Genomic DNA, 55,273 nt, shown 5'->3' on the forward strand with positions numbered 1-55,273 from the left:
CGATGCTCGATGCCACGGTGATCGAGACGGCGGCGGCACGGCCACCCAGTGGAACGGCGCACGAGGCCGGCGAGGCTGGCGATCCCGATGCCGGCTTTACACGCCGGCAGGGCAAGCCTGGCTCCTCCTATGGCTACAAGGCCCATGTCGGTGTCGACCAGGGCTCTGGCCTGATCCGCCGGGTGAGAACGACAGCGGCCAACGTCAACGACACGGTCGAGGCAGATCATCTGATCTGTGGCGACGAAGGCGCAGTGCTGGCGGATGCGGCCTATCACACCAAGGCGCGCCAGGTATTGCTGAGGGAGCGCGGGATCAAGCCAAGACTGATGCGGCGCGCCAACAAGCATCATCCGCATCTGCCAGCGCGCCTGAAGCATTTCAACCGGCTCATTGCGCGGCAACGCTTCGCCGTCGAGACGACCTTTGCCACCTTGAAGAACCGCATGCGGCTTTGCGCCATCCGCTACCGCGGCTTGGCCAAGGCGGCAGGACAGATCCTCATCGCCGCCATGGCCTTCAACATGCGCCGCTGGGTGACGCTGGCGACCTAATACAGGGTCGCATTGCGCCCGAAATCCGCCGAACCCGTCAAACCCCAGCCAATCCGGCCTCAAACCCGAGCCGCAAGGCACCCCACATTGGCCTGACCCTCCCTCCTTGCCCCTATAACTTAATAACGCAACGGGCCCCATGGGTCTGGTCTTGCTGATGGGCGCCTTCATAGGCCTCCTGAACGGACTGCTGATTGTCCGCATCGGCGTCCCCGATCTTCTCGCCACGCTGGCGACAATGTTCCTGCTCGCCGGCCTGCAGCTAATCCCGACCGGCGGCCGCTCCATCACCGCCGGCATGGTGCTGCCCGACGGCTCGTCCGTTCCCGGTGCTTACGATCCGGCTTTCCTGATCCTCGGCCGGTCACGGCTCTTCGACACCGTACCCCTGTCTGTCGTGGTCATGGCGGTGGTCGCCATCCTCGCCTGGTTCCTGATGGAGCGTACGCGCTGGGGACGCGTCTTCTATGCGATCGGCGGCAACGAAACGGCCGCGCATCTATCCGGCGCGCCGACCAAGGCATACCGACTCTGGGCCTATATCCTGTCCGGCACGCTTGCTTCGTTGGGAGGGCTGATCGTCGCTTCGCGTGTCGGCCGCGGCGACGTCTCGGCCGGCAACTCGCTCCTGCTCGATGCGGTGGCGGCCTCGCTGATCGGCTATGCCGTGCTCGACAAGCGTCGCCCGCATGTGATCGGCACGGTGGCCGGCGCAATTTTCGTCGGCGTCCTCCTGAACGGCCTCACCATGCTGAACGCGCCCTACTACACGCAGGACTTCGTCAAGGGTGTCGTGTTGGTTGGCGCTCTGGCGCTGACCTTCGGCCCGGGGAAGAAGCGATAGTTCACACCAGCCGACCACGGAACGCAGATTTTTCGTCGCATAGCGATCGGACGATGCCGCCTTAGCGACCGCCGGGATGGTTGCCAGCACTTGTCGGCAGGTAGAAATACACGCCCGCCGTTAACCCCGAATCGCCTGGCGCGAATCAAAAAAGAAGCCGTTCAAGGTTTCCCCTGAACGGCTGGTCGAGCCCCCTGCTCCCCTAAAACTCTGACTGAAGTGCTGCCGATCGTCGCGAAACGACCGCTTCTGGAGTGGTTTTTGTGTGCCACGGGGCTCGCTTCCATGCAACGTAAACCACTTGTTAACCTTAACGGCCCCGACCCGTGAACAAGTGTTAACGACGCTGGCACGCTTCCTGCTCCGCAACGCATGTAGGTCATCGGAGGGCGCCCTTCTGTTCACCGATGGGACATCAGACGACAGAATGCGCGGAGCAGCATAGCATGAATCAGAATGGATCGATCACGCTGTTCCAATATTGGAATCGCCTGCGTGACGGACGCCCTGCCCCGAAGCGTTCGGAGGTCGAGCCGGCCGACATCAAGTCGCTGCTGGCCGACACCTTTATCCTGGAACGTGACACGCGCGGGCAAGCCGTGTTCCGGCTGGCCGGCACGAGGCTTTGCGCCTGCTACGGCCGCGAGCTCAAGGGGTTTTCCTTTCCGTCGCTGTGGCGCGAGAAGGATCAACGGCTCGTCTCGCGGCTGATCCACGGCGTCTTCGAGCAGAAGTCGGTCGTGCTCATCAGCTATGAGGGCTTCAGCCGCAACGGGCGCTCCAACAAGTTCGAACTGCTTGCCCTGCCGCTTGACGGCGGCGTCGAAAATCCACGCTGCCTGGGCGTCATCAGCGCCGTGGAGAAGCCCTTCTGGCTGGGTGCCGACCCGATCACCGACGCGTTGATCGATTCGATCCGCGTCATAGATCCGGAGAAGGAGCTCCTCAACAACCGTCCGGCGATCGATGTTCCCTCGCTCGTTCCCGATGAACTTGGAGCACCCGAGACGATCTCGGCGCTCGGCCGGGCGCGCCGCATCCGCCATCTCGTCGTCTTCGATGGCGGGCGCGAGGAATAGTCCGTTTGCGGCCTGATGCACGTCGCCCAAAACCGCGCCGCTGTTTTGGCATCACGGCCTGCAAAAAGGAAACCTTGGAGCGCCCGCTTTTTCCCTTTGTTAACCCGCCTTGTTGTACTTCTCTGATGAAGTTCCTCGCATCGGCGCGCGGGATGCCAAACGGGGTGTAGGCAGTCATGAGGTCAGCGGCGGTCGACTATGCGCCGTCCCAAGCTGAAAGGCGTAACTTTCAGCGCGTCCGGGTCAAAATCTACGGACGCTTCATGCTGGAAGACCGCACCGAACACCCCTGCCAGGTCGTCGACATGTCACCGGGCAACGTCGCGTTTCGCACCGACCGCATCGGCATGCCCGGCGAAAAAATCATTGCCTACATCGATCATATCGGCCGCATCGAAGGTGTCGTCACGCGCACCTTGCAGGACGGTTTCGCGATGACCGTCATCGCGTCGGATCGCAAGAAGGACAAGCTGGCCGCGCAATTGACCTGGCTCGCCAACAAGCATGAACTCGACCTGCCGGAAGATCGCCGCCACGAGCGCGTCGCGCCGCGCAATCCGACCAGCGTGCTGCAGCTCACCGACGGCCGCCAGTACCAGTGCCGTATCATCGACCTTTCGCTCTCCGGCGCCGCGGTCGAGATCGACGTCAAACCGGCGATCGGCATCCAGGTCATGCTTGGCACCATGCGCGGGCAGGTCGTGCGTCATTTCGAGGACGGCGTCGCCATCGAATTCGCTGTGATCCAGCGCCCCGAAACGCTCGATTCCGAATTCAACACGCCACGCACCTGAGCAGGCCCGACAGCGACACTCCAGGAAACCGGCCCTTGTGGCCGGTTTTTTGTTTTCGACGCCATGACCGGCATGCTTAGGCCACTTTAGGCGGGGCTTGGAGCCCTCCGCGCGCCGAGATGGCGCCTCAAGATCAAAACGAATTAATACTCAAATGATTCAAATTTTACGTTTATTCTACTGGAGTTTTACTCAATATCTACTTCGCGCTTTTGCGTCAAATAAATCCACATGTGGCAATGTCTCCTTCGAACGGGGAGACTACAACAATGAAGAAAACGAGGGGCAAGCTGTTGCTGGTGGCAATGGCGATGCAGCTTTCCGCTTGGGGATCAGCATATGCCGCGGGACCGACCTATATGCACACCGGCGGACGCACCACCCAGCCTGTCGGTCATTATGAGTTCTGCCAGCGCAGTCCTGGCGAATGCAGCGAACGGACCCCGAAGGGTGCGCCGGTCGAACTGACCCGCAAACTGTGGGCGACGATCGTCAACATCAACAATTCGGTCAACACCCGCATCAAGCCGCGCACCGACATGGAAAACTACGGTGTCGAGGAATATTGGGCCTATCCGGCCAATGGCTATGGCGATTGCGAGGATTACGCGCTGGAAAAGCGCCGCGAGTTGATGGATGCGGGCGTGCCGGCCGGCAATTTGCTGATGACGGTGGCGCGCCAGCCGAATGGCGACGGCCACGCGGTGCTGACCGTGCGCACCAGCCTCGGAGAATTCATCCTCGACAATCTCGAGACCAAGGTCCTGTCCTGGACGGACACCGACTACACCTATCTCAAGCGCCAGTCGGACCAGAATTCCGGCGTTTGGGTGACGATCAATGACGGCCGCTCCGGCGCGGTCGCCAGCGTCCGCTAGAACAGAGCTCAAGCGCGCCGCGTGAATGCGAGGCGCTTCAGGAGAAACCCGGTCGAGTCCCCACCCTCCCCGTCCCCAACGACCGGGTGAAAGGAGCCGGCCCCGTCCCCGGGCCGGCTCCGCCATTTCTGGGATCAACTCGTTGAAATCCAGATGACAGCGATGATTCAAGAGCTCAGCTTATCTATTTTGACGGCCCAAATGGCTCTGCTTGGCCGGGCCGAACAAGGGACTTTCTCAAATGCTCAGAGCTTCATTGGATGCTAAGCCGACCAGTATGGAAACGACTTCGCCAAAACGATATACGACCAAGCAGATGGGCGATGCGTGCGAAATGATCGTTGCCGCTGAGTTAACGCTTGCCGGCATTCCCGCGTTAAAAGTCCCTGACAACTGGCCCGGTTACGATGTGATCGCGCAACCATTCGATCGGCCAGCGCAACGTGTTTCGGTGAAGTCGCGCACATTTAAGCGGGGCTCTGCCTACGTCGGCTACAACGATTACGATCAATTCGACTGGCTTGCCATCGTGCTACTTGCATCACAGGACTTTGAAGATCGCGCAGCCTATGTGATCCCGCGCGAATTCGCGGAAGCCAAAGCCCGGCGGGACAAACTGACCAGCAAAACGGCTGCCGAGCGATACTTCCGGGTCGATCAGGTGCCCGAGATTTTTGCATATTATCGCAACAACTTCGCGCTTGAAGGCGCGGTGTCACGGTCCGCATAGTCAAGCTCCCCGCTTTCCCAGAGAAAACCGCTATCCTGCTTCGCGACATACTCACAAACAGTCACGCGCTAACGAACTGAAGGCATCCAATAGCTTCTGAGGTTTTCGACCTCCGGGCCGGCTCCGCCATTTCTGGCGGAGGCCGTTCGTCAGACCTTCCTCAACCCAACCTTGAAGCGCTTGCCGTTGGCGACATAATGCGCCGCCGAGCCGCGCAACCTGGCCACGGCCGCGTCGTCCAGCACCCTGATCGCCTTGGCAGGTGAACCGACGATCAGCGAATTGTCCGGGAATTCCTTGCCTTCGGTGACCAGCGCGCCGGCGCCGACCAGAGAATTTCTGCCGATTTTAGCGCCGTTCAGCACGATGGCGCCCATGCCGATCAGGCTGTTGTCGCCGATCGTGCAGCCATGCAGCAAGGCGCGGTGGCCGATCGTGCAGCCTTCCCCGATCGTCAGCGGGAAGCCGGGATCGGTGTGCATGACAGTATGTTCCTGCACATTGGTGTCGGCGCCGATGACGACGGGCTCATTGTCGCCGCGGATGACGGCGCCGAACCAGAAGCCGGCATTGCGTCCGACCCTGACGTCGCCGATCAGCGTCGCATCGGGCGCGATCCAGTTCGAGTCCGCATCGGCGAAGCTGGGCTCTGTTCCATCGATCGCATAAAGCGGCATTACTGGTCTCCGAATCGTCTCAGCCTGGCAGCTCGGACCCTAGGAGACGGACCGTCCATGAGGCAATGGCAAGCACGACGACGCCCAGCGCCAAGGTCCACGCAATTGCCGTGCAGCCGCAGGACATCAGCGCCAACGTTGAAATGCGGCGCTGACGCCGGGCATCGATGGCATCGTTGACCAGCATGAAGGGTCCGGCACAGGCCGTGGCGAGCAGCGAGCGCAAGACATTTGACGGCGACACATAGGGTTCGGTGAAGGCGACCTTGCGGCCCGACGCCAGTTCCATAGCCGATCCGGCCAGCCCACAGGCCGTCAACCCGACGGCAAAAGCAAAGAGTGTGAGTTCCAGCGGTCCCATCTTAACTTTCCATTTACCATGAAATTGCACAGTCGTTCCATGCAGGCTGCAAGAGCCGTGCCGTGCGATGTGTGCCGCCCAGGGACACTGGAGGCGGACGGGCCGCCCGAGATCCGAGGACTGAGATGAAGCAGGCAGCGCTCGCCAACGAACTCACCGTGGTCGATTCCAGGCTGATGAAGCGGGTGCTCTACGGATTCGCTGCGCTGGCCCTGCTTTCGGCAGCGATCAGCCTTGCCGGCAAATGGTTTGGCCATTCGATCGCCATGGCCGGATACACCGACGACGCAACGATGCACCAGGTGGTGATCGGCAACAATGTCATCACGGTCCCGGCCAACGCCATCCGTTTCGCCCAGGCCCGGCGCGACGGCATCGCCTCGCGGCTCGACCTCTATCTGCGCTATCCCCAGATGGACGGCTACAGCGAGGCCGCGCGGGATGATTTCAACCACACGGGCACAGTCAAGAACATCGTCTTCCTGTCCTTCGAACAGCAGATGATGTCGCGTGACATGAGTGGCCGCTTCGCGCCGATCTACAGCGCGTTGATCACCCGACCCGGCATTGCCGGGCCTGGCGGCACGATGATCTATGGTTTCAACGAGAAATCAGGCTATCTGAACGAGGTTCTGGTTGTCGGCAATCGCCCCGGAAGGGAGCCGTTCGTGGCCCGTTGCCTGAGCGGGCCGAGTGCCGAGCAATCGCTGGCGCCTTGCGAGCGCGACATTCAGGTCGGCGACGAACTCAGCCTCACCTATCGCTTCCCAAGGGAGTTTTTGGGCGATTGGCAGGCGCTCGACGCGGCAATCGCCACTGAAGCCGGGCGCGTTCTGAAGGCGGGACGCTAAAAACGCTTCAAGGGAACCGGCTGGCCGGCCGCATGAGCCGACCGACCGCAAGATTTGCTGGCTCAGGCCAGATCGATGTCGAGAATTGCCATCGAAAAATTGTAGTCGCCGTCGTCCTCGTCCTTGAAGACGATGCCGAGGAATTCGTCGCCGACATAGACCTCGGCCGAATCGTCCTTGCGCGGCCGCGCCTTGACCTCGAGCTTGGGGTTTTGGAAGACGCGCTTGAAATAGGCGTCCAGCTTTCTGATTTCGTCCGGCTTCAACAGTCTTCTCCGATCATCGGGCTTGCTCGTTCGAACGCGCTTCTGGCACGTCGACAATGGCGATGTAAAGGCAAGCGGCCTGATAAGGCGAGACAACCGCCCGCTCCTGCCCGCGGCCGGAATTCGACAGCAGACGGCGGCGCCGTGAAAATCAGATGTCGAAACTGACGACCTGATCCATCGTCTGCGACGGCAGAAGCTGGTCCATCTGGCGCGACGGCTGATCGCAGCCGGTCTCGCCGACGACGCGGGCCGGCACGCCGGCAACCGTCTTGTTGTGCGGCACCGGCGACAGCACCACCGAGCCTGCCGCGATCTTCGAGCAATGGCCGATTTCGATGTTACCGAGGATCTTGGCGCCGGCGCCGATCAGCACGCCATAGCGGATCTTGGGGTGGCGGTCGCCGCCGGCCTTGCCGGTGCCGCCCAGCGTCACGCCATGCAGGATCGACACGTCGTCCTCGATGACCGCCGTCTCGCCGACCACAAGGCCGGTGGCGTGGTCGATGAAAATGCCCTTGCCGATGCGGGCGGCCGGGTTGATGTCGGTCTGGAAGACCGAGGAAGAGCGGCTCTGCAGATAGAGCGCGAAATCCTTGCGACCCTGGTTCCACAGCCAATGCGCCAGCCGATGGGTCTGGATGGCGTGGAAACCCTTGAAATAGAGCACAGGCATGATGAAGCGGTCGCAAGCCGGATCGCGATCGTAATAGGCCTGGATGTCGACACGCACCGTCGTCGGCCACTCCTTGTCGTCGGCCAGCATGGACTTGAAGGTCTGGCGGATGAGATCGGAGCCGATGTCCTGGTGCGCCAGCCGCTCGGCCAGCCGATGAATGACCGCCTCCTCCAGGCTGTCCTGGTTGAGGATGGTCGAATAAAGGAATGCAGCGAGCAGCGGATCGCGGTTGACAGCCTCCATGGCCTCGTCGCGGATCGAACGCCAGATCGGATCGACCGGCTTCAATGCGCTGTGTCGGGAAATGCTGATGCTGTTCATCGCCGTCTGGTCCTGCGTCCTGCCTGGCTTGCCTGTAGTGCTTGCCTGTTGCCTGGCCGCACATATAAGCCAGATCATAGCACGATTGAACTCAATTTTCCTTAGTGCTTTGTCAAATGGATTTGGTTCGCGGGAATTCAAGCAGCCATGGAAAACGAACCCTTGATCGACGACGCGCTGAAAAGCGAGCTTTCGGCTCTCTACCGGGCGCCAGGCCGCCACTATCACAACCTTTCCCATATCGAAGCAATGCTGGCGCTCGCTGGCGACTATCGAAGGTTGCTCGGCGACCCCGAGGCGATCGAAGCGGCGATCTGGTTCCACGATGCCATCTACGACAGCAAGGCCAAGGACAATGAGGCGCAAAGTGCGGCCCTTGCCGAGAAAGAGCTGGCGGGCCGCGCGGATTCTTCACGTCTCGACCGCATCTCGGCAATGATCGTCGCCACCGCCACGCATCAGGTGCCGCCGTTCGACGACGCGGCGGCCATACGGGACGCAAGTCTGTTTCTGGATATGGACCTATCGATCCTGGGAGCCGCGCCGGACGCCTTCGACGCCTATGAGCGCGCCGTGCGGCGCGAGTATCACTGGGTGGAGGAGCCGATGTGGCGAGCCGGACGCAGTGCGGTGCTGAAGAATTTCCTCGCCCGCCCACACATTTTCCACACCGAGGAATTCCGGCAACGCTTTGAACGGCAGGCCCGGGAAAACATGGCGCGGTCGCTGGCGGCTCTCACCACAGGCTGAGGGCAGTCGCGTCCCGCGTCCCTCGCCGTCCGCTCAGAGCGGATTTTCGGCATAGAACTCCAGCACGCGCTGCTTGAAGGTCTTGTCCCCGACGGCCAGCATATGGTCCCTGCCCTCGATGTGAAAGGCCCTGGCGTTCGGCATCAACGCCGCGAGTTCATCGGGCGAGCCGCCAATGTCGTCGGTCGTGCCGACAGCGACCAGCGTCGGCTGGGCGATACGGGCAATATCCTCTTCACTCAGCAGTTCGCGCGATTTGGCGATGCAAGCGGCCAATGCACGGCGATCGCTGCGGGTCTGGTCGGCGAAGGCGCGAAACGACCGCCCGCGCGGATGGCTGGTCGCGGCCGGATCATCGGCAAGCAGGGCCGCGGCGATCGGATCCCAATCGCCGACACCATCGATCATGCCGATGCCGAGACCGCCGAAGACCAGCGTCGCCACCTTGTCCGGATCCGACAGCGCCATGAACGCCGCGATGCGGGCACCCATCGAATAGCCCATGACATGGGCGCGCTCGATGCCGAGATGGCCGAGCAACGCGGCGGCATCCGAGGCCATCTTGACCGGCGTGTAGTCGGCCTCCTCATAACTCTTCGACGACGAACCATGGCCGCGATTGTCGAAGGCGATGGCGCGGTAACCGGCATCGTTCAGCGTCTTGAACCAGCCGGGCGACACCCAGTTGACATAATGGCTCGAAGCGAAGCCATGGATCATGAGCACCGGATCGCCTTCGCCCGATGCCGGCTGGCGGTCGAGGAAGGCAAGCTCGAAGCCGTCATGGGTGAAAGACTGCATCTGCGATCCCGCCTGTGTGCTCAACCGCCACCGCCATTCGGCGCATCGCCATTGTCGGCTGGTGGCATGCCGGGGCCGGATACCGTGCCCACGGCCGGGTGGCGCAAAAGGTCGCCATACTCGATGCCGTTCCTGGCGGCAGTGCCGGCCTTGAGCTCGAGCACGAAGCGCACCGGCACGCCGGGCGAGATGACGGCGTCCGATTGCGGCTCGCCGTGCTTGACCGCCCGGATCTTGCCATCCTGGCCGACGAAAATCAGATCAAGCGGCATTGGCGTGTTGTGCATCCAGAAGCCAACCTGCTGCTGGACCTCGAAGACGAACAGCATGCCGTGGTTGTCCGCCATGTCCTGGCGGTACATCAAGCCGGCCTCGCGCTCCGCAGCGGTGTCGGCGACTTCGATGGAAAAAGAGCGATCACCGCCTTTCGTCACCACGACCAGTGGCGCCGGATCGGCCGGAAGGATCATCGCCCGGCTGTCCGCCGAGGTCGGCTTTTCGGAATAGAAATAACCACCGGCGGCGGCGATGAAGGCAATCGCGCACATCGCGCCCGCGGTCAGCCAGTTCCTGTAAGCCATTCGAGATCCTCGGCCGGAAACGCCCTAGTGCGAGACCGGCAAGGTCCCCATATCGGGGTGAATTTCGGCGGCCATAAGGCCTTTGTCGCCGCGCCCGAAACGAACCAGCACGACCTGTCCGGGCCGAAGCTCGGTGATACCGTAACGGCGCAAGGTCTCCATATGGACGAAGATGTCCTCGGTGCCGTCGCCGCGGGTGAGAAAACCAAACCCCTTGGTGCGGTTGAACCATTTCACCAAGGCGCGTTCGAGACCGCTCTCCGGCGTCACCGCGACATGGGTGCGCTGCTCCTGCATCTCGGCCGGGTGGACCGCGGTGGTGAGGTCCATGGAGAGCACCCGGAAGGCCTGCAATCCGCGGTCGCCATGTTTGACAAGGCAGACCACGCGCGCGCCCTCCAGGGCCGTCTGAAAGCCGTCCTTTCGAAGACATGTCACATGGAGGAGGATGTCGCCCGAAATGCCGTCATCCGGGAGGATGAAACCATAGCCCTTGGCCACATCGAACCACTTGATGGCGCCGGCAATTTCTCGCAGGTCGGCGGCGTCGCCGCCTTCGTCACGCTGCGGGGCGTCGCCAAGGGGTCCGTCCCGCCCCATGAAAGAGGCCTTTTCCCCCATAAGAATGCCCCCTCTTTTCAAGAACACCGCAACTGATTCTTGCCAACAGATTAACACTGCGGCTTCCGGTCTGTGCAAGACCTGCCGTGCCTTTTTTCACGGTTCATTTGGGCAATACCGGATTTGTTCTTTGCCGGCATTGCGCACCGCCGCACGATTGCCCTTTGACAGGGCCGACCCTATGTTGCGCCGCAACGCAATTTATCAAGGAAATCACATGCGCTATCTGCACACCATGATCCGCGTCACCGACGTCGATGCCTCGCTCGACTTCTACTGCAACAAGCTCGGCCTCAAGGAAGTGCGCCGCTACGAAAACGAGCAAGGCCGCTTCACGCTGATCTTCCTCGCGGCCTCCGAAGACGAACAAAGCGCCATCGCCGACAAGGCGCCGCTGGTCGAACTGACCTACAATTGGGACCCGGAAGACTACAAGGGCGGGCGCAATTTCGGTCACCTCGCCTATGAGGTCGACGACATCTACGCCACCTGCCAGCACCTGATGGACAATGGCGTCATCATCAACCGGCCGCCGCGCGACGGCAACATGGCCTTCGTCAGATCGCCGGACGGCATTTCGATCGAGCTTCTGCAGAAAGGCCCGGCCAAGGCCAAGGCCGAACCATGGGCTTCGATGGCGAACACCGGAAGCTGGTAGCCGATCACGCTGTCTTGAGCGGACAATGCCAGGCTGACGGCCCGGTACCGTTTGGTTTTTCAGGGACGGCGCCTATCTCTCTGGCTGAGGCGCCAGGCTTGGGCCGGTGCCCCGGCCACGCAACAGGCGCTTGCCCAGGAGAATTCATGCCGACCAGCCATGCCGACGTCGCCACCGAACATGCCAGCCGCTACCTGCAGCAGCTGTGCAAGCACTGGGCGCACAAATTCCCGGTCGAGTTCGATCTCACCCACGGCATCATCGATCTCTCAATGGGCCGTACCGTCATGGATGCCGATGCGGCAACGCTTCATATCACGGTGTCGACTGACGAAGCAGGATCGATCGAGCGCCTTGAAAGCGTTGTCGCCGATCACATCAAGCGCTTTGCTTTCCGCGAAGAGCTGACCTTCGACTGGAAACCCACCTCCGCCTAGGCAGTGACCTACTTCTCACCGGCGTGTGCGGCCATCTCCAGCAACGCCTGCACGGAGCGCCAATTGCGCGCGGTTCCCGGCACTTTCAGCGTGCGCGGGATCAGCCCGGCAAACACCGATTTGCCCAGCCCGTCCGGTGCGCTGAGGTAGAGCACATCGCCCTTGATCTCGAAGCGTTCGGGGCCGGTGCACTTTTCGGTCAGCCGCGCCACCTCGTCCGCTGTCGGCTCGCGCTCCAGCACATAGGCGTGCAGCTTGGTATGGTCCCCGGCAACTTCCGGGTAAGGGTTTTCGTTCACCAGCCGCTCGAACCACGAGAGATCACGCACCATGATGCGCGAATAAAAACCCCATTTCTTCTCGAAGGCTGCTTCGATCTGTTTCGTCAACGTGACCGCTTCGCCCTCTTTCGCCCGGAACACGGCATTGCCGCTCTGCACATAGGTGGCGACATCGGAGAAGCCGAGCCCCTCGAAGAACGACCGCAGCTCCGCCATCTTGACGATGCGATTGCCGCCGACATTGATGCCGGAAAACAGCGCGACGAAGATTTTTCCCGGATCAATCATTTGATCCCGATCGCTCATATGATGAACCCGGCCAGTGTCTCGTTGTCGGTGATGTCCTGATACTGGACGCCCTCGGCCTCGAACTTCGCCTTGAGCAGATCGAAATTGCGGCGGTCCCTGGTTTCGATGCCGATCAGCACCGAACCGAAATTGCGCGCCGATTTCTTCAGATATTCGAAACGGGCGATGTCGTCGTCGGGCCCGAGCAGTTCGAGGAAGTCTCGCAGCGCGCCGGGCCGCTGCGGAAAGCGGATGATGAAGTATTTCTTCAGCCCCTCGAAGCGCAACGCCCGTTCCTTGACGTCCGGCAGCCGCTCGAAATCGAAATTGCCGCCCGAAACCACGGCGACGATGGTCTTGCCCCTGATCTCCTTCTTGGAGAAATCCTTGAGCCCATCGATCGCCAGCGCGCCGGCCGGCTCCAGCACGACGCCTTCGACGTTGAGCATTTCGATCATGGTGGCGCAGAGCCGGTTTTCCGGGATCAGCCGCACCGTGTCGGCCGGAAAATCCTTGAGATGACGCAACGGCTCGCGGCCGATCTCGGCCACCGCGGCGCCATCGACGAAATTGTCGACCTTGGCGAGCTTGAGCCGTTTCCCCGCCGCGAGGCTCTCGCGCAGGCTCGGCGCGCCGGCCGGTTCGCAGAAGACGAACCGTGCTTGCCTGCCCTGATCGGCGAAATAATGGGTAACGCCCGCGGCAAGTCCGCCACCGCCGACCGGCAGCATGACGATATCGGGCATGCGGGCGCCCGGCATCTGGTCTGCGATCTCGTAGGCGACGGTTGCCTGGCCCTCGATAATGTCCTTGTGATCGAAGGGTGGCACCATATGGGCGCCGGAACTGTCGGTGAATTCCAGGGCCGCGCGATAGCAGTCGTCGAAGAAATCGCCGACCAGTCTGATCTCGATGAAATCGCCGCCGAACAGCCTGGTCTTGTCGATCTTCTGCTGCGGCGTCGTCACCGGCATGAACACAACGCCTCGCCTGCCGAAATGGCGGCAGACGAAAGCAAAACCCTGCGCGTGGTTGCCGGCCGACGCGCAGACGAACAGTTCAGCCTCGTTGCCGGCCGCCAGTGTCTTGCGGAAGAAATTGAAGGCGCCGCGGATCTTGTAGGAGCGGACCGGCGACAGATCCTCGCGCTTCAACAGCACCCGCGCACCGGTCTTTTTCGACAGATAATCGTTTTCCTGCAGCGGCGTTTCAGGGAAGATCTGGCGGATCGCGGCGGCAGCGGCAGCAACACGGGAAGAGAAACTGTTCATCGGAAACCACCCTTGGGAAAGCCGCCTTGCGTTGCACGCTGTCCGCGGACCTCTATCATTGATCGGGTCGCGCACGTCGGTTGTTGAGCGCCCGGACAAGGTGCGGCGCGAGCCCGCGTATTGCATATCCGGCTACGCGGCGCCATCGTCCATCATGTGCGTCCTTCCGGGCGGAAATTTTGCGGAATACTTTCAGCTACTTGCGGGTGCATTCTAATGCCCCCTCGCACCGGGCGGCTTGAAATCGCTATCTCTGCGGGAATTGGAAGGCCGGCGGCGACGGCGCTTATTGCGCGGATCACGCAGGCGTTTTCCGCCATTTTGGCTTTCGCGCAACACTGCGATGCCCGCAGCGGGGCGCCGATCACATTTCGACTGGACATGACTTAGTTCTGCCGCACTCTGCCTGTCCGGGAGGTATCGTGAGGATAGACAGGCCTTTCGGCCGGAGTTGGAAATTCAGGCGTGCCTTTGAAGAAGATTTTTACCGTTGTCCTGGCCTTGTTCGTCTCCGGCTGCGCCGGCCAGCAAACACAGGAATTGCTGGGCAGCGCCATGGTGTCCGCGCCGGTGACGGAGATTGCCGGCAACCACTCGATCTTCATCGCCACGACGCGCAAGAAATCCGACGATCCCAACAAGGTTTTCGACGGCGAACGCTCGGCGACGCTGAACTATGCCCGCGTCAACGTCACCGTTCCGGGGCTTCACAAGACCGGCCAGATCGAGCGCCGCTCGCGCGGCAAGTCGGACGACCCGGCCAAATATTTCATGGCTTCCGAGGTCGTCGGCTACGACACGCAGCCGAAATTCTCCAGCGCGCTCAACGCCGACATCGCGGCGCGTGGCGGCCGCGTCATGGTCTTCGTGCATGGCTACAACACCGGCTTCGATGCCGCCGTCTATCGCCTGACCCAGATCGTCCATGATTCCGGCTATCCCGGCACGCCCGTGCTGTTTTCCTGGGCATCGGGCGCCAGGACCACCGACTACGTCTATGACAAGGAAAGCGCCAGCGCTGCCCGCGACCAGTTGGAGGTGACGCTCAGGATGCTGGAGCAGTCCGGCGCGCGGCGCATCGACATCGTCGCGCATTCGCTCGGAACCTGGGTCACCATGGAAACGCTGCGGCAGATGGCCATCACCGGCGACCGCGATCTCGGCGGCAAGCTCGGCGACGTGGTGCTGGCCTCGCCCGACATCGATGTCGACGTGTTCAAGAGCCAGATGCGGCGCTATGGCAAGCCCGACAAGCCGTTCATCCTGCTGTTGTCGGACGACGACCGCGCGCTGCGGCTCTCCGGCCTGATCGCCGGATCCCGGCCGCGCGTCGGCGACTACAAGGATGCCGCCGATCTCGCCTCCTATGGCGTGACGGTCGTCGACCTGTCCAAGGTCAAGGGATCGGACAGCTTCAACCATACGAAGTTCGCCGACAATCCGACGCTGGTGAAGATGATCGGCCAGCGGCTGCGCGAGGATGACGGCTTTGCCAGCGACCGTGACGTGACCGATCGTATCGGCCTGCTTGGACAATAGATGCGGTCCCGCGGTTTTCGCCGTGCCTGTTCACCACTGCGGATGTATCGATTCACTTTGAACTGGACCGCGCCGGTCTCCGGCCTTATCGGAATAGCCAGCGACGTCATGCGTTTGACGTCCCCCTTTGCGGGAGCCGGCGTATGACCATGCGTTCGAAGAGTTATCTCGTCGTTGCATTGACGCTCGCTGTCACCGGCTGCGCCGGCGGGAAAACGCACGACCTGCTCAACAGGACGACGGTCTCGGTGCCCGCTTCCGACATCGCGGCCACGCATGAAATCTTCGTCGCCACTACCCGCCAGAGGGCAACCAAGGATCCGCGACAGGTGTACGATGGCGATCGCTCGCTGACCACCAGCTTTGCCCGTGTCGACGTCACCGTCCCGAAAAACCATCAGGTCGGCGCCATCGAGCGGGCCAAGGGATCCGCGAACAGCAATCCGGCCAAGGATTTCACCGCCAAGGACGTCACCTTCTATGAAAGCGCGCCGCAATTCGCCAAGGCGGTCGGCGCCGACATTTCCATGCGCGGCGACCGTGCGCTGGTTTTCGTGCACGGCTTCAACAACGGTTTTGACGACGGCATCTACCGGCTGACGCAGATCGCCCACGACACGAAATATCCCGGCACGCCGGTGCTGTTCTCGTGGGCTTCGAGCGGCAAGACCACGGGTTACATATACGACAAAGAAAGCGCCAACGCAGCGCGCGACGACCTCGAGGCGACGCTCAGGATGCTGGCCAAGACCAAGGTCAAGAGCATCGACATCATCGCCCATTCGATGGGGACCTGGGTGACCATGGAGGCTCTGCGCCAGCTTGCCATCACCGGCGATCGAGATCTCGACGACAAACTCGGCTACGTCATCCTGGCCTCGCCCGACATCGATGTCGACGTGTTCAAGAAACAGATGATCCGTTACGGCAAACCCGACAAGCCATTCGCCATCCTGCTCTCGGCGGATGACCGGGCTCTCAAGCTGTCCTCCCTGATCTCAGGCGATAAGCCGCGCGTCGGCGATTACGGCGATGCGGCCGACCTCGCCAGCTATGGCGTGTCGGTGGTCGACCTTTCCCAGGCCAAGGGCGGTGACCGCCTCAACCACGCCAAATTCGCCGACAACCCGATGCTGGTGCAACTGCTCGGCGACCGGCTGCGGGCGCCTGCCGGTCTTGCCTCGGACGAGCCCGTCCCGACTCAGCTCAACAATCTCGGCCAGGGCCTCGGAAAGGCCGTCGGCTCGGTCGCCGAGATCGTCATCACCACGCCGTTCAAGGTGCTCACCATCGCCACCGGCGGGTGAGCCAGCGGGCGACATTGGCCCTAGGATTGTTGAGATTCGGGTCAGGCCGAGCCGAAAGTGGTGGTTTTCGAGAACCGGAGCGGAGCGTACTTAAGTACGTGAGCACCGGAAGCGCAGAAAATCGCTACTTGCAGGCCGGCATGGCCTGAATATCAACAATCCTAGACGAACAGATCGACCTTCTGGAATGTCGTCACGTCGATCAGGCCGACATCGGAAATCCTGAGTTCGGGAATGACGACCAGCGCCAGCAGCGAGTGCTGCATGTAGGCGTTGTTCAGCGAACAGCCCATCTTGCGCATCGCCTCGGTGAGCTTCTCCGCCTTGGCCGCGACGATCTCGGCCCGCTCGTCCGACATCAGGCCGGCGATCGGCATTTCGACCAGCGCCAATTCCTTGCCCTTGGAGAACAGCACGACGCCGCCGCCGACCTCGCCCAGGCGGTTTACCGCCAGCGCCATGTCCTGCTTGTTGGTGCCGACGCAGATGATGTGATGGGCGTCATGCGCGACGCTGGACGCCATGGCGCAGTCGCCCATATAGCCGAAGCCGGAAACGAAGGCGTTGGTGACGCCGCCCGTGCCCCGGTGGCGCTCGACCAGCGCGATCTGGCAGATGTCGTTGCGGCGGTCCATGGCGACCAGCCCGTCCTCGACCGGCAGATCGGCCTCCAGCGCGCGCGTCGGCGCCTGGTTCTCGATGACGCCGATGACGCGCACCCGCACCTCGTTGGCGCCTTTGGGAGCAACGATATCGAAGTCGCCGCCCTTCAGCTTCTTGCCAAGCTTGACGGTGTTCTTCGCCGTCTTCGGGTAATCATAGGCCGGAATATCGATTTCGAGCTTGCCGCCCTTGGCCAGCCTGACGCCGCGTGCATAGACCTCGTCGATGGTCATTGCGGCGAGATCCGAGACGATCAGCAGGTCGGCCAGCCGGCCCGGCGCGATCGAACCGATCTCGCGCTCCAGTCTGAAATGCTGGGCGGTGTTGAGCGTCGCCATCTGGATCGCCGTCACCGGCTTCAACCCCTGTTGGATGGCGTGGCGCACCACGCGGTCCATATGGCCTTCCTGGACCAGCGTGCCGGAATGGCTGTCGTCGGTGCACAGGATGAAATTGCGCGGGTCGATGCCGCTCTCCGTCACCGCCTTGATCTGCGAGGCGACGTCGTACCAGGCCGAGCCGAGCCGCAGCATCGCCTTCATGCCCTGGCGCACACGGGCGATGGCATCCTCGGCGCGTGTGCCCTCATGATCGTCCTCGGGACCGCCGGCGGCATAGCCATGGAACGGCAGGCCGAGATCGCGCGAGGCATAGTGGCCGCCGACCGTCTTGCCTGCATGAACCGTCGCCGCGATCTCGCCCGACATGACAGGATCATTGGCGGCGACACCGGGAAAATTCATCACTTCGCCCAGGCCGATAATGTTTTCCCAGGTCATCGCCTCCTCGACATCGGCGACCGTCAGCTCGGCGCCGGCATGTTCCAGCCCCGGCGCCGAAGGCACGCAGGACGGCATCTGCACATGCACGTTGATGGGCATGGCGACCGCTTCGTCATGCATCAGCCGCACGCCGGGCAGACCCAGAACATTGGCGATCTCGTGCGGGTCGATGAACATCGAGGTGGTGCCGTGCGGAATGACGGCACGGCAGAACTCGGTCACCGTCACCATGCCGCTTTCGACATGCATGTGCGCGTCGCAGAGACCGGGCACCAGATAGCGCCCGCCGGCGTCGACCACCGTGGTGCCCTGCCCGATGGCATGGCTGGCATTGGGCCCGCAATAAGCGAAGCGCCCGCCGGCAATGGCGATGTCGGTGCCGGCGATGATCTCGCCCGAATGGACGTTCACCCAGCGGCCGTTGCGCACGACCAGGTCAGCGGGCTTCCGCCCCATGGCGACATCGACCAGATGTGTCGCCATCTCGGTCCACGGTCTGGGTTTTGTGGGCGTTGCTTTCGTCAGTGGCGATTCCTCGGTTACGGCCAGTCTCGCAAATGTCGGCGGGCGCCGCCAGAGCCGTCGGTCCGACACGCCGCGCAGGCCGGGCTTGTTGACTAATCCGGCTGGAAGGCGATGCTGACCGCGGACCGAACCATATGAGGGAAAAAACATGACCCGTTTTTGGAAAGTGTTCGCCATCGTCATCTTGTTCGCCGCCTCGAGCGCTTTTGCCGCCGCCGAGGAACGTTGGCAGACCTTGCCGGAGCCTGCGGCCATGCCCAAACCCGATCAGAGCGGATATGCGCCGGTGAACGGCATCCAGATGTACTACGCCGTTTTCGGCGCGGGCGACCCGGTGCTCCTCATTCACGGCGGCCTCGGCCACGCCGACATCTGGGCCAGCCAGGTGGCCACGCTTTCCAAGACGCACAAGGTGATCGTCGCCGACAGCCGTGGCCACGGCCGCTCCACCCGCACCGAGCAGCCCTATGGCTATGACTTGATGGCGTCGGACTATCTGGCGCTGCTCGATTACCTGAAGATCGACAAGATCGCGCTCGTCGGCTGGAGCGACGGCGGCATCATCGGTATCGACATCGCGCTGCATCATCCGGAGCGGCTGACAAGGCTCTTTGCGCAAGCCGCCAACGTAACCACCGACGGCGTCGATCCGGGCGTGATGACCAACAAGACCTTTGCCGCCTACATCGACCGCTCCGGCCGCGACTACAAGAAGATGTCGAAAACACCGGACCAGTATGACGCCTTCGTGGCGCAGATGAGCCATATGTGGGAGACCGAGCCGGCGTGGACCAAGGAGCAGCTCGCTGAGATAACCACGCCGACGGCGATCGTTGCCGGCGACCATGACGAAGCGATCAAGCGCGAACACACCGAATATATCGCCTCCGCCATCCCGGGCGCGAAGCTGATTATCCTGCCCAACGCCAGTCATTTCGCCATGCTGCAAGCGCCGGATGAATATAACCAGGCTGTGCTGGACTTCATCGACGACAAATAGAGGATTCTGTGCGGCGACAGGGGGATTGCGATTGCGGCGAATGCGGTTATCCTTCTGGCGAGGATCTTTCTGAATCGTCATTTGGGGAGTTCGATGCGTCGACTGATAGTCGCAAGTGCCGGTTTTCTCGCCGTTCTGGCCGTGCCGGCTTTTGCAGCCGACCCAACGGTCGACGTGCCTATGACCGCGCCCGGCTTCGACTGGACCGGCTACTACGCTGGTCTGCAGGCCGGCTATGGCTGGGGCCAATCCGATATATCGGTGACAGAAGGCGCGCCGTTTTCCATCGCGCCCGACATTGACGGCGGTTTTGTCGGCGGCCATGTCGCAGGCCTGTTGCAGTTCAACCAGGCGGTGCTCGGCGCCGAGGCGGACCTCAACTATTCCTCGGTCGGCGGCACGACGGTATCGGCGCTGGGAAGCACATTCGGCACCGACATCAAGTGGTTCGGGTCGGTCAACGCCAAGGCCGGCTACGCCATGGATCGCCTGCTGGTCTACGGCATTGGCGGCGTCGCCTTTGCCGGCATCGAAACATCGCAAGTCGCGGGTCCGGCGTTCGCCAGCACGCGCACGAATGTCGGCTGGACCGTGGGTGCCGGCGTCGACTACGCGTTGACCGACAAGTTCGTCGTCGGCGCACAGTATCGCTACTATGATTTCGGCTCCGAGCACTACGACGTGGCGGAACCCTTCAACGATCGCGATCAGAACGTGAAGCTCAACACGGTAGGCATCAATTTGAGCTACAAGTTCTGAGCAGGGCCACAATCGCGACGCTGCCGGACCAGGCAACCACTCAAAGGCTCTTTCATGGAAGGGTGGCCGACGCTCCCAGTGGGCGGGGGGAATGGGTTGGGCCTGAGAGGCGCCGGCCTTGGCAGATCAAATCCACCACACGCATCCTACCATTACCCGCCCCGCCGATAATTCCGTGATCGCGCCAGTATCATCAAGTCGCCCCGTCTGTTTGCACGTTCGTCGAACGCTCAACAACATGACTTGACGGCCTGTGTCAGGCGTCTGAAAAGGGCTGGCCTGCGGACGTGGCGGAATTGGTAGACGCAAGGGACTTAAAATCCCGTCCTGATCCATTGCACCCTCGCAACTAACCCATCAATGCCTTGCAATTCCCCGGTTTGCGCCGGGGTTTTGCACGCCAGAGATAACCCCTCCACGCGTGCAACGGATATTGCGGGAAACCGGCATATGTGGGAAAAGTTGTGGGAACTGTGAAGAAAGCTGCCGCTTTAGCGCGCGTCAGAAAGCTTGAAAATATCCTCAAGAATGCCTGATAGGACGCTTGGGTCTTTGGTCTCGCACTCCCAGACGACGACTGCTCGCCACCCCAATCGCTCAAGGGCTGGGATCACCTGCGCATCGCGTTCTACATTCCGACGGAGTTTCTTGTGCCAATACTCAGTGCTGGACTTCGGCACCGAAGCCCTCCTGCAACCGGCATGCTGATGCCAGAAACAGCCGTGGACGAACAAAGCAATCCTATGCTTGGGGAATATCAGGTCGGGCTTCCCAGGAAGGTCGGTGCGATTAAGACGGAAGCGTAATCCGATCGCGTGCGCGGCCTTACGCGTGCGCAACTCGGGGCCTGTATTGGACCCCTTTATTCGAGCCATGACCGCAGAGCGGCGCTCGACTGACACTTGATCGACCAACCAGCTTCCTCCACGCTTACCGAGAAACGGTACGGCAGGTTATTCGGCGGCAGCAAGCGCTCTGATGTTGTCTTGATCTTGACGACGCATCACGGCCATCAGCCGTGTACCAACCCACTCGGCCACTGGCGGCGTGACAGCGTTCCCGACTGCATGATAGCGGAGGCTGTCGACCCTATCCGCCTGCCGTCCATCAAAGTGGCGCGGTAGCGTCCAGTCAACCGGGAAGCCTTGGACGCGTTCAACCTCATTGGGCGTGAACCGACGAACCCGGCCATCGGGATACCACACATAATTGCGCGACCAATCGGTGCCGGTGTGGCGGGCCGACTCCGCGTAGATGCAGTGGGCAATGCTCTTTACGAGCGGGCCTTTGCGAGCATCTCCAATGATTGTCTGAAAGAGGGAGGCAGATTTCTTTTCATCGTGTCTACCCTTCTTAAGATTCCAGTCGCCGCATTGGGGCTCAAAAAGTACTTCTCCGGGACCTCGCTGGTCTCGATGCATGGCAACAATGTAGACGCGACGGCGCTGTTGGGGGACTCCGAAATCCTTGCTGTTAAGCACACGCCACGCCACACCGTACCCGAGTTCGTCCAGCGCCTGGAGTACGATTGTGAAGTCGCGTCCTCCGTGACTAGAGAGAAGCCCGTGCACGTTTTCGAGGATAATGGCTCGTGGAGTACGTCCTCGAACGAGCCGCATGAAGTCGTGAAAGAGTCCAGATTGGACCCCTCGAAGCCCAGATCTTGGCCCCATTCGCGCAAGCGAGAGGTCTTGGCAGGGAAATCCTGCTGCCCAGATATCAGCGTCAGGGATTTTTGTGTCATCGAGCTTCCTGATGTCATCGTCAACGGTTACGTCGGGCCAGTGTTGCTTCAGGATGTCCCGACAAAACGGCTTTACCTCGCAATGGAATTGCAGACTGAAGCCAGCGCGCTCCAATCCCAGGTCGAGCCCTCCGATCCCGGAGAAGAATGAGGCGATCTTGTAGGACAGAGCGCGACTCCCATTTGGAACACATCATGAACATCTTTGACGGTACGCGTCAGGCGTCCTTTCGTCAACGGCTAGGAACCAGTCGAAGAATCACCCAATGGTTGTTATTGTAGATGCTGGAATCAACCATACAAAGGCTAAACAGTGGCCAATTGCACGGTTCGTTGGAGATCATCCGGTGGCCGGGGGGAGTTCGAGTACGTACCCGCCGATACGCTGGAAGACAGGTGGATCGATGTGTTTTTCGAGCCGCTGGGGCTGACGATTCCGGCCGAAGTGATGGGCGTAAAGGCGCAGGGAAAGCCTCGCCTACGGAAGGCCGAGAAAAACAACCGGCGGAAATTTCATCTTCCACAACTTATTATGGCGGTTGCCCGACTCCCTGAGCCTGCACGGGAGGACTTAAACCCCGCCGTTGTATTTCCGCTTGAGAACAAGGCGTTCGTAATGGACGACATGGACTTCGATATCATCGACGACGACGGGATAACCGCGACCCTAGCCCCTCTTCGGGTCTCCATCCTCCATTCGCATGTTCAGATCGATCTTCAGGATCGACTTACGGCGATTGCTGCCGACCTCGCCCAAATCGAGAACATCAAGGCCATTCATCCTGATTTGGCTGACGCCATTGAGGCCCATGGCATAGAAATCATGAAGGGCGTCAACTCGACTGTCATTCGCGCTGCGGCTGATCTCGTTGTCAACCGACAAGCAGAAATCTTTGGCAAAACGAATGCTGGTTCCGCAGTTGTGTTGGAAGAGGCTTATGCGAAACCAGAGACCGACATCGAAGAGGGCATTGTGGGTATCGAGGGCCGAATGCTAACCCGCATTCATGCGTACAAAGAGCGAGATAGGGCATTCGCCATAATGGCGAAGAAGCATTTCAGGGATAAGAATGGCGGACATCTCGTCTGTGAGGCATGCAAACTCGACCCTATCGTGTTCTATGGGCCTAATGGAGAGCGCTGCATCGAGGCCCACCACAAAATTCCTATTGAAGAGCTTCAGCCGGACAGCGTTACAAGAGTGGAAGACATGGCAATGGTCTGTGCCAGTTGCCATCGCATCATTCACAGTGTGAAGCCCTGCCTCAAGGTCGAGGACGTTCGCAAGGCCTCTTAAGCCGCACGTCCAGCGAGATTAACCTCCGCCTTAATGCCTCCACCCCCTACGCCTTTGCGACGGGTCAGGCCCCAGAACTCATTTTTCCCATTACCGCAACGGATTTCACCTGAAATTCGTGGCCCGCGATTGCGACCAGAAAAGGAAGGTGAATGACGCACCACGACCACCTCCTCCAGCGGCAGATCGAGCTGGAGATTGAAATGTCGGGCCTCGGGAGAGAGCGCTATCTCTCTCGGGTCCGCAAGAACGTCGACAAGGAGCGCGGCTATGAGACGGATACGGGGCGCTCGATCCTCGAAAGCGTGGTCGGTCCCGTCTCAGCGGGCATCACGCGGTTTATCGACGAGGTGTACTCGGGTCGTCCTGGGCCGCGCGCCACCGCCGCGAAGCTGATCAAGGACATGGACCCCAACGTGGTCTCATACCTCGCCTGCAGGGCCATCCTCGGGCGCATGATGAAGCCGCGCTCTCCGGTTCTCATGACGCTGGCCGTGGCGGTTGCCCGTGCGGTCGAGCTGGAAGCCCGCTTCACCGAGTTCCGCAAGAAGGACAAGGAGCGGTTCGACTACGAGCTGCGCAAGCTGTCCGACGATGGCGCGACCGAGCAGCACAAGGCGGTCGTCCTGACCTTCGCCATGGGCAAGCACAACATCCCGTGGGATCGCTGGAGCCGCGTCGAAATGATCCACCTCGGGATCAAGCTGGTCGAGCTGTTCGGGGAGAACACTGGGCTGACCATGATCCAGCAGGCACACGAGGGTGGCGACAAGAACGCCCCGAGGGACCAATACCTCGTCCACCTGACCGAGCGCGCCATGGCGTGGATAGACCAGTCCATCAGGGGTGGCGAACACCTGTTCCCCGACTTCCTGCCGATGCTGATCCGGCCGAAGGACTGGACCGGGCTCTCGGGTGGGGGCTATTACACCGACCTCGACCGGCCCCTTCAGCTCGTCCGCAGGGCAAGCAAGAAGCAGTTCGAGCTACTCAAGCGCAAGCTGGCCGAGGCGCAGCACAAGTCGGTCCTCTTAAAGGGCCTGAACGCCATCCAGCGGACGCCGTGGCAGATCAACGGTGCGGTCCTCGACGTCATGGCTGAGCTGGCCAAGTCCAATGAGGGCATCGCCGGCCTTGTGCCTGGGGATAGCCAGAAGCCCGAGCGCCCTGCAGGAGTGCCCGAGGACGCCAAGATCATCGACCTCCCGCCCCACCTCCAGAAGCAATTCAAAGAGTGGAAGTGGGCAGCCCGAGACGTCTACTCGCTGAACCTCCAGCTCCGTCAGGATCGGCTCCATCAGGAGACCCTGCTGGGCCTCGCTGAGCGGTTTCGTGGCGAGCGGGCGATCTACTTCCCGCACAACCTGGACTTCCGTGGCCGCGCCTATCCGGTGCCGCTGGTCCTGCATCCGCAGGGCAGTGACCCGGTGAAGGCCCTGCTGCGGTTCGCTGAGGGGAAGCCTCTTGGGGACGACGGCGAGCGCTGGCTGGCCATCCACGGGGCGAACACGTTCGGCGTCGACAAGGTTGGGTTCGATGAGCGGGTTGGGTGGGTCCACCAGAACGGGATCAACATCCTCCTGAGCGCGCAGGACCCGTATGGGCACCTGTGGTGGACCGAGGCTGACAAGCCGTGGTGCTTCCTCGCGTTCTGCTTCGAGTGGTCTGCGATGATGGGCACCGACGACAAGGAAGGGTTCGTCTCGCATCTTCCTATCGCCCTGGACGGCTCCTGCAATGGGCTCCAGCACTTCTCTGCCATGCTCCTCGACAGTGTCGGCGGGCGGGCTGTGAACCTGATCCCGGCTGCCAAGCCGCAGGACATCTATCAGGTGGTCGCTGACCGTGTGATGGAACAACTGCGTCAAATCCTCTCCACTGAAGGGACTGATGCAGAAAGGGGACGATGGGCCTACGAATGGCTCACCATGGGGATCGACCGCAAGATCACCAAGCGGCCAGTCATGGTCCTTCCCTACGGGGGAACGCCACGATCCTGCCTGAAATACGTCGATGAGGCGGTGAAGGCGAAGATCGCTGGCGGTTACGTCCACAACCTCGGGGACGACCTGAAGAAGGCCATTGGGTTCCTGTCCAGCATCATCTGGGACAGCATCGGTGACGTTGTCATCGCGGCAAGGGAAGCCATGGGGTGGCTCCAGAAGACGGCCAGAACGATGGCCAAGGAGAACCTCCCGATGCACTGGACGACGCCTTCTGGCTTCGTGGCCTACCAGGGTTACGTCGACATGAAGCCTCGCCGGATCAAGACGAAGATTGGCGGGTCGTTGGTCTTCATGAGGGCCTACGAAGAGACCGACCTGATCGACGTGTCCAAGCAGGCGACGTCCGTCAGCCCGAACAATGTCCACTCTCTGGACGCCTCGGCCATGATCCTCACAGTCGACGAGCTGGACGACCGGGGTATCACCTCCTTCGCCATGATCCACGACAGTTATGGCACCCACGCCTGCAATACCACGCTGCTGGCCTCGACCCTCCGCAAGGTGTTCGTCGAGATGTACAGGGCAGACCCGCTCACTAAGCTCCGCGATGAGCTTGTCCAGCAAACACTCGTGGCCCCGAACATTGGGGCGTTCGAGGAACTTCCATCGAAAGGAGCTTTGGACCTCTCACTGGTCCTGCAATCAGACTTCTTCTTTGCCTAGATCGTTGCACTGATGGGAATATCCCCTCGGTGCATGGTTAGGTTGCCCACTAGCCCTACGAAACATTCTCGAAGGATTTCACACATGAAGCAGAACATCACGATCCGCATGGGTGCTGCCCATCAGGACATCACTGTCGGCTCGGTTAACGTTGACCTGGCTGCCGCCTCCAAGACCGACCGCTATGAGGTTCGCAAGAGCCTGATCGAGGGCCTGAAGGAGAACGGCTACTTCGGCAAGAAGGAACAGCGCAAGGCCACCTTCCGCAACCGGAGGGCAGCCGCATGACCGGTGAAGAGTTCCTCCTATCCCTCGCACTCCAGATGATCATGATCCCGCTTGGCTTCTGGATTGGCTGGACCATCGGCGGCTTGTTGTTCGGTCGATGAGCATCGAATGGGCCACGGCGATCATCGCCATCGCAATCATCCTCACCTTCATCTCCGCAAACTGGAAAGACCCACATGCCCCGGCTTAACCGTGACGTGTTGAACACGGCCACACCCCGCGACGTCGCCATGGCGTCCATGACTGTCCTCGACCGACTGCAGGACTTCCGCCCCGAGATACAGATCATGGGCGCAGCAGCAGTCTTCCTCACCCTCGCAGACCACCTCGGCATTCCTGCTCAGGAAGCCTTCACGGTCACCAAGAACCTCATCAACGGGGACGACGGCAAGCGCGCCGAGTTCCGTGGCATCGACGCATACATGAAAGGCGAACTGAAATGAGCAAGATCAAAGCAGGCGACACCGTCCGTTGCATCCGCGCAACCGGCTCGCACTACAGACTGAGCCAGAACGCCACCTACATCGTGACCTCTTTTGACGGCAGGTACGTCCGCCTCGACGGCGTGGCCGGTGCCTACCTCGTCACCCGGTTCGCCCCGGTTGAGCCCGCGAAGACCGGCAAGGCCAAGAAGACCCCGTTCGGTCAGGTCAAGTCGGTCACTGTGAACACCTCGGACATCCACGACGTGCTGACCCAGTACGTCCGGTTCGGCCTCGGCATCAACGCCACGGTCGAGAAGATCATCGACAAGTTCCCTGAGGCTGTCGAGCTGGTCCTGAAGCACGAGGTCACCGCATGAGCTACCTGACCCTCGCCAAGTTTCACTGGAAGCGCGGTCGGCCGCTGCCGGTCGATCTCTTCATCAAGCTGACCGACCTGGGCTTCGACGTCGAAGCACTTGAACGCCACTACTCCGTCTAAATCCCTCCACTCACGAGACAATCGCACAATGGCAAACGATACCAAGAAGAAGCAGCTCCCCTCTTTCACGTCCCCGCGCGTGGTCTTCGTCTACCCGAAGCTCACCGAGCCGGATTACGGCAACAAGGACTTCCCGAAGCCGGATGGCGAATACAGCCTGAAGGGCAAAATGAGCACCGACACGCTCGACAAGTTCCTGGCCACCAAGAACAAGGATGGCGTCACCCTCAACGACCTCTACGAGGAAGCCCGCCGCGATGCCGAGAAGGCGTTCGCTGAGCTGAGCGTCAAGACCCGTAAGGAGTTCGAGAAGAAGAACATCACCGGCCCGGTCATGAACTCGCTGTTCGAGACCCTGTACGACAAGGAGACCGAGGAAGAGACCGGCGAGGTCTGCCTCAAGTTCACCAAGAAGGCCTCCGGTGTCGTGAAGAAAGGTCCGCGCGAGGGCAAGAAGTGGACGTCGGCTCCCGATATCTACGACGCTCGCGGCAAGAAGATGGCTGGCAAGCTGCCGAACATCTGGGGCGGTTCCGAGGGCAAGGTGTCCTTCGCGGTCTCGTCCTACTTCATCCCCGGCACGGCTGCTGCCGGCCTCAAGCTGATGCTCAACGGCGTCCAGATCATCGACCTCGTGTCGAACGGTTCGCGCTCCGCTGACAGCCACGGCTTCGGTGAAGAGGACGGCTACGGCTATGACCCGAGCGAGTTCGCTGACGAGAACGAAGGCGAGGACAAGTCCGACGCTGGCTCCGAGGGCGGCAAGGCCCCGGCAGGCGAAGACGACTTCTAAGCCTTGGCACGACGCAGTTTCCCGAAGCGGACCTCAACGCGGCAGATCGCTGTCGCCAAGGGGTTCCGCTCGGGTCTCGAAGATAAGGTGGCAGGGGAATTGGACACCGCGTCCGTCCGCTACACCTACGAGAGCTTCAAAATCACCTACGAGATACCGGCCCGACTGGCGAAGTACACACCTGACTTCCGCCTGCTCAACAACGGCATCATCGTGGAGACCAAGGGGCAGTTCGTCACGGCGGATCGCCAGAAGCACAAGCTGATCAAAGAGCAGAACCCTGATCTCGACATCAGGCTGGTCTTCAGCCGCTCAGGCACCCGCATCTCCAAGCAGTCCCAGACCACCTACGCCATGTGGTGCGAGACCCATGGCTTCCTCTATGCGGACAAGTCGATCCCCCAAGCCTGGATCGACGAGCCACCGACTGCCGGTCGCATGGAGGCCCTGAACGCAATCCTCAACACCCAAACGAAAGCGAAGAAATGAGCATCCTGTCCTCCATCGTGAACTTCATCAAGCGCGCCCCGTCGACCTCGAAGGCCATCGCCGGCTTCAACAAGGCCATCGCTGAGCTGGACGCCGTGGTCGAACACCACAACGTCAAGGCCGAGCTGCTCGACGCCCAGATCGCCGTGAAGGTCGCTGCCCAGGCTGCCGCCAAGGAAGCCGCTGCCGAGGCCGACAAGATCGCCAAGCGCATCCGCAAGCTGGTCGCCTGATCATGAAGACGGTCGCCATCATCCAGCTCACCCTGATCATCGCCGCGCTCTACGGCTGGGTCGTCAACCTGATCGACGTCATCCACGCGGCCACCTCGGGCTCACCGTTCACGACCATGCTGATCGTCCGCATCGTGGGCATCCCGGTGTTCCTGCTCGGCGCGATCCTCGGCTGGTTCTGATTGAACTTCGATAGCAAGGCTTGGACCGGTCGCGAGGCCGGCTCCAAGTCCTATCCGTCGGTCACCGAGCTGATCGACAAGTACCTTCCGCGCAAGACCCAGTCCGAGGTCTACGCGATGTCTCGGGTCTACGAGGCCCGGATCACCGACCTGATGCGGACCATCCACGACTACCACCTCCGCTGCGAGGCGATGGCCAAGCACATGGATGGCATGGAGAAGGAGTTCTACAGCCGGGTCGCATGGCCGGTCTCTCACGGTGTCTTTGATGCCGCCGTCGAGGTCCAACCGATGAACATGACCCAGTCCTACCAGATCGAGTGGCGTCCTGAGCCTTACCGCGCCCGCTACGTCATGCGGGACGGCGACCTGATCAACCAGCAGGACCACCCTCACTTGTTCGAGATGGTCTGCCGGCAGTTCGAGGAACACGTCACCCGAACGCTGATCCCGAAGCTGCGCAATGAGTTTGCCAAGCTCTACCCGGCGATGCGCCGCCGATGACCCAGTCCTACCTCGCAACCTACCGCCAGGAAGCCACCCGCGTCTTTCTCGAGCGGTGGGGCCGTATGAGCCCCGAAGAGCGGGCCGCATACATCCTCATGACCAGCCAGCAACAGCAGTTCCAGAACAATCCACCGCAAGGATGAATGCACGACACCGACAGTGAGTTTCTCCGCAAGGAGCCATGCCCAAAGTGTGGTTCCCGCGACAATCTCGCCCGGTACACGGACGGCCACGCTTACTGCTTTGGCTGCCGCCACCACGAACCCGGAGATAACATGACAGAACAGACCGAGGCGGCAGCGCCCCGGAACGTAGATTTCGTCCCCCCAGGCGAGCCCGCCGATTGGGCAAGCCGAGGCATCACACTCGAAAGCGCGCAGAAGTGGGGCTTCACCCGTTCGATCCTGAACGACCAGCCCGTCCGCTTGTTCAACTACCGAAACAGCGCGCAGCAACTCGTCTGGCAGAAGGTCCGCTTCCAAGGAAAGGACTTCCGGTCCAAGGGCAACAAGGAGGACATGTGCCTCTATGGCCAGTGGCTCTGGCGCGATGGCGGCAAGCGCGTCGTCATCGTCGAGGGCGAGCTGGACGCGATCTCTCTCAGCCAGATGCAGGGTCACAAGTGGCCTGTCGTCTCGATACCCAACGGTTGCGACGGTGCGGCCAAGGCTCTCCGTAAGAACCTCCAATGGCTGGAGCAGTTCGAGGAGATCGTCCTCATGTTCGACGGTGACGATCCCGGCCAGAAGGCAGTCGACGAATGCAAGCTGATCCCGTTCACACCGGGCAAGCTGAAGATCGCCTCGCTGCCTCTCAAGGACGCCAACGAGATGCTCATGGCGGGCCGCATCAAGGAGACCATCGACGCCATCTGGGGTGCCAAGGTCTACCGCCCTGACGGTCTCGTCGGGGTGTCGGACATCATGGGTGAGCTGCTCAAGCCGGTCACCTTCGGGCTGCCCTGGTGCTTCGAGGAACTGACCAAGCTCACCTACGGTCGGCGCGACGGCGAGGTCTATGGCTTTGGCGCCGGCACCGGCATCGGCAAGACGGACTTCCTGATGCAGCAGATCGCGTTCGATGTGGTCGAGCTGAAGCAGACGGTCGGGGCAATCTTCCTCGAACAGAAGCCCGTCGAGACCGCCAAGCGCGTGGCCGGCAAGATCGCTGGCAGGATGTTCCACGTTCCCGATGGGGGCTGGACAGCCGACGAGCTGACGCGGGCAGCCCAGGAGTTGGACGGGAAGGTCTTCTTCTACGACAACTTCGGGCAGACCGATTGGGAGCTGGTCAAGGGGCACATCCGCTACATGGTGGTGAGCCTCGGCATCAAGCTGATCTACCTCGACCACCTGACGGCCCTCGGTGAAGACGCCGAAGAGCTGGGCCTGATCATGAAGGAAATGGCCGGCCTCGCAAACGAGCTGGGCTGCATCATCCACTTCGTCAGCCACCTCGCGACACCCGATGGGAAACCTCACGAGGAAGGCGGGCGCGTCATGATCCGTCACTTCAGGGGCTCCCGAGCAATCGGCTTCTGGTCCTTCTTCATGTTCGGCATGGAGCGTGACCAGCAGAACGAAGACCCCATCATCGCCACCACGACCATCTTCCGCATCCTCAAGGATCGCTACACCGGACGGTCGACCGGCAAGACCATCAACCTTGGGTTCCACTCCGAGACCGGACGCCTGTTCGTCCGCGACGATGACCCGTTCAAAGACAAGGATGCCGAGACGCATGGCTTCTCGAATGAGAGCGATGACGAGACACCTTTCTAACCCCGAGCCCGGGTTCGGTCTTGGGGCGTTGATCCTCTCAGCCCTGCTGGTTCTGGCTTTGGTGTTCGATCACCCCAGGCCCCCAACAGCCCAACCCGGAAACGAATGTCGGGTCTGGGCGGGGCTCTATCTGCCCTGCTCGAAAGTCGGGCCGACCAACTATCCCGACGTGTGGCTGAGCGAGGGCCAGGACATCTGACCTTCGATCACACCAACGAGAACATCCCCTCAGCGCTGATCGTTCGGCGCGAGGGTTCCCGCCTAATCCTCCAAGGCAGAACTGCCACCATCGTCCTGTTCGCGGAAGCGTGGAGGGACGTGGTTGGAGCAATTCAAGAGGTAATGAATGGAATACCAGATCATCCAAAACCTGACGCAGCTCCTCCTCGCTGAGAAGGAAGAGAAGCGCCAGCTCTACAACCGCTACAAGCAGCTCGAACGACACAACGACGATCTCGCCGGCATGGTCATGATGGCCCAGGCCGACAAGCAGCGCGTCAAGGTGCTGGAGGGGGAGAACGCCAACCTCGACAAGATGGTGGCCAAGCTCCTCGACGAGAACATGGCGATTAAGGCCGAGATCGATTTGATGCGCCAGCCGCAGATGCTCGTACCGGGCTTCTACAAGGGCTGATGAGTTCGACCACCCTCGTCTTCGACATCGAGACGAACGGACTGATCCCAGAGATGACCACGATCCACTCGCTGGTCATCAAGAACACAGACACCGGCCAAATCTGGAGCTGCTGCAAGGAGTACGTCGGGGACACCGGCAACTCCATCGCCTTCGGCCTCCAGCTTCTCCAAGAGGCTGACGTCATCGTCGGCCACAACATCCAAGACTTCGACATCCCCGCGATCCAGAAGCTCTACCCGGCCTTCAAGCCGAGGGGCAAGGTTCGCGACACGATCATCATGTCCCGGCTGATGTACGCCGACATGAAGGACGCCGACTTCCGGCAAGAGAAGCGCCTCGGCATGGGGCGTTGGATCAAGAAGCACCTGTTCGCTCGGCACTCGCTGGAAAGCTGGGGCCAGCGCATGGGCATCTGGAAGGGTGACTACGGCGAGATCAAGAAGGCCGAGGCTAAGGAGCTTGGGCTGACCGGCCAGGAAGCAGTCGACTACGTCTGGGGCCACTGGTCCAAGGACATGCAGGACTACTGCGAGCAGGACGTCGAGGTCACCGACAGGCTCTGGCAGAAGCTGATCAAGAAGGGGTTCTCGGAAGAGAGCATCCAGCTTGAACATGACGTGCGCCGCATCGTGGCCCGTCAGGAAGCCTACGGGTTCGTCCTCGATCTCCGCAAGGTGCAGGACCTTCACGGCACCCTGGCTCAGCGCAAGGCTGATCTGGAGAAGTTGCTGCAGGCCGAGTTCAAGCCTTGGTTCCGCAACCTCGGGCCGAAGACCCCGACTATCGATCGCTCAGTCCAACAGAAGCATCTCAAGCCGGTCGGCTACGAGAAGAACAAGAAGGGCGAGTCCAAGCTCGACAAGGAAGGCAACCGCAAGCCGATCTATCCGAAGATCCATTATTCGACGGATGCGCCCTACACCGAGGTCAAGCTGGTCCCGTTCAATCCGGGTTCGCGGCAGGACGTCGCTGACCGTATGCGGAAGCTGTTCGGCTGGAGGCCCACGGAGTTCACCTCCGATGGTCACCCCAAGGTCGACGACGAGACGCTCAAAGGTCTCTCCTACCCGTCTGCAAAGGTCCTCTGCGAGTACTTCGTCGTTCAGAAGCGCATTGGCCAAGTCGCGGAAGGCAAAGAGGCCTGGCTGCGGCATGAGGTCAACGGTCGGGTCCACGGCAAGGTAGCCACCAACGGCGCGGTCACGGGTCGCATGACCCACTCCAAGCCGAACATGGCCCAGGTCCCCGGCATCTACGACAAGAAGACCGGCGAGAAGTTGCCATACGGCTTCGAGTGTCGGGAATGCTGGACGGTTGGCAAAGGCAAGAAGCTCGTTGGCTGTGACGCGGATGCGTTGGAGCTGCGTGATCTGGCCGGCTACATGGCTGCCTACGACGGTGGCGCGTACATCAAGACGGTCCTCGAAGGCAACAAGGCCAACGGCACCGACATGCACACCATCAACGCGAAAGCGCTGGGGTGCAGCAGAGACGTCGCCAAGGTCTGGTTCTACGCCTTCATCTACGGATCGGGCGACGAGAACCTGGGCAACATCCTCGGGATCACCTCGTCGAAGGCCAAGGCTATCGCAGCCGGCAAGCTGTCACGTCAGAAGTTCCTCGCGGCACTTCCGGCTCTCGGCAAGCTGTCGGAGGCAGTCCAGCGCAAGGCCAAGACCCAAGGCTGGATCAAGGGGCTCGACGGTCGCATCCTCATGGTGCGCTCGGCACACGCTTCACTGAACACGCTCCTGCAGTCCGCTGGTGCCATCCAGATGAAGCGCGCTCTGGTCATCCTAGACAACAACCTTCAGGCGCTCGGGCTGGTCCCAGGCGTCCATTACGAGTTCGTCGTGAACGTCCACGATGAGTGGCAAATCGAGGTCGATGAAGACAAAGCAGAGCTGGTGGGGAAGGAAGCGCAGGACGCAATCCGACTTGCTGGCGAGTACTACAAGTTCCGCTGCCCTCTCGCCGGTAACTCCGTCGTGGGAGCGAACTGGGCCGAGACACACTAAGGCCCCTCAGAACGCGCCGGGGTTCGTCTACATCATGGCGAACCCTGCGTGGCCTGGGCGAAGCAAGGCAGGCTTCGCGAAGGACCTTAAGAACCGCATCCGTCAGGCCAACACCAACGATCCTGACCGTGCCTACTACTTCCATGAAACGAGGAGATTTGATGATCGGAAACAAGCTGAAGCAGTTCTTCACGAGCTGCTGGCTGGCTATCGCATCGCCGGCACCGAGTGGTTCGAGCTACATCCAGACGATGCAGCCGGTATGCTACGGGGGCTCCATCGCCGGGTTGCTGCAGAAGGCAGACCGGGAGGCGATGCAGGAAGCTCTGACGAATAAATACGGCATCAGGGAAATCGACTGATGGCCTGCACGATGGGCGTGGGCTGCGACGAGTACGGCGTTTGCTACGCTGCCGCCCACGGTCAACCTGACAGGTGCGGTCAAGAGGAAGCCCCGTCCCGGTACGTCGTCAAGGACATCGACACCGGCCACTACCTCCAGAGCATGTTCGGCGGTCTCAGAGCCCGCAGCGCGGACATCAACAAGGCTGACGTGTTCGACCGCAAGATCACCGCAGGGGTTGTCGCAGACCATCACACAACCAGGGCCTACCGCTACATCGTGGCCCCTGTCCGCATCACCGAAGTCCAATAGGAGAACAATTGAGAACACTGCTGATCGACGGGGACATCCTCGTCGTATCGACTGGAGCTGCCCTTGAGGTCGAGACCGACTGGGGCGACGATGAATGGACCCTGACGTGCGACGTCAAGGAAGTTAAGGCCACCATCCTCCATACCATCAAGCGCCTTGAACGGGACCTCGACGCCGACGCTTCGGTGATCACCCTGTCGAAAGGCGAGACGTTCCGCCACCAGCTCTACCATGGCTACAAGAAGGGCCGCGCCCGCAAGCCAGTTGGAACCAATGAGGTGAAGCGCTGGCTCATTGAGGAACACGGGGCGAAGTTCAAGCCCGGTATCGAGGCCGACGATGTCATGGGCATCCTCGCGACCAACCCTCGGATCATTAAGGGCGAGAAGGTCATCGTGTCCCAAGACAAGGACATGCTGACGATCCCCGGCCTGATCTATCGGAATGGCGAGATCGTCAAGGTCACACCGGAAGAGGCCGAGCTGAACTGGCTCACCCAGACCCTGACCGGCGACACCACGGACGGTTATCCCGGCTGCCCAGGAATGGGACCGGTGACCGCCAAGGACGCTCTCGTTCGTCGCATCGGGCTTGAAAGCTACGATCACACCATCGAGCGCGGCAAGCGCAAGGGCGAGACCGAGACCCGCTGGAAAGAGATCGACGTGCCAACACTCTGGGATGTGGTTCTCCACCAGTTCGCTCGTGCCGGCCTGACCGCTGACGACGCCCTCCTGCAGGCTCGACTGGCCCGCATCCTCCACAACGACGACTACGACCACGCAAAGAAGGAACCGATCCTCTGGACCCCGTGAAGCCTACCATCTACCTCGACCTCGACGGCGTTCTCGCTGATTTCGACCTGGGCGCTGGCCTGATCCTCGGCACCGACAACATCTACAAGTGGGAGTTCATCCACGGCCCTAAGGCGTTCTGGGAGAAGCTCGACGCCTACCCCAACTTCTTTGGCTCGCTGCCGCTGAAGTCCGACGCACCGACCCTCTGGAACGCGGTGAAGAAAGCCAAGCCGGTGATCCTGACGGCGCTCCCCAAGGTAGGTGCCGAAGCGGTCGAGCTGCAGAAGCGGGCCTGGGTAAAGCACTACCTCGGTGAGGACGTCGAGGTCATCTGCTGCCAGACCAGCGACAAGCCTCAGTTCTGCTCGCCGGGTGACGTTCTGGTCGATGACCGTGCCGTGAACCGGGAAGCATGGGAGGCCCTCGGTGGCCACTACGTGCTGCACACCTACTCGGCTGGTTCGGTCCAGCTCCTGAGAGCCCTCGGGTTCATCTGATGGCTGATCGTCTGATCGCCTTGTCGGGGCCTGCGGGTTCCGGCAAGTCGGTTGCAGGATCACACCTCGCGGACACACACGGGTTCACTCCCGTCAAGTTCGCTGGACCGCTCAAGGATATGGTGCGGGCATTCTACCGGGCAGCCGGCTTGACCAACGAGGTCGAGATCGAGCGTCGGATCGAGGGAGACCTGAAAGAGGAACCCTGCCCATACCTCAACGGCTGCACACCGCGTCACGCAATGCAAACCCTGGGGACCGAGTGGGGCCGCGTGTGCATGGGACAGAACTTCTGGATCAACGCATGGGCTCGCAAGGTCGACAGCATCGCCGGCCCGGTGGTCACCGACGACTGCCGGTTCGACAATGAGGCCGAGACTGTTCGGGCTATCGGCGGGGACGTCGTCAGGCTCAAGCCAAAGGTTCACCGTAGGAAGACTTCGAGCCACGCCGCTGAGGCCGGTATCGGGGAAGACTGGGTGACCCATACGGTGAAGAACGATGGGACTATCGACGACCTTCGGGTCAAAGTGACAGGCATTGTGGGCGGTGAATAGGTTGCCCACTAGCACTACGGAGGGGTTTCTGGCTCCTCCGCCAGTCACTCGGGAATTGCTGGCGTACCTTCGACAGGTATTTCGCAACAAGCTTCCCGATGATCCATCGGTTTCCGACCGTGAGCTTGGGGCTTTGATCGGAGAACAGCGGGTGATCAATCACCTCGCAGCAGCCCTCCACAATCAGGAAGAAGACCTACTCACAGATGTGCTTAAGCAAGCCCAAGATTGAGAAGGCCGACCCCGTCGCGCCACCTCCTCCCCCGCCCAGTGACAAGCCTTTGGCCCCTGTCCTGAACGAAACATCCCGCGCTGCCAATCAGGAAGGCGCGAACGCAAACGCTGCCCGCCGTGGCCGCAAGTCACTGACCATCCCGCTGGCTAGAACCGGTGGGTCGGGCATCAACATTCCGCAGTAATCTTGGCCGAACCGACAATCACTGTCTCGGCTAAGGCACTCTACGAACAGCTAGTCACCGACAGAGACCCGTATCTCAAGCGGGCTCGTCGGGCTGCTGAACTGACGGTCCCATACCTGTTCCCCAAAGAGGGCACGACTGGGTCTGCAGACTTCGTAGAGCCTAACCAAGGTCTCGGCGCTCGCGGCCTCAGGTTCCTCGCTTCCAAATTGAGCCAGAGCCTGTTCCCCATCAACGCGCCTTTCTTCAAATACGAAATTGACGACATCGCCCTCCAGGACCTGACCAAGGCCGACGACAAGAGGGGCGAGATCGAGAAGGCCCTTAGCGCCCGTGAACGCGCCGTTCTCAGTGAGATGAACGGTTCCATGTTCAGGCCTGTCGCCTTCGAAGCCTGCCGACAACTCGTGCTGGCCGGCAACTACATGATCTTCATCCCGAAGAAGGGGAAACCCCGCGGATTTAGGCTCACCTCCTACGTGGTCAATCGCGACCCGGCTGGCAATGTCCTCGACATCGTCATCAAGGAGCAGATTGCCCGCGTTGCCCTTTCGGAGGACATCAAGTCCAAGATCAACGGCCCAGACACTGAGGCTGCCCAGAAGGACAAGGAAGCGACGGTCGACGTCTACACGTTGATCACGCTCGATGACGCCTCCAGCCAATACCTCGTCACCCAAGAGATCGACGGCGTCCAGATTGACGGCGAGTACTCGGGATCATACCCGAAGGACAAGCTGCCCTGGCTGCCCCTGCGTTTCACCTATGTGGAAGGCGAGGACTACGGTCGCGGCTTCGTTGACGAGTACATTGGCGACCTCAATTCCCTCGACGTCCTGACCGAAGCATTACGGGACGGCACTGTGCAGGGTGCAAAGGTCGTCTGGATCGTCAGCCCGAACGCTAACGTGCGTGTCGAGAAGCTGGCAAAGGCTGAGAATGGTGGGTTCGTCCAAGGTGACATCAACCAAATCCAGGCCCTCAGGCTCGACAAGGCCAACGACATGGCTGTGGCCGAGCGGTTCATCCAATCGCTCACCGAACGGCTCTCCTTCGCCTTCCTCCTCAACACCTCCGTCCAGCGGAAGGGTGAGCGGGTTACGGCAGAGGAAATCCGGTACATGGCCGGCGAACTCGACCAAGGCCTCGGCGGCGTCTATTCGCTGCTCGCTGAAGAGTTCCAGCTCCCCGTCGCCCGCTTGTTCGAGGCGCGCATGGAGTTCGTTCGCAAGGTGCCTCCACTTCCCAAGGAGATCACCTCCACGACCATCGTTACGGGCCTCGACGCCCTCGGTCGCGGCAACGATCTGCAGAACCTCGACAGCTTCCTCGCTGGCGCCGCCCAACTCGGTGGCCCTGAAGCAATCGGCCGATACGTCAACCTCGGTGAGTACTTCAAGCGCCGTGGTGCTGCACTTGGCATCGACATGGGTGGCCTCATCCGCACGGATCAGGAAATCCAGGCAGCCGATCAAGCCGCCATGCAACAGCAAATGCTCCAGCAGCTCGGTCCCCAGGCAATCGCTCAGATGGGCGGTATAGCCAAGGAGGGCATGAAGCAGGACGCACAACCCTCACAAGCCACGACAGGAGAACAGAATGGCTGATGAAACACAGACCCCCGAGCCGGTAGCGGAGATTGCACCGGAGGCTTCGAAAGAGCCGGTAACCAAGACCAAGGCGAGAGCCAAGGACAAGACCCCGGCGAACCATGAGGTTCTCCTGAGCGGCAACACGTTGGTGTCGTATTGAGCGTCGAGACCATTCAGGTCCAGGCTGCTCAGCCGACCGCAGACGAAAGCGCTGCTGCCCTCGCGGCTGCCGCTGCTGCTGCCCCTACGAACGAGGCTGAGGCTCGCGCCAAGATCGACGCTGAGAAGGCTGCTGCTGAAGCGCCGGCCCGCCCCGAATGGCTCGACCCCAAGTTTCAGTCTCCCGAGGACATGGCTAAAGCCTATGCCGAACTGGAGAAGAAGCTAGGCGCTCCGAAGGAAGAGCCCAAGCCGGAAGACAAGGCCGAGGACAAGCCGGAAGAGAAGAAGGCCGACGAGACCCCTAAGAAGGCCTCCGAGGTTGTCGCTGACCTGAACGCCAAGTTCCTCGCTCAGGACGGCAAGCTCACCGACGCCGACTACGCCACAGCCGAGGCCATTGGTCACGACCGCGCAACCGTCGACAGCTACATCGCTGGCCAGCAGGCGCTTGCCGAGATCGCAACGCAGCGCATCACCTCCGCAGCCGGTGGCAAGGAAAGCATGGACCGCATGTTCGCATGGGCGTCCACCTCCATCCCGGCAGCCGAGATTGAAACCTTCAACAAGTCATTCGAAGGTGCTGACGTGAACGCTGCCGTCATCGCGATGGAACAGCTCAAGAGCAAATACGAAGCGGCCAATGGCAAGGACCCGACACTGATCGGCGGCAAGCCAGCAGCCAATGCCTCTGACACGTTCACGAGCTGGGCCGAGGTCCAGACCGCCATGGGTGACGAGCGCTACGGGCGCGACCACGCCTACCGGACGAAGATCGAGCAGAAGCTCGCTCGGTCCAACAACATCCGCTAACGGACACGGCCCCCACCTCTGCACGTCAAGTGGGGGCCATTTCAAAGGACACCATGAACCGCCTAGCATTCTTCGCTGCGGTGCGTTCTGCGTTCGGCCCGCTGGCTGCCACTCAGGTAGCTGGCTTCACGTTGATCCTCGATCAGGCCGAGAGGGTCAAGACACCCCTCGACCGTCTCTCCTACATGCTCGCAACGACCTACTGGGAAACCGGCAGGACGATGCAGCCCGTGGCCGAGGCCAATTGGATCAAGAACGCCGAGGCTTGGCGCAAGACGCACCTCCGCTACTGGCCCTTCTACGGTCGCGGCTACGTCCAACTGACGTGGGACTACAACTACAAGAAGGCCTCCGACTATTTCCGCACGGTCCTCGGGATCAACGTGGACTTCGTCAAGAACCCCGAGCTGGTCATGCGCCCCGAGTACGCGGTGATCATCCTGTTCGTCGGCATGGAGCAAGGCTGGTTCACCGGCAAGAAGCTCGCTGACTACATGGATGGCATCGACGAGGGTGACGTGGAAGACCTCCGCGAGTTCGTCGAAGCACGGCGCATCATCAACGGCGTCGACAAGAAGGTTGAGATCGGCAAGATCGGCCTGACCTTCGAGAAAGCTCTCCGCGCCTCGGGTTACGGCAAGTGAACCATATCAAGTCGAGCAGGCGCACCTCCAAGATGTTCCTGCTCGGCAACACGGGGCTGGCCTGGGGTCTCGCTTTCTACAGCCTCTACACCAATCAGGGGACCGCTGCAGTGGCATCGTCACTGGCGCTGATTGGTTCCCTCTACGGGGCCTATGTCGGTGTCGGTCACATGGACTACCGCCGCTTCCTCAACTTCTTCAACGGACAGGAGACAGGCCTATCATACCCAGGGTCTATGCCTACCTCGCCGGATTGCTTGCCGTCCTCGCCCTCATCGGCGTGATCTACGGCAAAGGCCGGCTTGACGCCAAACACGCAGCCGAGACGGCTCTCCTTAAGGGGAACCTGAAGGTTGCCGAGATGAACCTGAAGAACGAGCAGGACGCTCGCACTCAGGACGCCATCCTCGCCACCGAGGCAGCCAATCGCAGTGCTGCCCTAACCAACAAAATCGACGAGCTGAACCAGTATGTGGACACGCTTCAAGATCGCGATAGCGTCTGCCTTAGTGGCACTGACACTGAGCGGTTGCGCGACCTCTGGAAATAGGATCGCACCTACCTACCCCGTGCTGCCGGCTGACCTTCGGGTCTGTTTCAGCACGTCCGTCGCACCGCCTTCCTCGGGCGTGATGACGAAGAAGCGGGTGATGAACCTCATTGCCGCGCTGAAGAAATCGGAGAGCGAGAAGACCGACTGCGGCAAGCGCCTCATCGCCTTCTACGACAGTCTCTCCCACTGAGGGTGCCCGCTGACGAGGCCGAAATGTCGTAGCGACTGACCCCCGTAAGGGGTCCCTAGTCGGGTGAATAGATGTTCCAGCCCGAGCCATTGAGCAGCAAGATAATCAAGATGGCGATGATGATCACCGGGCCGAGGGCATTCCCGAAGCCTTCGAGAAATCTGCTCAAAACATCAAGGAACCGGCGCATTACTTTCCCCCTGCGCTCTCCTCTTAACGCCTAAGACCGCAATCCACAATTCCCGACGCCTGTTCTGACAGATCACACCCCTCTTTAGGCGGTGATCAAGGAACCAAGGAAGTCTCACCAGAAGACAACTTGGAGACCCGCCAACCGCACCTGAGGGTGTGGAAGCCGGACAATCCCAATGAAGCTTCCAGTGCTGCTCCGAGGTCCGCGCAAACCTCAGAACAAACACGGGAAATACCAATATGGCCAATGGTGGCATCGTATCTAACCTCGGTCAGGCAAACGGCACTGGCGACGTCCAGGCGAACTTCGTCAAGGTCGCAACCGGAGAAATCCTGACTGCATTCGCTCGCACTGTCGAGTTCGCGGACAAGCACATGGTCCGCAACATTTCGGAAGGCAAGTCCGCTTCCTTCCCCGTTACCGGTCGCACCTCGGGTGCCCGCTATCACACGCCGGGCGATCAGGTCCTCGGCACGATCACGAAGTTCAACGAGCGCGTCATCACCATCGACGACCTCCTGTTGACCGACTACTTCACCGCCAACATCTACGAGGCGATGAACCACTTCGAGACCCGCTCGGAGATGACCAAGCAGCTCGGTGAAGAGCTTGCCCAGGCGTACGACCGCAACGTCGCTCGCACCATGATCCTGACGTCGCGCGGCACGAACGTTGTCGACGGCCTGCCGGGTGGTGGCAAGATCGTCAACGCCGCCCTCCTGACGGACAGCGATAAGATGGCTGCGGCCTTCTTCGACGCGGCTGCCGTTCTGGATGGCAAGTACATCCCGGCTGAGCGTTCGGCTGCCCTGAAGCCGGTGCAGTACTACGCTCTGGCCCAGAACACCAAAGTCATCAACAAGGACTGGGACGGCAAGGGTTCGTACTCGGACGGTAAGGTCTTCAAGATCGCGGACATCCCGGTCTTCAAGTCGCTGAACCTCCCGAACGGCACGAACGTGACGACCGGCCCGGCCAAGTACCAGGGCGACTTCACGAACACCGCTGGCATCATCTTCAACAAGGGCCTCGCTGGCACCGTGAAGTTGCTCGATGTCGCTATCGAGAGCGAATACATGGTCTCGCGTCAGGGCACCCTGATCGTCGCCAAGTACGCTGTCGGTCACGGCGGTCTCCGTCCGGAATGCGGTCTGGAGCTGGCTACGGCCTAATCCATCCACACCATCACAGAAACCGGGGCTCCTTAGGGGGCCTCGGTTTTTTTCGTTCAACTCTCCACTGGAGGACAAATGGCCAACGGCCTGACCCCACTGACAGAGCTTGAGGCGATCAACGAAATCCTCGCGACCAGCTCTGAGAGCCCTGTGTCGACCCTTGAGGAGAACCAGGTGATCGACGCCTCGCTCGCCATGAATACCCTTCGGGCTACCTCGGTCGAGGTCCAAACCGTTGGCTGGAACTTCAACAGGGAAGAGGCCGTAAGCCTGTCCCCTGACCAGAGCGGAGAGGTAATTCTTCCCCCGAACGTCCTGAGGATCGATACCTCGGGCGAAAGCGCGGCCACCAACGCCGTGCAGCGCGGCCAGCGTCTCTACGACAAAGGCAACCGCACCTACCAATTCACCGGCAACGTGACGGTCGATTGGGTCCTCGGTCTCGATTTCGAGGAACTCCCGTCCACTGCCCGCATGTACATCACGATCAGGGCCGCTCGGAAGTATCAGGACCGGTACTTCGGTGACCAGTCGACCCACTCCTACAGCGCCGTGGACGAGCAGCTCGCTCGCGCCACCATGCTGGACGAGGAGATGGATAGCTGTGACGCCAACATGCTGTCCGACAGCCAGTTCATGATCAAGCTCCGGGGCCGCAGCTAAGTGGCTAAGGTCTCTGGCTCGATTGCCAACTTTGCCAACGGGATCAGCCAGCAAGCAGTAGCCCTGCGGCTGGCGACCCAAGGCGAGGTCCAGACGAACGCCTACTCCACCATCGTGGATGGCCTTAAGAAGCGCCCTCCGACACAGTTCAGGGCTGCCCTCGGGCCTGCCTTTGCGGCGAACGTCTACACCCACCAAATCAACCGTGACGCCTACGAGCGATACGAGGTCCTCATGACCCCGGCTGGCATCCGCGTGTTCGATCTCGAAGATGGGAATGAATACGCGGTAGCTGCCCCGAAGGGTTACGGCTATCTGGCCTACAGCGCGTCCGCCTACAAGCGTCCCCCTTATCGCGCCCTGACGGTTGGCGACTACACCTACATCACGAACCAGACGATCAAGGTCGAGATCTACCCCACGATTGTCGAACAGGTCTCCCCGAGCGAGGCCATCGTTAACGTCCTGGCCGGCAACTACGGCAAGCTCTACACGATCACCGTCAACAACGTGAAGGTCGCTGAGTACCGGACACCGGACGGCCAGAGCGCCGCTCAGTCACCCTCCGTAGACGTCTCCTACATCGCCCGCCGTCTTGCCACTGGTGAGACCATCGTGATGGAGAACACGGCCAACGATAAGCCGAACGGCAACTGGACGTGGAAGGCAACCGACACCAACCTCGCTGCCAACGGCATCACTGCCGCCAACGGCTGGACGGTGAAGGTCTTCAAGTCGACGATCTACATCAAGAAGAACGACGGTGCAGACTTCAGCATCGCGGTCGACGATGGCTACAACGGCAACGCCATGAAGGCCATGCGCAAGACCGTGCAGGACTTCGCTGATCTGCCGGCCTACTGCGAGGATGACGTCGCCATCGAGATCACCGGCTCCGTCGGGACCGAGTTCGACAACTACTTCGTCCGGTTCGACCGGCAGGATGCCAACTCCTCCATCGGCGTCTGGCGGGAAATCCCCAAGCCGGGTGTCCAGAAGGCCCTCAAAGCCTCCACGATGCCGCACGTTCTGATCCGTCAGGCAGATGGCACGTTCAAGTTCGACGAGGCCACATGGGACCTCCGCAAAGCCGGCGACGATAAGATCGCCCCTGGCCCGTCGTTCGTGGGCGAGAAGATCAACGAGGTGCTGTTCTTCAAGAACCGCCTTGGCTTCCTCGCTGGCGAGAACGTCATCCTGTCCCGTGCCGGGAGCTACTTCGACTACTGGCGCTCGACCGCCACCGCACTGCTCGACGATGATCCCATCGACGTGGCAGCGACCGACAACGGCGTCTCGGTGCTTCGCAGCGCTGTGGCAGCCTCCGACCGACTGGTGCTGTTCGCGGACCAGACGCAGTTCACCCTCATGGGCAACGAGCTGCTGACCCCAAAGACCGCCTCGATCCGGCCCTCGACGTCATTCCAGGCGTCCCGTCAGGCTCGCCCTGTACGCGCCGGCAACTCGATCTTTTTCCCGGTGGAACGTGGCCAATTCACCATGATCCGCGACTACAAGATCGACGTGAACACCGGCCTCGCTGACGCTGTGGACACGACCGGACATGTGCCTCAGTACATCCCAGGCACGGCCCTGAAGATCGCCGCATCGACCCATGAGGACATCCTTCTGGTGCAGGCTGAGGGCGACCCTTCGGCGCTCTACGTCTACAAGTACTATTGGTCGAACGATCAGCAGCTACAGTCGAGCTGGTCCCGGTGGACGTTCCCCGGCGTGACTGCAATCCTCGACATCGGCTTCATTGACAGCCAGCTCATCATGGTCGTGAACCGTGGACTGCAGGCATATATCGAGGTGATGGAAATCCAGCCGGCTGGCGTTGATCCAGACGTCCGGTTCGTCATCAACATCGATAGGCGCTTCCGTGTCGAGGACTACGACACTCGGGTCTATGATCCCTACGCCGATACGACGACAGTCCCTGTTGACCACAACATGGCCGAGGCCGACTACATCTGCGTCACCGCAGGGGCGATAACGCCCGTCCTTGAACCTGGACTGAAGATCAGCATCCTGTCCAAGACGCCTTCCACGGTGGTCTTGCAGGGCGACATTAGGAACGTCCCGCTCTACTTCGGCACGACCTACGAGACGCGCTACGGGCTCTCCACAATCTTCATCCGCCAGGAAAGCCGTGCGGGTGGTGTGTCGGTGACAACTGAGGGTCGGTTGCAGCTCTTGCAGCTCATGATCCAGTACTCGAACAGCGCCTATTTCCGTGTGGAGATCACCCCCATGTCTCGCGACACAAGGGCATATTTCTCCAGCGGCAGGCTCATGGGTGATCCGGCAAACCGGGTCGACACCATCAACCTCGCTGACGGAAGCTTCAAGGTCCCCGTGTTGTCGAAGAACGACCGGGTCAAGATCGAGATCGTGAACGACAGCTACCTCCCGTCCTGCCTGCTCTCAGCAGAGTGGGTCGCCAACTACGTCCAGAAATCGCAAAGGATTTGATGATCACAATTCGCAGGGCCAAGGTGGCCGACGCTATCTTCCTAGCCCCGCGATTGCGGTCAGCAGACCGAGACGAATGCAAGGCAGCCTTGGGCATGGAGCCCGAGGTTGTCCTGCCTCTTCTGGTCCAGCAGGGCAACTACGTATGGGCCGGCGTTGAGCCATCAGGCGAGGTCTTTGGCCTCTTCGGTGTCGATCCGGTCCACAACAATCCCCACCTCGGGATCGTTTGGATGGTCTCTTCACCAGCCATCACGAAATACCGTCGAGAGCTGATTGGCCTCACCCCTAAGTGGCTCAAGAGGCTGCACAGGGTGCGCCCGCTTCTCGGCAACCATATCGACGCACGAAACACCACGCACATCCGCTGGCTCAAGCGCATGGGCTTCTCATTCCTGAGGACCCATGACGAGTTCGGCGTTGAGAAGCGTCCTTTCCACGAATTTGCAAGATTGAGGTCATAACGATGTGCATCGGCGCAGTCGGAATGGCTGTTGCTCAGTTCGCCCTGTCCGCTGCCAGCACCGTCGCCGGCTTCGTCGGCCAGTCGCAGCAGGCTGAGGCGCAGCAGCAATATTACAACAACAACCGGATCGCGGCGAACAAGGCTGCGGTCAACACCTATGCGGCCAACCAGAACCGCGCCCTACAGGAACGCAAGGCTGCCTCTCAGGAGACCCAGCAGTTGCAGACCGACGCCATGCGCGCTCGATCCACGGCAGAAGTTGCCGCTGGTGAAGCCGGCGTATCGGGCCTCTCGGTTGACGCCTTGATTGGCGACTACTTCGGTCAGCAGGGCCGCTACGAGCGAACCCTCGACAACAATTACCAGATGCAGGCCGACTATCTCCGAGGCGAGATGGACAGCACCCAGGCGCAGGCCGAGGGTCGCATCAACTCCGTTCAACAGGGCCAGAAGCCGTCGTTCGCTGACGCCGCCATCCGCATCATGGGTGGAGGTCTCGAAGCCTTCGGTGGCTACCAGCGCGCCAAGCAGCAGGGATACGCCTAATGCCTCAGGGTAGAGTTCAAGCTCCCGATCTGCAGTCGAACGTCAGGCTCGCGCCGGCACCGATGCAGTCGGACACCTACGCCCCTCCCCCGCAGCCGGCCAAGAACGAGAACCTGTTCCGTCTGGCTGATGCTCTTGGGGCCTTCTCGGGCTCCGTTGGGAACCTCGTCGGCCTGACCGGCAGGACTTCCAAAGAAGACCGAGCCAAGGAAGATGCGGCGTTCCAGATGCACATCGCCGGCCAGACCCTAGCGCAGACGCGCAAGGACATCGCTGACGGCAAGATGATGGTCACCGACGACAAGATCGCCAATGCGGCCCGTCAGTCGGTCTATGGTGGCAAGTGGGCGGAAGGCCTTGCGGCTGACACCGACGCTGAGCTGCAGACCAGCTTCGATTGGGACAACGGGAACCCGGAAGAGTTCCTCGCCAAGAAGTTCCAAGAGAGCATCGACAAGAGCGGCCTGACCGACCCGAACGCCCTCTCGGCTGCCGGCAAGGCATGGGACGGCTACAAATCTTCGGTGCTTGCCAAACAGCAGAAATACCGCACCGACCGCGTGAATCAGTCCAACACGGACACGGCCTTCACCGTCATCAGCGACAGCGCCAACGCCTCGATCTCCAAGGGTGACGATCCCCAAACGTTCGCCGCCAAGCTCAACACGGTTCGCGGTACGCTGGGCGTCAAGGGCTCCCTCGGGGTCAACGACGAGACGCTCGACAACGAGTACCTCAACGCGGCCTCCAGGCTGGCCTCCACGAGCCCTGAATACGCCGTGGCTATGCTGGACGCCGAGTACAACGGACGCTCTGGAAAGACGTCCCTGTCCTCACAGCGGGCTTACCGCGACAAGGTCTTGGCCATCAAGGCTGAAGCTGCGAAGGCCATTGGCGTCCGCGACGACAAGAACCAAGAGCTGGAGATCGATCGGCAAGCTGACAGCCTCCTGGCTGATGGCAAGCTCGACCGGGTCACGGACACGACTTGGTACGATCACGCTGGCGAACAGAAGACCAAGCCTGCCGAGACGATCAGGAAGGAAGCGCTCAACCGCTACCTCGACAAGTCTCAGCAGATCGCTCAGGCCAACAAGGAGACGCCCGATCAGACAATGTCTCGGGAACTCCGCAAGGCTCAGCAGTCCGGTCTCGACCATCCCGGCCTCAAGGCAATCGTCTCGGGCATCTCCAAGTCCGCTTCGGTGGATCTTGGTCAGGACCCGCAGGCGCTCTCGGGCGTGATGGACAAGGTCAAGGTCGCGAGGTGGCTCTACAACACCTCCAAGAACACATACATGTCCTACCTCGACGAGGCTGACCGTGACTTCATGGAAAGCTTCATGATCGGCAAGGACGACCTCACCGGCAAAGACGGCCGGCAGATGTCCGATCAGGCTGCGCTGGAGTTCGCTGTGCGGACCTCCCAGCCGGTACAGGTCGACGGCCTGAACTTCACCCGCGATCAGAACGACAAGATCGACAGTTCGGTGAAGAACATCGCCACGCAGGATGGCTGGTTCGGCACGAGCATCGGCAGCGGCCTGACCCCTTGGAACTCGGCGGCTGCTCAGCAGCGTGTTGCGTCCATCGCCAAGCGCCTAGTGCGTGGTGGCCTGGATCAGGACAAGGCCGTCACTGTCGCAATCGACAGCGTCAAGCGCAACTCGATCACCTACAACGGGACGCTTCTGGAGCTGGGCAACAAGGCCCTTCCAGACAACTACAAGCCGGCGCTGGATGGCATCATCGGGGACTTCGCAACGGAGAACCCAGGTGTCCTGAAGGACCACGACATCGCGACCAGCGACATCACCATCATGCCGGCCCAGGACCTGAACCGCTCAGGCGGGCGCTTCCTGCTGACCGACAAGAACACCGGCCAGCCGCTGATGGATGACAAGACGGGAGAGCCCTACTTCGTCACACTGAAGACGATCCGCCAGCGCGGCGAGAACATGAAGTCCACGGCTGACGCTAAGTCTGCTCATGACATCTCGGTCCACGGTGCAGCCAAGACCCACGGCCTCGTCCCTGCCAAGGCAGAAGATGGCAACGGCACGATCTGGATCAACCCAAAGACCCGCGAGGCCTTCGACGTGACGGTGCCCGAACCGGGTGCCAAGCCTGTCATCAAGAAGCTTGGCAAGCGCGTCCGCAAGGATGGCCCGGTCTATGACGACAACGGCTTCACTCCACCCACCTTCGGCGGCGCAAACCGCTAACTCCTAGGAGGCCCTCGGCACACCACCGGGGGCCTTTCCATTTCACCCATGAGGAACAATGAACGACGAACTTAGGAACGCCATCATCGAGCAGTCAAAGCGTATCGGAGCTGACCCGCTCGATTTCGCGACGGCCATCTCGTATGAGACTGGCGGCACATTCGACCCGTGGAAGAAGGGTCCGACGACCCAGTGGGGCCGACACGAAGGCTACATCCAGATGGGTGAGCCACAGCGCCAGAAGTACGGCTACGCCAAGGGCAGGTCGATTTCGGAGCTGGTCGCGGCCTCAGCCGATTACATGGTCGACAACGGCTTCAAGCCGGGCATGGGAATGCACCAGTTCTATGCCACGATCAACACCGGCAGCCCCAACGGCGGCGGCAAGACCGACGAGAACAACGGCGGCGCTCCCGGCACCTCCGACGAGAAGGTTGACACCCAGATGGCTGGGCACCGCAGGAATGCGGCAGCTCTCCTTGGTGGCACCTTCAACGAGGCCCCTCAGTCATCCCCGAGCAACGGGTCGGCTGACATTGGCACGACCTCCGTTGAGGTTACTGAGTGGCGCACCAACACCCCGCGCGCCCCTGAAGTTGAGACCGCCGAACCCGGCTGGTGGCAGCTCCAGAAGGACGCCTACAACACCCAACAGACGCTGCCCTGGCTGGCAGTGCAGAACAAGCAACTCGCCCCTGACCCGAACTGGTCGCTGGCCGAGAACCGCATCAAGCCTGATCTGGAAGCACGGGGCATCCCGTCGTCCGAGATCGAGCGCTATGCACCTCGTCTCGCCAGTGTCTCGGAGGCCGACTATCAGGACAACCTGAGCCGCGTTAAGTCGGACTGGGACGCCAACGTCAGGCTCTCCAATGCTGGCTTCGCCGGCACAGCCCTGAGCATGGTCAACTCGATGCTCGATCCGGTCGCCCTTGGTGCCGACATCATGGCATCCACGGTGGCGCCAGAGCTGGTCCTTGGCAATCGCGCTAAGCGTCTCGGCAGGGTCCTTGAAGGGGCTATGGCTGGTGCCGCTGGTGGCGCTGCCTCCGTGGCGATCAACGCCGCGGTCAACCCTAACGTCTCCCAATCAGACCTCTTCGCAGCGACCGTCTTTGGCGCTGGCGTGGGTGGCGCTGTCGGGCACCTGTTTGGTCGCCCCGAGACCACGTTCGAAGGAGCCCAGCTCCAACGCGCGGGACGCAAAGCCGCCGAGGCCCATGAGGGTGTCGACATGGCTGGCTCCGTGGGTGCCGCTAAGGCTGCCGTGACCAAGCTGTTCCTCGACGAGAAGGGCCTCGGGCTCCTCGACGGGCGCGACTTCGACAAGACGTTCGCTGGCTCCATCCGCCCCGACCTGTCAGCTCGCTTGCAGCAAGATGACAACGTTCTGGTGAAGGCCGGCGCTGGTCTCGTGCAGGATGGCACCGGCAAGGCCAATGGCGCAATCAACGGCTTCGCGGCCTCCGAGGATCAGGTGCGGCTCTTTGACGAGAAGCGCATCATTGAGGCTCAGACCTACGGCCCGCAGCTCGCGGACTACGCCAAGCGCCAGAAGGGTCTGAACAAAGCCCAAATCGAGCGCAACTTCAACAATGAGGTTCACGCCTACATCACCGACCGGGTTCCTGGCCGAGGCGACCGCTACGACGCTGCCGTGGTCAAGATGGGCAACAAACACGCTGAGCTGTACGCCGACGCGCTGAAGCTCCAGCAGAACCCCTACGCTCGGGAAGGCATCGAAGACGCTCGCCCAGTCCTCGGGGCCGACAGCATCCCGACCGACCCCCACTATGCCCCACGCTACTGGGACAGCAACGCGATCATCGCGGCAGTCAACGAGTTCGGCGTTGCCCCTATCGAGAACCTCATCGGCAGGGCAATGAAGTCCGCGAATACGGCGCTCGCTGACGACCTGATCGAACGCACCTCCAAGGCTTTCACAAAGGCCATCGTCGACCGGGCTCACGGCCTGGAAGACGTCTCGACGCACGTCCTCAGCCGGGACCAGCTCGACACCCTCGTCGAGATGCTGGAAGGTCACTATGGGCTCGACCCTAAGGACGCTGAGGCGCTGAAGTACGAGTTCGGCAAGACCAAGGCTAAGGACGCCGGCAGGGACGGCCACAACAAGGCTCGCCTCCTGCTGGACGAGAAGATGTCCCTCGACAACGTCGCCAACAAGCACGGCGTCATGAGCGAACGTGGCATCAGCATCTCGGACCTCGTGGTCACGGACGCTCGGCAGAACTTCACGCGCTACATGCGCAATGCCACCGGTCGCGTGGCGCTCGCCCGATACCGCTTCAAGGACCCTCAGACAGGGGAACTCCTGATCAACGGCTTCACGAGCGACCGCGAGTTCAACCAGTACATCACCAAGGTCAAGCAGAAGAACGCCGACCTGATCTCTCAAGGCAAGATCACCAAGGCCCAAGCGACTGCCGGTGTGGAGCGTCTGGAGTACGCCTATGCGTCAATCCTCGGTCGGCCAACAAGCGCCATGGAGGCGACCAGCGCAGGCTGGTTCCTCAGGATGGTCAGGAAGTACAACTTCTCACGCATCATGAACCAAGTCGGCTTCGCCCAGGTCTCCGAGATCGGGGCACCTATCGCGTCCCTCGGCTGGAAGGCTGCACTCTCGCAGGCACCGGCCCTCAGGCGTGTCGTGACGGACGACGGGGCATCGCTCCTGAAGTCTGGCCTCGGCAACGACGTTGAGGCGATCATGGGCGTAGGCGCTGACCGGCTGCTGCACACCTCCGACTACCGTATCGACGAGTTCTCCGGTGGCCTTCATGGCGAGCCGACGTCGAGCTGGAAGGAGTTCGTGGAGAACAAGCTGAACAAGGCCAACAAGATCACCTCGGAAATCTCGGGGCTGATCCAGGCTAACGTCATGCTGGAGCGGTGGACCGCCAAGGCCATCGTCCAGAAGTTCTCCGACATGGCCCACAACGGGGGCAAGGGAATGTCAGCTAAGCGGCTGGCCGACCTGGGCCTCAGCAAGGACATGACCGACCGCATCCTGAAGGAGTTCACGACCGACGGAAACTTCGAACACGAGGTAGGCTTCATCACGGGCCGCAAGGTCACCCGCGCTCACTTCGACAAGTGGGCAGACAAGGAAGCTCGCGAGGCGTTCATCTCGGCAGCACACCGGCTGTCTCGTCAGATCATCCAGAAGAACGACATCGGCAACATGACCAAGTGGATGTCTCATCCGCTGGCCAAGGCCCTCATGCAGTTCCGCACGTTCATGGTCGGATCGTATGGCAAGCAGACCCTCAAGGTTGCCCGTATGGTCCACGACAAGGATTACCTGGCTGCATCTCATCAGCTCGTGATGACCACAGCCTTCGCGGCTGCCGGCTACATCATGCAGATGAAGGCTCAGGCCATGCTGCGCTCGGACGGGGACAAGTTCCTCGAAGAGCGACTGAACCCGAAGAACCTCGCTGCTGCTGCCTTCTCTCGGGCCGGCGCTTCCTCGATCATTCCGATGCTCGTGGATACCGGACTGGGCATGACGGGCCAGGACACCCTGTTCTCCTACACCCGCTCGACGGGTCAGGCGAGCAACATGTGGCTTGGCAACCCGACCTCAGGTGGCCTCGACGACCTGTATCAAGCTGGCCGCTCTCTGGCTGGCATCGCCCGCGATGGCGACTGGTCACAGGACGAGGCCCGCAAGGTCGCCCGCGTCGTGATGTTCGGCAACTCTCTCCCCATCGTCATGGGTCTCAACGGCTGGATCAGCGGGCTCCCCGAGCGCGCCCCCCACTAACCCTTACCGGCACCCCTCAACAAGGCCCTCGGCTAACCACCGGGGGCCTTTTGCATTTCCACTCCAAGGAAACCAATGGCATCTCTAATTCTCTCGTATGTCGTCTACAACGGCGACGGGTCGAAGAAGGACTTCACGTTCGACTTTGGCTACCTCGACCGTAATCACGTCAAGGTCTACATCAACGAAGTCTCCTCCGGCGCGTTCGCGTGGATGGGGCCGTTCCAGCTCCGGTTCACCACTGCACCGGCAAACGGCACCAAGATCAAGATCGCTCGGGAGACCCCAAAGCCCCCGCTGACGGTCATCGAGAATGGCTCTTCGCTTCGCGCTGAAGACCTCAACCGGCAGGCCCTGCAGTCCCTCTACATCGCTCAGGAAAGCGCCGACATCGCGGTGCTGATGAAGAGCGGTACGCTGCTCGCCCCCGACAGTGACGCGGGTCGTGTCTTCCTGCAGTTTCCCTCCATTGAGGCCCGTAGGAACAACGTTCTGGGCTTCGATAGCGACGGCCAATTCCGCCCCTTCACCTCCGCTGACATGCCCAAGGGTGAGACCGGCGACAAGGGTGCGACCGGCGATCAGGGTCCGACCGGCGTTCAAGGTCCGCAGGGTCCTGAAGGCATTCAAGGTCCCCAGGGTCTCATCGGACCACAGGGTCCCCAGGGTCTCCAAGGCCCGACCGGCAATCAGGGTCCCCAAGGCGAACAGGGCGTCACCGGACAGGCGTTCATTCCTGACGCACTCGGCTTGACCGCTGAGCGTGCGGCGTATGACGCCAGACCGAAGAACTTCGCCTACCTCGACACCCAGCTCGGCAAGATTTCGTGGAAGCTCTCGGCTACCTCGGGAGACTGGTCCACGGGCATCGGCTTCGGCCAAGGCCCACAGGGTATCCAAGGCCTCGCCGGCACCCAAGGCCCTCAGGGCGAACAAGGGCCGGCAGGCAATACTGGTCCGCAGGGCAACACCGGCCCCACTGGCAGCCAAGGCCCCACGGGCAGCCAAGGTCCAATCGGCCTGACTGGTTCGGCGGGCACCCCTGGCATGATCTGGAGGGGCACCTATGCGCCCGCCACGGCATACACGGCTAAGGACGTCGTGGGCTTCGGTGGCTCGGCTTACATCTGCATCCTCGCCACGACTGGCATGGCACCGCCCAACGCGACCTACTGGAACGTCGTCGCCTCCAAGGGCGATCAGGGCATCCAAGGTATCCAAGGCCCGGTTGGTCCGACAGGCCCTCAGGGTCCTGCTGGTCCCCTCCTGGCCCGCCTCGGCGCGGTCGCTCAGACGATCACCGACTGGAACACCGCTCTCGACAACGGCTGGTACATGGGCAGCGCTGCCGCCAATGCACCGGATGGCAACTGGTATCTCGGCAACGTCGAGGCCCACGGCTCCACCGGCTGGCGGACGCAAACGGTTCACATCTTCACTGCCGCCTCGGCTTCAAACACGCAGACCTACCGCCGCCACCAGATGAATGGGGCGTGGGGCACTTGGTACAAGCTGCAGCTCAGCCAAGCCGAACAGGATGCGCGCTACGCCATCCTCTCCAATCTCCCCATCAGCAGGGTCTTCGAGAGCGCACAGCAGGTTCTCACTGCGGGCGGTCAGCTCATCCTGGCCCACGGTCTTGGGGTGCAGCCGAAGCTCTACTCGATCTTCCTGAAGTGCGCCATTGCCCAGCTCGGCTACGCGGTTGGCGACGAAATCATCCTCAACCAATCCATGACGGACGCAGGCGCTCAGCCTCGTGGTTGGAGCATTGTTCCCGACGCATCCAACATCACCATCCGCATGGGTGACGCAGCCTCCAACGCCTACATCATGAAGAAGGATGACGGCACCTCGGGGCTCATCACGAACGCAAACTGGAGAATTATCATGAGGGCTTGGGCATGACCAAGTTCTACGTAGACGAGGCTGGCAACTACATCGGCGGCTTTGATGGCGTCACGCCCCCAGCGGGTTCCATCCAAGTCCCGACCGCGCCAGCTCGGGCAGACTGCATTTGGAGCGGGTCAACGTGGGCACCTCCCCCAGCGGAAGCCCTCCGTGCGGGAATGCCGGGACTTACTCCTCGCCAGCTCAGGCTCGCCCTACTGTCCATCAACATTGCTGAGGCCGACGTCGACTTCAAGCTGATGAGCGATCCAGCAGGCATGATCGAGTGGAAATACGCCACTTACTTCAAGCGTACTCACCCGCTCGTCGAGGGCCTCGGCGCACTCTTCGCCATCACTGCAGAGCAGATCGACAGCCTCTGGGCATGGGCGGCTGCGCTGTGACACTAGCTCTTCTCACAGGAACAACCTCCGTGGAACACACCACCGCTGCGGTCGCCGTCTCCGCAGTATCGAGCCCCGTTTGGCTCCCTTGGCTCCACTCGGCATCTGACGGCGCAGCACTGATCGCTCCCATCCTGGGCACCATCTGGTTGATCGTTCAGATCATCTCGAAGGCCCGCGACATGCTCCGAAAGGACACCAAGTGAAGACCGACAAGACTGGTCTCGAAGACCTCTTCGATACGTTCGCATCTCAGCTGAAGACCATCCTCACCGAAGGCCGTACGGTCGTCGATAAGGAGACCGGTGAGGCTGTGCAAGTGACGCCCGATGCGGCGTCCCTGAACGTCATCCTGAACTTCCTCAAGCACACCGGGACGACGGTCGCTCCAGGCACCAACAAGGTCGTGAACGACATCGTCGCCAATCTGCCGTTTGACGGCTCCGAACACCAAGAACGGTTCAACTGATGAACATCACCGCACAGAACACCTTCACCACGCCCGTGCTTATCCAGTCGGGCAACTCCTTCGACATCACCATCAGCGGCACCTTCGTGGCGACCGTTGTTCTGCAGCGTTCGAAGGACCAAACGACTTGGCTTGACGTCGCCAGCTTCACCGCGCCAGTCGAGAACACCGGTTCTGCCGGCTCGGCCTGGTACTTCCGTGTTGGCGTCAAGACTGGTGCCTTCACGTCGGGCACCGTTGTG

64 protein-coding genes and 1 pseudogene (1 of these 65 cut by a window edge) are annotated in these 55,273 nt (G+C 61.2%); 52 read left to right on the forward strand and 13 right to left on the reverse strand.

Going from position 1 to position 55,273, the window contains the following annotated elements; all coding sequences use genetic code 11:
- From NKJ11_RS24350 to NKJ11_RS24375, 6 genes and pseudogenes are all read left to right on the forward strand, one after another.
- Positions 1-554, forward strand: a 554-nt coding sequence (locus tag NKJ11_RS24350; protein ID WP_352794434.1) for a transposase, incomplete at its 5' end; no start/stop codon positions are given.
- A gap of 136 nt (positions 555-690) precedes the next feature.
- Positions 691-1,398: pseudogene (locus NKJ11_RS24355) on the forward strand (ABC transporter permease); the annotation flags it as partial.
- A gap of 446 nt (positions 1,399-1,844) precedes the next feature.
- The gene (locus tag NKJ11_RS24360) at positions 1,845-2,477 is read left to right on the forward strand and encodes a PAS domain-containing protein (protein WP_023812148.1); all 633 of its coding nucleotides are present in this window, start codon (positions 1,845-1,847) and stop codon (positions 2,475-2,477) included.
- 176 nt (positions 2,478-2,653) lie between these two features.
- A complete protein-coding gene (locus NKJ11_RS24365; RefSeq protein WP_023812149.1) occupies positions 2,654-3,271 on the forward strand; it encodes a PilZ domain-containing protein in 618 nt (205 codons plus the stop codon).
- A gap of 269 nt (positions 3,272-3,540) precedes the next feature.
- Positions 3,541-4,149: a transglutaminase-like cysteine peptidase gene (locus NKJ11_RS24370; RefSeq protein WP_352609642.1), complete on the forward strand. Its 609-nt coding sequence runs from the start codon at positions 3,541-3,543 to the stop codon at positions 4,147-4,149.
- Between the two features lie 241 nt (positions 4,150-4,390).
- Positions 4,391-4,879, forward strand: coding sequence for a hypothetical protein (locus NKJ11_RS24375; protein ID WP_352794436.1), 489 nt, complete (start codon positions 4,391-4,393; stop codon positions 4,877-4,879).
- 149 nt (positions 4,880-5,028) lie between these two features.
- Here NKJ11_RS24375 and NKJ11_RS24380 read toward each other — a convergent pair whose 3' ends face one another.
- Positions 5,029-5,556 (reverse strand): gamma carbonic anhydrase family protein, encoded by a 528-nt coding sequence (locus tag NKJ11_RS24380; RefSeq protein WP_352719980.1) that lies wholly within the window; start codon positions 5,554-5,556, stop codon positions 5,029-5,031.
- 19 nt (positions 5,557-5,575) lie between these two features.
- Entirely contained in the window at positions 5,576-5,917 is a 342-nt protein-coding gene (locus NKJ11_RS24385) for a DUF6949 family protein (protein ID WP_352794438.1), read from the reverse strand.
- 125 nt (positions 5,918-6,042) lie between these two features.
- On the opposite strand from NKJ11_RS24385, the gene NKJ11_RS24390 reads away from it, so the two are divergent.
- The gene (locus NKJ11_RS24390; RefSeq protein ID WP_352794440.1) at positions 6,043-6,768 is read left to right on the forward strand and encodes a hypothetical protein; all 726 of its coding nucleotides are present in this window, start codon (positions 6,043-6,045) and stop codon (positions 6,766-6,768) included.
- A gap of 62 nt (positions 6,769-6,830) precedes the next feature.
- Here the strand turns inward: NKJ11_RS24390 and NKJ11_RS24395 are convergent, their stop codons facing one another.
- Both NKJ11_RS24395 and cysE read right to left on the reverse strand, forming a co-directional pair.
- Entirely contained in the window at positions 6,831-7,034 is a 204-nt protein-coding gene (locus tag NKJ11_RS24395) for a DUF3126 family protein (protein ID WP_013531334.1), read from the reverse strand.
- Positions 7,035-7,185: 151 nt separating this feature from the next.
- On the reverse strand, positions 7,186-8,034 hold the full coding sequence (cysE, locus tag NKJ11_RS24400; RefSeq protein ID WP_013531333.1) for a serine O-acetyltransferase: 849 nt from the start codon (positions 8,032-8,034) through the stop codon (positions 7,186-7,188).
- A 147-nt stretch (positions 8,035-8,181) separates the two neighbouring features.
- Here cysE and NKJ11_RS24405 point away from each other — a divergent pair, with 147 nt between their 5' ends.
- Positions 8,182-8,784 carry an HD domain-containing protein gene (locus tag NKJ11_RS24405; protein WP_128304032.1) on the forward strand — a complete coding sequence of 201 codons (603 nt, stop codon included), beginning with the start codon at positions 8,182-8,184 and terminating at the stop codon, positions 8,782-8,784.
- A 33-nt stretch (positions 8,785-8,817) separates the two neighbouring features.
- Here NKJ11_RS24405 and NKJ11_RS24410 read toward each other — a convergent pair whose 3' ends face one another.
- The 3 genes from NKJ11_RS24410 to NKJ11_RS24420 are packed head-to-tail and all read right to left on the reverse strand — an operon-like array spanning position 8,818 to position 10,787.
- The gene (locus NKJ11_RS24410) at positions 8,818-9,585 is read right to left on the reverse strand and encodes an alpha/beta fold hydrolase (protein ID WP_352794441.1); all 768 of its coding nucleotides are present in this window, start codon (positions 9,583-9,585) and stop codon (positions 8,818-8,820) included.
- Positions 9,586-9,605: 20 nt separating this feature from the next.
- A complete protein-coding gene (locus tag NKJ11_RS24415) occupies positions 9,606-10,166 on the reverse strand; it encodes a DUF192 domain-containing protein (protein ID WP_027160409.1) in 561 nt (186 codons plus the stop codon).
- A 24-nt stretch (positions 10,167-10,190) separates the two neighbouring features.
- A complete protein-coding gene (locus NKJ11_RS24420; RefSeq protein WP_502897956.1) occupies positions 10,191-10,787 on the reverse strand; it encodes a cold-shock protein in 597 nt (198 codons plus the stop codon).
- Positions 10,788-11,004: 217 nt separating this feature from the next.
- On the opposite strand from NKJ11_RS24420, the gene gloA reads away from it, so the two are divergent.
- Both gloA and NKJ11_RS24430 read left to right on the forward strand, forming a co-directional pair.
- Positions 11,005-11,445 (forward strand): lactoylglutathione lyase, encoded by a 441-nt coding sequence (gene gloA / locus NKJ11_RS24425; RefSeq protein ID WP_127291474.1) that lies wholly within the window; start codon positions 11,005-11,007, stop codon positions 11,443-11,445.
- A gap of 146 nt (positions 11,446-11,591) precedes the next feature.
- Entirely contained in the window at positions 11,592-11,882 is a 291-nt protein-coding gene (locus tag NKJ11_RS24430; protein ID WP_023812160.1) for a DUF2218 domain-containing protein, read from the forward strand.
- An 8-nt stretch (positions 11,883-11,890) separates the two neighbouring features.
- Here the strand turns inward: NKJ11_RS24430 and NKJ11_RS24435 are convergent, their stop codons facing one another.
- Positions 11,891-12,451, reverse strand: a complete 561-nt coding sequence (locus tag NKJ11_RS24435; RefSeq protein WP_352794539.1) for a DUF1697 domain-containing protein — start codon at positions 12,449-12,451, stop codon at positions 11,891-11,893.
- Positions 12,452-12,465: 14 nt separating this feature from the next.
- Complete coding sequence (gene ilvA / locus NKJ11_RS24440) at positions 12,466-13,722, reverse strand: threonine ammonia-lyase IlvA (RefSeq protein ID WP_352609634.1); 1,257 nt, start codon at positions 13,720-13,722, stop codon at positions 12,466-12,468.
- A gap of 465 nt (positions 13,723-14,187) precedes the next feature.
- Here ilvA and NKJ11_RS24445 point away from each other — a divergent pair, with 465 nt between their 5' ends.
- Positions 14,188-15,261 (forward strand): alpha/beta hydrolase, encoded by a 1,074-nt coding sequence (locus tag NKJ11_RS24445; RefSeq protein WP_352609631.1) that lies wholly within the window; start codon positions 14,188-14,190, stop codon positions 15,259-15,261.
- Positions 15,262-15,404: 143 nt separating this feature from the next.
- Positions 15,405-16,568 (forward strand): alpha/beta hydrolase, encoded by a 1,164-nt coding sequence (locus tag NKJ11_RS24450; RefSeq protein ID WP_352609630.1) that lies wholly within the window; start codon positions 15,405-15,407, stop codon positions 16,566-16,568.
- Positions 16,569-16,729: 161 nt separating this feature from the next.
- Here NKJ11_RS24450 and ade read toward each other — a convergent pair whose 3' ends face one another.
- Positions 16,730-18,496 (reverse strand): adenine deaminase, encoded by a 1,767-nt coding sequence (gene ade, locus NKJ11_RS24455; RefSeq protein WP_352794442.1) that lies wholly within the window; start codon positions 18,494-18,496, stop codon positions 16,730-16,732.
- Positions 18,497-18,686: 190 nt separating this feature from the next.
- On the opposite strand from ade, the gene NKJ11_RS24460 reads away from it, so the two are divergent.
- Together NKJ11_RS24460 and NKJ11_RS24465 are read left to right on the forward strand one after the other, a co-directional pair.
- On the forward strand, positions 18,687-19,538 hold the full coding sequence (locus NKJ11_RS24460; RefSeq protein WP_352439914.1) for an alpha/beta fold hydrolase: 852 nt from the start codon (positions 18,687-18,689) through the stop codon (positions 19,536-19,538).
- 93 nt (positions 19,539-19,631) lie between these two features.
- A complete protein-coding gene (locus NKJ11_RS24465) occupies positions 19,632-20,297 on the forward strand; it encodes an outer membrane protein (protein WP_352439913.1) in 666 nt (221 codons plus the stop codon).
- A 491-nt stretch (positions 20,298-20,788) separates the two neighbouring features.
- On the opposite strand, the gene NKJ11_RS24470 is transcribed toward NKJ11_RS24465, so the two are convergent.
- Positions 20,789-21,199, reverse strand: a complete 411-nt coding sequence (locus NKJ11_RS24470) for a very short patch repair endonuclease (protein ID WP_352794540.1) — start codon at positions 21,197-21,199, stop codon at positions 20,789-20,791.
- A 51-nt stretch (positions 21,200-21,250) separates the two neighbouring features.
- Positions 21,251-22,156 (reverse strand): DNA cytosine methyltransferase, encoded by a 906-nt coding sequence (locus NKJ11_RS24475; protein WP_352794444.1) that lies wholly within the window; start codon positions 22,154-22,156, stop codon positions 21,251-21,253.
- A 198-nt stretch (positions 22,157-22,354) separates the two neighbouring features.
- On the opposite strand from NKJ11_RS24475, the gene NKJ11_RS24480 reads away from it, so the two are divergent.
- From NKJ11_RS24480 to NKJ11_RS24605, 26 genes are all read left to right on the forward strand, one after another.
- Complete coding sequence (locus NKJ11_RS24480) at positions 22,355-23,338, forward strand: HNH endonuclease (protein ID WP_352794446.1); 984 nt, start codon at positions 22,355-22,357, stop codon at positions 23,336-23,338.
- A 152-nt stretch (positions 23,339-23,490) separates the two neighbouring features.
- A complete protein-coding gene (locus NKJ11_RS24485; RefSeq protein ID WP_352794447.1) occupies positions 23,491-26,007 on the forward strand; it encodes a DNA-directed RNA polymerase in 2,517 nt (838 codons plus the stop codon).
- An 84-nt stretch (positions 26,008-26,091) separates the two neighbouring features.
- Positions 26,092-26,295: a hypothetical protein gene (locus NKJ11_RS24490; protein WP_352794449.1), complete on the forward strand. Its 204-nt coding sequence runs from the start codon at positions 26,092-26,094 to the stop codon at positions 26,293-26,295.
- 176 nt (positions 26,296-26,471) lie between these two features.
- Positions 26,472-26,738: a hypothetical protein gene (locus NKJ11_RS24495; protein WP_352794450.1), complete on the forward strand. Its 267-nt coding sequence runs from the start codon at positions 26,472-26,474 to the stop codon at positions 26,736-26,738.
- Entirely contained in the window at positions 26,735-27,097 is a 363-nt protein-coding gene (locus NKJ11_RS24500; protein WP_352794452.1) for a hypothetical protein, read from the forward strand. The genes NKJ11_RS24495 and NKJ11_RS24500 overlap by 4 nt, the downstream gene beginning before the upstream one ends.
- Complete coding sequence (locus NKJ11_RS24505; RefSeq protein ID WP_352794454.1) at positions 27,094-27,219, forward strand: hypothetical protein; 126 nt, start codon at positions 27,094-27,096, stop codon at positions 27,217-27,219. The genes NKJ11_RS24500 and NKJ11_RS24505 overlap by 4 nt, the downstream gene beginning before the upstream one ends.
- 28 nt (positions 27,220-27,247) lie before the next feature.
- Entirely contained in the window at positions 27,248-28,012 is a 765-nt protein-coding gene (locus NKJ11_RS24510) for a hypothetical protein (protein WP_352794456.1), read from the forward strand.
- Positions 28,013-28,015: 3 nt separating this feature from the next.
- On the forward strand, positions 28,016-28,501 hold the full coding sequence (locus tag NKJ11_RS24515; RefSeq protein WP_352794457.1) for a hypothetical protein: 486 nt from the start codon (positions 28,016-28,018) through the stop codon (positions 28,499-28,501).
- Positions 28,498-28,734: a hypothetical protein gene (locus NKJ11_RS24520; protein WP_352794459.1), complete on the forward strand. Its 237-nt coding sequence runs from the start codon at positions 28,498-28,500 to the stop codon at positions 28,732-28,734. The genes NKJ11_RS24515 and NKJ11_RS24520 overlap by 4 nt, the downstream gene beginning before the upstream one ends.
- 2 nt (positions 28,735-28,736) lie before the next feature.
- A complete protein-coding gene (locus NKJ11_RS24525) occupies positions 28,737-28,916 on the forward strand; it encodes a hypothetical protein (RefSeq protein WP_352794461.1) in 180 nt (59 codons plus the stop codon).
- Complete coding sequence (locus tag NKJ11_RS24530; protein ID WP_352794462.1) at positions 28,917-29,420, forward strand: hypothetical protein; 504 nt, start codon at positions 28,917-28,919, stop codon at positions 29,418-29,420.
- On the forward strand, positions 29,417-29,566 hold the full coding sequence (locus NKJ11_RS24535) for a hypothetical protein (protein ID WP_352794463.1): 150 nt from the start codon (positions 29,417-29,419) through the stop codon (positions 29,564-29,566). The genes NKJ11_RS24530 and NKJ11_RS24535 overlap by 4 nt, the downstream gene beginning before the upstream one ends.
- A gap of 132 nt (positions 29,567-29,698) precedes the next feature.
- A complete protein-coding gene (locus NKJ11_RS24540) occupies positions 29,699-31,204 on the forward strand; it encodes a toprim domain-containing protein (RefSeq protein WP_352794465.1) in 1,506 nt (501 codons plus the stop codon).
- Between the two features lie 346 nt (positions 31,205-31,550).
- A complete protein-coding gene (locus tag NKJ11_RS24545) occupies positions 31,551-31,838 on the forward strand; it encodes a hypothetical protein (protein WP_352794467.1) in 288 nt (95 codons plus the stop codon).
- Positions 31,838-33,859 (forward strand): DNA polymerase, encoded by a 2,022-nt coding sequence (locus NKJ11_RS24550; protein ID WP_352794468.1) that lies wholly within the window; start codon positions 31,838-31,840, stop codon positions 33,857-33,859. Before NKJ11_RS24545 ends, NKJ11_RS24550 begins: the two co-directional genes overlap by 1 nt.
- 34 nt (positions 33,860-33,893) lie before the next feature.
- A complete protein-coding gene (locus NKJ11_RS24555) occupies positions 33,894-34,196 on the forward strand; it encodes a GIY-YIG nuclease family protein (protein WP_352794469.1) in 303 nt (100 codons plus the stop codon).
- A 24-nt stretch (positions 34,197-34,220) separates the two neighbouring features.
- Positions 34,221-34,514, forward strand: a complete 294-nt coding sequence (locus NKJ11_RS24560; RefSeq protein ID WP_352794471.1) for a hypothetical protein — start codon at positions 34,221-34,223, stop codon at positions 34,512-34,514.
- 8 nt (positions 34,515-34,522) lie between these two features.
- Positions 34,523-35,329, forward strand: coding sequence for a hypothetical protein (locus NKJ11_RS24565; RefSeq protein ID WP_352794473.1), 807 nt, complete (start codon positions 34,523-34,525; stop codon positions 35,327-35,329).
- Positions 35,326-35,808 carry a hypothetical protein gene (locus NKJ11_RS24570; protein WP_352794475.1) on the forward strand — a complete coding sequence of 161 codons (483 nt, stop codon included), beginning with the start codon at positions 35,326-35,328 and terminating at the stop codon, positions 35,806-35,808. The genes NKJ11_RS24565 and NKJ11_RS24570 overlap by 4 nt, the downstream gene beginning before the upstream one ends.
- The gene (locus tag NKJ11_RS24575) at positions 35,808-36,365 is read left to right on the forward strand and encodes a deoxynucleotide monophosphate kinase family protein (RefSeq protein WP_352794477.1); all 558 of its coding nucleotides are present in this window, start codon (positions 35,808-35,810) and stop codon (positions 36,363-36,365) included. Before NKJ11_RS24570 ends, NKJ11_RS24575 begins: the two co-directional genes overlap by 1 nt.
- Positions 36,366-36,786: 421 nt before the next feature.
- The gene (locus NKJ11_RS24580; protein WP_352794478.1) at positions 36,787-38,391 is read left to right on the forward strand and encodes a portal protein; all 1,605 of its coding nucleotides are present in this window, start codon (positions 36,787-36,789) and stop codon (positions 38,389-38,391) included.
- On the forward strand, positions 38,384-38,536 hold the full coding sequence (locus tag NKJ11_RS24585; protein ID WP_352794480.1) for a hypothetical protein: 153 nt from the start codon (positions 38,384-38,386) through the stop codon (positions 38,534-38,536). Before NKJ11_RS24580 ends, NKJ11_RS24585 begins: the two co-directional genes overlap by 8 nt.
- The gene (locus tag NKJ11_RS24590; protein WP_352794482.1) at positions 38,533-39,348 is read left to right on the forward strand and encodes a capsid assembly protein; all 816 of its coding nucleotides are present in this window, start codon (positions 38,533-38,535) and stop codon (positions 39,346-39,348) included. The genes NKJ11_RS24585 and NKJ11_RS24590 overlap by 4 nt, the downstream gene beginning before the upstream one ends.
- A gap of 53 nt (positions 39,349-39,401) precedes the next feature.
- Entirely contained in the window at positions 39,402-39,992 is a 591-nt protein-coding gene (locus NKJ11_RS24595) for a carboxypeptidase (RefSeq protein WP_352794483.1), read from the forward strand.
- Positions 39,989-40,276, forward strand: a complete 288-nt coding sequence (locus tag NKJ11_RS24600; RefSeq protein WP_352794485.1) for a hypothetical protein — start codon at positions 39,989-39,991, stop codon at positions 40,274-40,276. Before NKJ11_RS24595 ends, NKJ11_RS24600 begins: the two co-directional genes overlap by 4 nt.
- Positions 40,246-40,542 carry a hypothetical protein gene (locus NKJ11_RS24605; RefSeq protein ID WP_352794487.1) on the forward strand — a complete coding sequence of 99 codons (297 nt, stop codon included), beginning with the start codon at positions 40,246-40,248 and terminating at the stop codon, positions 40,540-40,542. Before NKJ11_RS24600 ends, NKJ11_RS24605 begins: the two co-directional genes overlap by 31 nt.
- A gap of 248 nt (positions 40,543-40,790) precedes the next feature.
- Here NKJ11_RS24605 and NKJ11_RS24610 read toward each other — a convergent pair whose 3' ends face one another.
- A complete protein-coding gene (locus NKJ11_RS24610) occupies positions 40,791-40,925 on the reverse strand; it encodes a hypothetical protein (protein ID WP_352794488.1) in 135 nt (44 codons plus the stop codon).
- A 242-nt stretch (positions 40,926-41,167) separates the two neighbouring features.
- On the opposite strand from NKJ11_RS24610, the gene NKJ11_RS24615 reads away from it, so the two are divergent.
- The 12 genes from NKJ11_RS24615 to NKJ11_RS24670 form a co-directional block, all read left to right on the forward strand.
- The gene (locus NKJ11_RS24615) at positions 41,168-42,100 is read left to right on the forward strand and encodes a major capsid protein (protein ID WP_352794490.1); all 933 of its coding nucleotides are present in this window, start codon (positions 41,168-41,170) and stop codon (positions 42,098-42,100) included.
- 78 nt (positions 42,101-42,178) lie between these two features.
- Positions 42,179-42,766: a phage tail tubular protein A gene (locus NKJ11_RS24620; protein ID WP_352794491.1), complete on the forward strand. Its 588-nt coding sequence runs from the start codon at positions 42,179-42,181 to the stop codon at positions 42,764-42,766.
- A complete protein-coding gene (locus tag NKJ11_RS24625) occupies positions 42,767-45,244 on the forward strand; it encodes a phage nozzle protein (protein WP_352794492.1) in 2,478 nt (825 codons plus the stop codon).
- On the forward strand, positions 45,244-45,708 hold the full coding sequence (locus tag NKJ11_RS24630) for a hypothetical protein (RefSeq protein WP_352794494.1): 465 nt from the start codon (positions 45,244-45,246) through the stop codon (positions 45,706-45,708). The genes NKJ11_RS24625 and NKJ11_RS24630 overlap by 1 nt, the downstream gene beginning before the upstream one ends.
- Before the next feature lie 2 nt (positions 45,709-45,710).
- On the forward strand, positions 45,711-46,256 hold the full coding sequence (locus tag NKJ11_RS24635) for a virion core protein, T7 gp14 family (protein ID WP_502905816.1): 546 nt from the start codon (positions 45,711-45,713) through the stop codon (positions 46,254-46,256).
- Between the two features lie 62 nt (positions 46,257-46,318).
- Complete coding sequence (locus NKJ11_RS24640; protein WP_352794498.1) at positions 46,319-48,481, forward strand: hypothetical protein; 2,163 nt, start codon at positions 46,319-46,321, stop codon at positions 48,479-48,481.
- Between the two features lie 58 nt (positions 48,482-48,539).
- Positions 48,540-52,268, forward strand: coding sequence for a hypothetical protein (locus NKJ11_RS24645; protein ID WP_352794500.1), 3,729 nt, complete (start codon positions 48,540-48,542; stop codon positions 52,266-52,268).
- Between the two features lie 75 nt (positions 52,269-52,343).
- The gene (locus NKJ11_RS24650; protein ID WP_352794502.1) at positions 52,344-54,176 is read left to right on the forward strand and encodes a phage tail fiber domain-containing protein; all 1,833 of its coding nucleotides are present in this window, start codon (positions 52,344-52,346) and stop codon (positions 54,174-54,176) included.
- The gene (locus NKJ11_RS24655; RefSeq protein WP_352794503.1) at positions 54,173-54,562 is read left to right on the forward strand and encodes a hypothetical protein; all 390 of its coding nucleotides are present in this window, start codon (positions 54,173-54,175) and stop codon (positions 54,560-54,562) included. The genes NKJ11_RS24650 and NKJ11_RS24655 overlap by 4 nt, the downstream gene beginning before the upstream one ends.
- A 29-nt stretch (positions 54,563-54,591) precedes the next feature.
- Positions 54,592-54,768: a hypothetical protein gene (locus NKJ11_RS24660; protein ID WP_352794505.1), complete on the forward strand. Its 177-nt coding sequence runs from the start codon at positions 54,592-54,594 to the stop codon at positions 54,766-54,768.
- Entirely contained in the window at positions 54,765-55,031 is a 267-nt protein-coding gene (locus tag NKJ11_RS24665) for a hypothetical protein (RefSeq protein WP_352794506.1), read from the forward strand. The genes NKJ11_RS24660 and NKJ11_RS24665 overlap by 4 nt, the downstream gene beginning before the upstream one ends.
- Positions 55,031-55,273: the 5' portion of a hypothetical protein gene (locus tag NKJ11_RS24670; RefSeq protein WP_352794507.1), read on the forward strand. It continues 18 nt past the right edge of the window; only the first 243 of its 261 coding nucleotides appear in the window; the start codon lies at positions 55,031-55,033; its stop codon lies beyond the right edge, outside the window. The genes NKJ11_RS24665 and NKJ11_RS24670 overlap by 1 nt, the downstream gene beginning before the upstream one ends.

Source organism: Mesorhizobium sp. M0243, from assembly GCF_040321775.1.
GTDB lineage: Bacteria > Pseudomonadota > Alphaproteobacteria > Rhizobiales > Rhizobiaceae > Mesorhizobium.

Excerpts from the sequence above, each read along its gene's own strand:
- NKJ11_RS24360 (WP_023812148.1), top strand. The coding sequence starts at position 1,845 with ATGAATCAGAATGGATCGATCACGCTGTTCCAATATTGGAATCGCCTG.
- NKJ11_RS24365 (WP_023812149.1), top strand. The coding sequence starts at position 2,654 with ATGAGGTCAGCGGCGGTCGACTATGCGCCGTCCCAAGCTGAAAGGCGT.
- NKJ11_RS24370 (WP_352609642.1), top strand. The coding sequence starts at position 3,541 with ATGAAGAAAACGAGGGGCAAGCTGTTGCTGGTGGCAATGGCGATGCAG.
- NKJ11_RS24375 (WP_352794436.1), top strand. The coding sequence starts at position 4,391 with ATGCTCAGAGCTTCATTGGATGCTAAGCCGACCAGTATGGAAACGACT.
- NKJ11_RS24380 (WP_352719980.1), bottom strand. The coding sequence starts at position 5,556 with ATGCCGCTTTATGCGATCGATGGAACAGAGCCCAGCTTCGCCGATGCG.
- NKJ11_RS24385 (WP_352794438.1), bottom strand. The coding sequence starts at position 5,917 with ATGGGACCGCTGGAACTCACACTCTTTGCTTTTGCCGTCGGGTTGACG.
- NKJ11_RS24390 (WP_352794440.1), top strand. The coding sequence starts at position 6,043 with ATGAAGCAGGCAGCGCTCGCCAACGAACTCACCGTGGTCGATTCCAGG.
- cysE (WP_013531333.1), bottom strand. The coding sequence starts at position 8,034 with ATGAACAGCATCAGCATTTCCCGACACAGCGCATTGAAGCCGGTCGAT.
- NKJ11_RS24405 (WP_128304032.1), top strand. The coding sequence starts at position 8,182 with ATGGAAAACGAACCCTTGATCGACGACGCGCTGAAAAGCGAGCTTTCG.
- NKJ11_RS24410 (WP_352794441.1), bottom strand. The coding sequence starts at position 9,585 with ATGCAGTCTTTCACCCATGACGGCTTCGAGCTTGCCTTCCTCGACCGC.
- NKJ11_RS24415 (WP_027160409.1), bottom strand. The coding sequence starts at position 10,166 with ATGGCTTACAGGAACTGGCTGACCGCGGGCGCGATGTGCGCGATTGCC.
- NKJ11_RS24420 (WP_502897956.1), bottom strand. The coding sequence starts at position 10,787 with ATGGGGGAAAAGGCCTCTTTCATGGGGCGGGACGGACCCCTTGGCGAC.
- gloA (WP_127291474.1), top strand. The coding sequence starts at position 11,005 with ATGCGCTATCTGCACACCATGATCCGCGTCACCGACGTCGATGCCTCG.
- NKJ11_RS24430 (WP_023812160.1), top strand. The coding sequence starts at position 11,592 with ATGCCGACCAGCCATGCCGACGTCGCCACCGAACATGCCAGCCGCTAC.
- NKJ11_RS24435 (WP_352794539.1), bottom strand. The coding sequence starts at position 12,451 with ATGATTGATCCGGGAAAAATCTTCGTCGCGCTGTTTTCCGGCATCAAT.
- ilvA (WP_352609634.1), bottom strand. The coding sequence starts at position 13,722 with ATGAACAGTTTCTCTTCCCGTGTTGCTGCCGCTGCCGCCGCGATCCGC.
- NKJ11_RS24450 (WP_352609630.1), top strand. The coding sequence starts at position 15,405 with ATGACCATGCGTTCGAAGAGTTATCTCGTCGTTGCATTGACGCTCGCT.
- ade (WP_352794442.1), bottom strand. The coding sequence starts at position 18,496 with ATGGCGACACATCTGGTCGATGTCGCCATGGGGCGGAAGCCCGCTGAC.
- NKJ11_RS24460 (WP_352439914.1), top strand. The coding sequence starts at position 18,687 with ATGACCCGTTTTTGGAAAGTGTTCGCCATCGTCATCTTGTTCGCCGCC.
- NKJ11_RS24465 (WP_352439913.1), top strand. The coding sequence starts at position 19,632 with ATGCGTCGACTGATAGTCGCAAGTGCCGGTTTTCTCGCCGTTCTGGCC.
- NKJ11_RS24485 (WP_352794447.1), top strand. The coding sequence starts at position 23,491 with ATGACGCACCACGACCACCTCCTCCAGCGGCAGATCGAGCTGGAGATT.
- NKJ11_RS24490 (WP_352794449.1), top strand. The coding sequence starts at position 26,092 with ATGAAGCAGAACATCACGATCCGCATGGGTGCTGCCCATCAGGACATC.
- NKJ11_RS24495 (WP_352794450.1), top strand. The coding sequence starts at position 26,472 with ATGCCCCGGCTTAACCGTGACGTGTTGAACACGGCCACACCCCGCGAC.
- NKJ11_RS24500 (WP_352794452.1), top strand. The coding sequence starts at position 26,735 with ATGAGCAAGATCAAAGCAGGCGACACCGTCCGTTGCATCCGCGCAACC.
- NKJ11_RS24505 (WP_352794454.1), top strand. The coding sequence starts at position 27,094 with ATGAGCTACCTGACCCTCGCCAAGTTTCACTGGAAGCGCGGTCGGCCG.
- NKJ11_RS24510 (WP_352794456.1), top strand. The coding sequence starts at position 27,248 with ATGGCAAACGATACCAAGAAGAAGCAGCTCCCCTCTTTCACGTCCCCG.
- NKJ11_RS24520 (WP_352794459.1), top strand. The coding sequence starts at position 28,498 with ATGAGCATCCTGTCCTCCATCGTGAACTTCATCAAGCGCGCCCCGTCG.
- NKJ11_RS24525 (WP_352794461.1), top strand. The coding sequence starts at position 28,737 with ATGAAGACGGTCGCCATCATCCAGCTCACCCTGATCATCGCCGCGCTC.
- NKJ11_RS24535 (WP_352794463.1), top strand. The coding sequence starts at position 29,417 with ATGACCCAGTCCTACCTCGCAACCTACCGCCAGGAAGCCACCCGCGTC.
- NKJ11_RS24540 (WP_352794465.1), top strand. The coding sequence starts at position 29,699 with ATGACAGAACAGACCGAGGCGGCAGCGCCCCGGAACGTAGATTTCGTC.
- NKJ11_RS24545 (WP_352794467.1), top strand. The coding sequence starts at position 31,551 with ATGGAATACCAGATCATCCAAAACCTGACGCAGCTCCTCCTCGCTGAG.
- NKJ11_RS24550 (WP_352794468.1), top strand. The coding sequence starts at position 31,838 with ATGAGTTCGACCACCCTCGTCTTCGACATCGAGACGAACGGACTGATC.
- NKJ11_RS24555 (WP_352794469.1), top strand. The coding sequence starts at position 33,894 with ATGGCGAACCCTGCGTGGCCTGGGCGAAGCAAGGCAGGCTTCGCGAAG.
- NKJ11_RS24560 (WP_352794471.1), top strand. The coding sequence starts at position 34,221 with ATGGCCTGCACGATGGGCGTGGGCTGCGACGAGTACGGCGTTTGCTAC.
- NKJ11_RS24575 (WP_352794477.1), top strand. The coding sequence starts at position 35,808 with ATGGCTGATCGTCTGATCGCCTTGTCGGGGCCTGCGGGTTCCGGCAAG.
- NKJ11_RS24585 (WP_352794480.1), top strand. The coding sequence starts at position 38,384 with ATGGCTGATGAAACACAGACCCCCGAGCCGGTAGCGGAGATTGCACCG.
- NKJ11_RS24595 (WP_352794483.1), top strand. The coding sequence starts at position 39,402 with ATGAACCGCCTAGCATTCTTCGCTGCGGTGCGTTCTGCGTTCGGCCCG.
- NKJ11_RS24610 (WP_352794488.1), bottom strand. The coding sequence starts at position 40,925 with ATGCGCCGGTTCCTTGATGTTTTGAGCAGATTTCTCGAAGGCTTCGGG.
- NKJ11_RS24615 (WP_352794490.1), top strand. The coding sequence starts at position 41,168 with ATGGCCAATGGTGGCATCGTATCTAACCTCGGTCAGGCAAACGGCACT.
- NKJ11_RS24620 (WP_352794491.1), top strand. The coding sequence starts at position 42,179 with ATGGCCAACGGCCTGACCCCACTGACAGAGCTTGAGGCGATCAACGAA.
- NKJ11_RS24630 (WP_352794494.1), top strand. The coding sequence starts at position 45,244 with ATGATCACAATTCGCAGGGCCAAGGTGGCCGACGCTATCTTCCTAGCC.
- NKJ11_RS24635 (WP_502905816.1), top strand. The coding sequence starts at position 45,711 with ATGTGCATCGGCGCAGTCGGAATGGCTGTTGCTCAGTTCGCCCTGTCC.
- NKJ11_RS24640 (WP_352794498.1), top strand. The coding sequence starts at position 46,319 with ATGCAGTCGGACACCTACGCCCCTCCCCCGCAGCCGGCCAAGAACGAG.
- NKJ11_RS24645 (WP_352794500.1), top strand. The coding sequence starts at position 48,540 with ATGAACGACGAACTTAGGAACGCCATCATCGAGCAGTCAAAGCGTATC.
- NKJ11_RS24650 (WP_352794502.1), top strand. The coding sequence starts at position 52,344 with ATGGCATCTCTAATTCTCTCGTATGTCGTCTACAACGGCGACGGGTCG.
- NKJ11_RS24655 (WP_352794503.1), top strand. The coding sequence starts at position 54,173 with ATGACCAAGTTCTACGTAGACGAGGCTGGCAACTACATCGGCGGCTTT.